At 69.9% G+C, this 40,905-nt stretch carries 41 protein-coding genes and 1 tRNA gene; 24 read left to right on the plus strand and 18 right to left on the minus strand.

All coding sequences use genetic code 11. The features are described 5' to 3' along the window. The first annotated feature begins 1,161 nt into the window (after positions 1-1,161). Positions 1,162-1,647, plus strand: coding sequence for a hypothetical protein (locus ACFVTC_RS26245; protein ID WP_390130904.1), 486 nt, complete (start codon positions 1,162-1,164; stop codon positions 1,645-1,647). 304 nt (positions 1,648-1,951) lie between these two features. Then, positions 1,952-2,119, plus strand: coding sequence for a hypothetical protein (locus ACFVTC_RS26250; RefSeq protein WP_390130906.1), 168 nt, complete (start codon positions 1,952-1,954; stop codon positions 2,117-2,119). Between the two features lie 186 nt (positions 2,120-2,305). Here ACFVTC_RS26250 and fumC read toward each other — a convergent pair whose 3' ends face one another. From fumC to ACFVTC_RS26270, 4 genes are all read right to left on the minus strand, one after another. Beyond that, entirely contained in the window at positions 2,306-3,766 is a 1,461-nt protein-coding gene (gene fumC, locus ACFVTC_RS26255; protein ID WP_390130908.1) for a class II fumarate hydratase, read from the minus strand. Then, positions 3,763-5,436 carry an NAD-dependent malic enzyme gene (locus ACFVTC_RS26260; RefSeq protein WP_390130910.1) on the minus strand — a complete coding sequence of 558 codons (1,674 nt, stop codon included), beginning with the start codon at positions 5,434-5,436 and terminating at the stop codon, positions 3,763-3,765. The genes fumC and ACFVTC_RS26260 overlap by 4 nt, the downstream gene beginning before the upstream one ends. 275 nt (positions 5,437-5,711) lie before the next feature. Then, the gene (locus tag ACFVTC_RS26265) at positions 5,712-6,551 is read right to left on the minus strand and encodes an RNA polymerase sigma factor SigF (protein WP_390130912.1); all 840 of its coding nucleotides are present in this window, start codon (positions 6,549-6,551) and stop codon (positions 5,712-5,714) included. Positions 6,552-6,813: 262 nt separating this feature from the next. Then, on the minus strand, positions 6,814-7,395 hold the full coding sequence (locus ACFVTC_RS26270) for a DUF2231 domain-containing protein (RefSeq protein ID WP_390130913.1): 582 nt from the start codon (positions 7,393-7,395) through the stop codon (positions 6,814-6,816). A 432-nt stretch (positions 7,396-7,827) separates the two neighbouring features. Between ACFVTC_RS26270 and ACFVTC_RS26275 the strand changes: the two genes are divergently transcribed. Further along, positions 7,828-7,983, plus strand: coding sequence for a DUF6131 family protein (locus tag ACFVTC_RS26275; protein ID WP_248002543.1), 156 nt, complete (start codon positions 7,828-7,830; stop codon positions 7,981-7,983). 284 nt (positions 7,984-8,267) lie between these two features. Here ACFVTC_RS26275 and ACFVTC_RS26280 read toward each other — a convergent pair whose 3' ends face one another. Further along, entirely contained in the window at positions 8,268-8,534 is a 267-nt protein-coding gene (locus ACFVTC_RS26280; protein WP_390130916.1) for a DUF5133 domain-containing protein, read from the minus strand. A 206-nt stretch (positions 8,535-8,740) separates the two neighbouring features. Continuing rightward, positions 8,741-9,094, minus strand: a complete 354-nt coding sequence (locus ACFVTC_RS26285; protein WP_390130918.1) for a PRC-barrel domain-containing protein — start codon at positions 9,092-9,094, stop codon at positions 8,741-8,743. A 257-nt stretch (positions 9,095-9,351) separates the two neighbouring features. Between ACFVTC_RS26285 and ACFVTC_RS26290 the strand changes: the two genes are divergently transcribed. The 4 genes from ACFVTC_RS26290 to ACFVTC_RS26305 all read left to right on the plus strand — a co-directional run bounded on the left by ACFVTC_RS26290 (position 9,352) and on the right by ACFVTC_RS26305 (position 15,618). Continuing rightward, on the plus strand, positions 9,352-9,528 hold the full coding sequence (locus ACFVTC_RS26290) for a CsbD family protein (protein WP_168532809.1): 177 nt from the start codon (positions 9,352-9,354) through the stop codon (positions 9,526-9,528). Between the two features lie 691 nt (positions 9,529-10,219). Next, positions 10,220-11,071, plus strand: coding sequence for an MHYT domain-containing protein (locus tag ACFVTC_RS26295; RefSeq protein ID WP_390130920.1), 852 nt, complete (start codon positions 10,220-10,222; stop codon positions 11,069-11,071). Positions 11,072-11,426: 355 nt separating this feature from the next. Then, positions 11,427-14,882: a phosphodiester glycosidase family protein gene (locus ACFVTC_RS26300; RefSeq protein WP_390130922.1), complete on the plus strand. Its 3,456-nt coding sequence runs from the start codon at positions 11,427-11,429 to the stop codon at positions 14,880-14,882. 286 nt (positions 14,883-15,168) lie between these two features. After that, complete coding sequence (locus ACFVTC_RS26305; protein ID WP_390130924.1) at positions 15,169-15,618, plus strand: spore-associated protein; 450 nt, start codon at positions 15,169-15,171, stop codon at positions 15,616-15,618. Between the two features lie 250 nt (positions 15,619-15,868). Here ACFVTC_RS26305 and ACFVTC_RS26310 read toward each other — a convergent pair whose 3' ends face one another. The 3 genes from ACFVTC_RS26310 to ACFVTC_RS26320 all read right to left on the minus strand — a co-directional run bounded on the left by ACFVTC_RS26310 (position 15,869) and on the right by ACFVTC_RS26320 (position 18,334). Then, a complete protein-coding gene (locus ACFVTC_RS26310; RefSeq protein ID WP_390130926.1) occupies positions 15,869-16,336 on the minus strand; it encodes a DUF2690 domain-containing protein in 468 nt (155 codons plus the stop codon). 56 nt (positions 16,337-16,392) lie between these two features. Beyond that, a complete protein-coding gene (locus ACFVTC_RS26315) occupies positions 16,393-17,577 on the minus strand; it encodes a GDSL-type esterase/lipase family protein (RefSeq protein ID WP_390130928.1) in 1,185 nt (394 codons plus the stop codon). A 160-nt stretch (positions 17,578-17,737) separates the two neighbouring features. Then, a complete protein-coding gene (locus ACFVTC_RS26320) occupies positions 17,738-18,334 on the minus strand; it encodes a TetR/AcrR family transcriptional regulator (RefSeq protein ID WP_390130930.1) in 597 nt (198 codons plus the stop codon). Positions 18,335-18,404: 70 nt separating this feature from the next. Between ACFVTC_RS26320 and ACFVTC_RS26325 the strand changes: the two genes are divergently transcribed. Further along, positions 18,405-18,896 (plus strand): FBP domain-containing protein, encoded by a 492-nt coding sequence (locus tag ACFVTC_RS26325; protein WP_390130932.1) that lies wholly within the window; start codon positions 18,405-18,407, stop codon positions 18,894-18,896. Positions 18,897-19,025: 129 nt separating this feature from the next. Here ACFVTC_RS26325 and ACFVTC_RS26330 read toward each other — a convergent pair whose 3' ends face one another. Continuing rightward, positions 19,026-19,301 (minus strand): SDR family NAD(P)-dependent oxidoreductase, encoded by a 276-nt coding sequence (locus ACFVTC_RS26330; protein ID WP_390130934.1) that lies wholly within the window; start codon positions 19,299-19,301, stop codon positions 19,026-19,028. Here ACFVTC_RS26330 and ACFVTC_RS26335 point away from each other — a divergent pair. Beyond that, entirely contained in the window at positions 19,300-20,010 is a 711-nt protein-coding gene (locus ACFVTC_RS26335; protein WP_390130935.1) for a calcium-binding protein, read from the plus strand. The genes ACFVTC_RS26330 and ACFVTC_RS26335 overlap by 2 nt on opposite strands. A gap of 304 nt (positions 20,011-20,314) precedes the next feature. Beyond that, complete coding sequence (locus ACFVTC_RS26340) at positions 20,315-20,785, plus strand: hypothetical protein (RefSeq protein ID WP_390130936.1); 471 nt, start codon at positions 20,315-20,317, stop codon at positions 20,783-20,785. A gap of 192 nt (positions 20,786-20,977) precedes the next feature. On the opposite strand, the gene ACFVTC_RS26345 is transcribed toward ACFVTC_RS26340, so the two are convergent. Beyond that, complete coding sequence (locus ACFVTC_RS26345; protein ID WP_390130937.1) at positions 20,978-21,808, minus strand: SDR family NAD(P)-dependent oxidoreductase; 831 nt, start codon at positions 21,806-21,808, stop codon at positions 20,978-20,980. A 194-nt stretch (positions 21,809-22,002) separates the two neighbouring features. Between ACFVTC_RS26345 and ACFVTC_RS26350 the strand changes: the two genes are divergently transcribed. From ACFVTC_RS26350 to ACFVTC_RS26370, 5 genes are all read left to right on the plus strand, one after another. Beyond that, positions 22,003-22,677: a TetR family transcriptional regulator gene (locus ACFVTC_RS26350; RefSeq protein ID WP_390130938.1), complete on the plus strand. Its 675-nt coding sequence runs from the start codon at positions 22,003-22,005 to the stop codon at positions 22,675-22,677. Between the two features lie 29 nt (positions 22,678-22,706). After that, positions 22,707-23,375 (plus strand): NAD(P)H-binding protein, encoded by a 669-nt coding sequence (locus ACFVTC_RS26355; protein WP_390130940.1) that lies wholly within the window; start codon positions 22,707-22,709, stop codon positions 23,373-23,375. Positions 23,376-23,589: 214 nt separating this feature from the next. Next, on the plus strand, positions 23,590-23,970 hold the full coding sequence (locus ACFVTC_RS26360; protein WP_390130942.1) for a hypothetical protein: 381 nt from the start codon (positions 23,590-23,592) through the stop codon (positions 23,968-23,970). Positions 23,971-24,337: 367 nt separating this feature from the next. Then, positions 24,338-25,789: a purine-cytosine permease family protein gene (locus tag ACFVTC_RS26365; RefSeq protein WP_390130944.1), complete on the plus strand. Its 1,452-nt coding sequence runs from the start codon at positions 24,338-24,340 to the stop codon at positions 25,787-25,789. Positions 25,790-25,911: 122 nt separating this feature from the next. Beyond that, a tRNA-Arg gene (locus tag ACFVTC_RS26370) sits at positions 25,912-25,984 on the plus strand. A gap of 90 nt (positions 25,985-26,074) precedes the next feature. Here ACFVTC_RS26370 and ACFVTC_RS26375 read toward each other — a convergent pair. Then, entirely contained in the window at positions 26,075-27,034 is a 960-nt protein-coding gene (locus tag ACFVTC_RS26375) for an amidohydrolase family protein (protein ID WP_390130946.1), read from the minus strand. A 186-nt stretch (positions 27,035-27,220) separates the two neighbouring features. On the opposite strand from ACFVTC_RS26375, the gene gcvH reads away from it, so the two are divergent. Continuing rightward, complete coding sequence (gene gcvH / locus ACFVTC_RS26380) at positions 27,221-27,616, plus strand: glycine cleavage system protein GcvH (RefSeq protein WP_390130948.1); 396 nt, start codon at positions 27,221-27,223, stop codon at positions 27,614-27,616. 201 nt (positions 27,617-27,817) lie between these two features. Here gcvH and ACFVTC_RS26385 read toward each other — a convergent pair whose 3' ends face one another. Next, complete coding sequence (locus tag ACFVTC_RS26385; RefSeq protein ID WP_329294361.1) at positions 27,818-28,264, minus strand: SRPBCC family protein; 447 nt, start codon at positions 28,262-28,264, stop codon at positions 27,818-27,820. A 451-nt stretch (positions 28,265-28,715) separates the two neighbouring features. Between ACFVTC_RS26385 and ACFVTC_RS26390 the strand changes: the two genes are divergently transcribed. Continuing rightward, positions 28,716-29,876: an acyltransferase family protein gene (locus ACFVTC_RS26390; RefSeq protein WP_390130949.1), complete on the plus strand. Its 1,161-nt coding sequence runs from the start codon at positions 28,716-28,718 to the stop codon at positions 29,874-29,876. Between the two features lie 117 nt (positions 29,877-29,993). Here the strand turns inward: ACFVTC_RS26390 and ACFVTC_RS26395 are convergent, their stop codons facing one another. The 3 genes from ACFVTC_RS26395 to katG all read right to left on the minus strand — a co-directional run bounded on the left by ACFVTC_RS26395 (position 29,994) and on the right by katG (position 33,340). Next, positions 29,994-30,401 (minus strand): VOC family protein, encoded by a 408-nt coding sequence (locus ACFVTC_RS26395; RefSeq protein WP_390130951.1) that lies wholly within the window; start codon positions 30,399-30,401, stop codon positions 29,994-29,996. 142 nt (positions 30,402-30,543) lie between these two features. Next, positions 30,544-30,936: a helix-turn-helix domain-containing protein gene (locus ACFVTC_RS26400; RefSeq protein WP_390130953.1), complete on the minus strand. Its 393-nt coding sequence runs from the start codon at positions 30,934-30,936 to the stop codon at positions 30,544-30,546. Positions 30,937-31,108: 172 nt separating this feature from the next. Next, positions 31,109-33,340 carry a catalase/peroxidase HPI gene (gene katG, locus ACFVTC_RS26405; RefSeq protein ID WP_390130955.1) on the minus strand — a complete coding sequence of 744 codons (2,232 nt, stop codon included), beginning with the start codon at positions 33,338-33,340 and terminating at the stop codon, positions 31,109-31,111. Here katG and ACFVTC_RS26410 point away from each other — a divergent pair. The 4 genes from ACFVTC_RS26410 (at position 33,339) to ACFVTC_RS26425 (ending at position 36,652) form a co-directional block, all read left to right on the plus strand. Next, positions 33,339-33,638 carry a hypothetical protein gene (locus ACFVTC_RS26410; RefSeq protein ID WP_390130956.1) on the plus strand — a complete coding sequence of 100 codons (300 nt, stop codon included), beginning with the start codon at positions 33,339-33,341 and terminating at the stop codon, positions 33,636-33,638. The two genes, katG and ACFVTC_RS26410, sit on opposite strands and share 2 nt — an antisense overlap. Before the next feature lie 240 nt (positions 33,639-33,878). Next, a complete protein-coding gene (locus ACFVTC_RS26415; protein ID WP_168532850.1) occupies positions 33,879-34,289 on the plus strand; it encodes a Fur family transcriptional regulator in 411 nt (136 codons plus the stop codon). 123 nt (positions 34,290-34,412) lie between these two features. Next, entirely contained in the window at positions 34,413-35,171 is a 759-nt protein-coding gene (locus tag ACFVTC_RS26420) for an IclR family transcriptional regulator (protein ID WP_390130958.1), read from the plus strand. 98 nt (positions 35,172-35,269) lie between these two features. After that, a complete protein-coding gene (locus ACFVTC_RS26425) occupies positions 35,270-36,652 on the plus strand; it encodes a PP2C family protein-serine/threonine phosphatase (RefSeq protein ID WP_390130960.1) in 1,383 nt (460 codons plus the stop codon). Positions 36,653-36,822: 170 nt separating this feature from the next. On the opposite strand, the gene ACFVTC_RS26430 is transcribed toward ACFVTC_RS26425, so the two are convergent. Next, positions 36,823-37,263, minus strand: coding sequence for an ATP-binding protein (locus ACFVTC_RS26430; protein ID WP_390130962.1), 441 nt, complete (start codon positions 37,261-37,263; stop codon positions 36,823-36,825). Between the two features lie 199 nt (positions 37,264-37,462). On the opposite strand from ACFVTC_RS26430, the gene ACFVTC_RS26435 reads away from it, so the two are divergent. Both ACFVTC_RS26435 and glpK read left to right on the plus strand, forming a co-directional pair. Further along, the gene (locus tag ACFVTC_RS26435; RefSeq protein ID WP_390130964.1) at positions 37,463-38,230 is read left to right on the plus strand and encodes an IclR family transcriptional regulator; all 768 of its coding nucleotides are present in this window, start codon (positions 37,463-37,465) and stop codon (positions 38,228-38,230) included. A 42-nt stretch (positions 38,231-38,272) separates the two neighbouring features. Further along, positions 38,273-39,787 carry a glycerol kinase GlpK gene (gene glpK / locus ACFVTC_RS26440; protein ID WP_390130966.1) on the plus strand — a complete coding sequence of 505 codons (1,515 nt, stop codon included), beginning with the start codon at positions 38,273-38,275 and terminating at the stop codon, positions 39,785-39,787. A gap of 112 nt (positions 39,788-39,899) precedes the next feature. On the opposite strand, the gene ACFVTC_RS26445 is transcribed toward glpK, so the two are convergent. Continuing rightward, on the minus strand, positions 39,900-40,229 hold the full coding sequence (locus ACFVTC_RS26445; protein ID WP_390130968.1) for an antibiotic biosynthesis monooxygenase family protein: 330 nt from the start codon (positions 40,227-40,229) through the stop codon (positions 39,900-39,902). A 60-nt stretch (positions 40,230-40,289) separates the two neighbouring features. Here ACFVTC_RS26445 and ACFVTC_RS26450 point away from each other — a divergent pair, with 60 nt between their 5' ends. Further along, positions 40,290-40,631, plus strand: a complete 342-nt coding sequence (locus tag ACFVTC_RS26450; protein ID WP_390130969.1) for a recombinase family protein — start codon at positions 40,290-40,292, stop codon at positions 40,629-40,631. Positions 40,632-40,905 lie beyond the last annotated feature (274 nt).

The raw sequence follows: 40,905 nt of genomic DNA on the forward strand, positions 1-40,905 counted from the left end.
GTGTGGGACCAGCGTGGTGACAGTGCGACCCTGCGCAACGACCACCGTCGTCTCGTGGACACCGTCACCTGGGGCGGCCACCGCGGCGGTCACGGAGGCGGTCACGGTGGCGGTCACGGTGGCGGTCACGGTGGCGGTCACCACTGACCCCGCCCCGCTCCTGAGCGTCTGATCCACACCCGCTCGCACCACCACCCGACGGCGCGCCACCGGCCCACCCGGCCCAGGCGCGCCGTCGGCGCGTTCCGTACCGGGGGCGACGGCCGACCGGGTGCGTGAGGGTGGGCCGCAGTGGATGTACGCGGCTTCCCCACGGGCGCGCCGGATCTCGGGTCCGCCCCGCCGTGACACTACGCCGTGCGGTCGCTCAGCCCTGGGTCCTCGCCGCTCCGGGCAGCGCGTCGCCGACCCTCACGGCAGCCGGCCTGCTCGGACACCGTGACGGGCGTGCGCCGACTGGAGGCGTAGCGGCAGGGGCGCGCCCCGATGACGGTGCCCGCGGCTGATGACGCTGCCCTGATGACGGTGCCCGCGCGATGGCTGGTGGACAGCGTCGCGGCCGCCGCCACACCCGTGCCGGCCGGATCCGACCCCGCGATCTCGTCGTCTCGATCCCCGCACTCGTCGAGCGTCTCTCGGCGGTCCTTCCCCCGCAGCCAGGCGGCCTGATCTTCACCGGCACACGGCGGTGTCGGCATCGGGCGGAACCCGAGACGCTTCCTGACCCCCGGCGACGAGGTCGTCACCTGGACCGAGGGCGTCGGTGAACTCCGTCAGCGGTGTGTACCCGGCACCCCGCGCACCACCGCGTCCACCGAGCAGCGCTCAACTGCGCCGCCGAGGGCAGTTGATGGCGGCGAGCACCAACGACCGGTGACAAGCGGGCAGTAGACGACTCGTCCCCGGCGCGAAGGAGCCGTTTCCCGTTGAACCGAGTGGGGGCCGCGCCCACGGGCCGTGCCCGCTCCCGTGGGGCACACATGGGTGGTGCTGCTCCGTGCGAGTGGTGGATCTCCCGGCTGAGTCGTAGCGTCGGTGGGAGGAGGCATCCTCCGCGTGGGAAGGCAGCCGGTCGTCGTCCGCCGTTACGGGCGGGGCCCGGCGGGCCGGACGGACGTGGGGGTCAGATGAGTCCAAGGAGAATGGCGGCCGGGAGCGGACATGCGAAAACTCACCGTCAGGGCGGCACTCACGTTCTGTGCCGCGGTATCGCTGGCCACGGTCATGGGAGCGGCGGACGCCGCTCCTGTGGCGTCGCCGCGCTCCGCGCACACCCTCGCGCAGGAGTCGATGCAGCCCCAGGTGCCGACGCAGCCCGTCCTCGTCGACTGCTCCTGGCACCCGCGGGCGGAGCCCGGAGATTTCGTGCTCGCCTGCGGTGACGGCAACAGCCGTCTCACCTCGCTGCGGTGGTCGAGCTGGGACGCCAACTCCGCCGTCGCCCAGGGCGTCAACGTGGTCAACGACTGCAAGCCGTACTGCGCAGCGGGGACCTTCCGCGAATACCCGGTCACCGTACGGCTCGACCGCCCGCAGGCATGGAAGAAGAACCCCCAGATGTCGCAGTACACCCGGCTGAGGCTCTCCTACACCGACAGCAAGCCCGCCGGATACGGGCAGACGGTCTCCTACCCCCTGTGGAACTGATGGCGGGCACGACCTGATGCCCGCCCGTGGCGGTGCGGCGGACAGTGTCGCCCTGGGTGCGGCCGGGCCGACGGCCCGGCCGCACCCAGGGGCCGACGCGTTGACGCGTCAGCGCCGGGGTGATGACCCCTTCCGGAATTCACGCGCACCCCGGACGGCCGGGAGACGCAGTTCGGTGTCACTCACCTGGGTCACTTCGCGCTGACCGTCGGACTGCGTCCGGCGCTCGCGGCGGCTGAGGGCGCCGGGGTCGTGTCGGTCGCCTCGATCGGTCACGTTTCCTCGCCGGTGGTCTTCCTCGCCGGTGGTCTTCGACGATCTGGACTACCGTTTCCGTCCCTACGACCCGTGGACGTCGTATGAGCAGTCGAAGACGGCCACCGTGCTGTTCGCCGTCGGTGCCGCCCAGCGGTGGGCCGTCCCCGGGATCACGGCCGATGCCCTGATGCCGGGGAACATCGCGGACACCTGACTGGCCCGGCACATGGACCCCGGACAGCCGGCCGGGTTCATCGACGCCACCGGGCTGACGCTGCCCCCGGGGAAGACCGTCGACCTGGACCAGGCGAACGCGCAGCGGCTCTGGCCGTGTCCGACGCTCGCGTCCGCTGGCTCTGGCCGTGTCCGACGCTCTCGTCCGCCATGGAGTGTCGGGTGGTCAACGGTGCGCGGACGGTCCCACCATGGCCGCCGGATCGACGATGCGGTCGAATTCGGCCGCGCTGACATATCCACTGGCCACGGCGGCCTCGCGCAGGGTCGTGCCCTCGTCGTCGGCCTTGTGGGCGATCGCGGAGGCCTTGTCGTAGCCGATCTCCGGCGACAGGGCGGTCACCAGCATCAGGGAACGGTCGACGTAGTCGGCGACCTGCTCACCCCGCAGTTCGGCGCCCTCGACGCAGTACTCGCGCAACTTATGGCAGGCGTCGGCGAGGATCGTGGCCGCGTGCAGGAAGTTGTTGATGATCACCGGGCGCATCGCGTTGAGTTCGAAGTTGCCCTGGGAACCGGCGAAAGCGATCGCGGAGTCCTCCGACAGGACCTGGATGCAGACCATCACCATGGCCTCGCACTGGGTCGGGTTGACCTTGCCGGGCATGATCGAGCTACCGGGTTCGTTGGCGGGAAGATCCAGCTCGCCCAGCCCGCAGCGTGGCCCGGAGGCCAGCCACCGGATGTCGTTCGCGATCTTCATCAGGGGCACGGCCAGGGCCCGCAGCCCTGCGGACGCGGTGACCATGGCGTCCAGGCCGCCCTGCGCGGCGAACTTGTTCGCGGCGGTGACGAACGGGTATCCGGTCGCCTCCGCGATCTCGTGGGCGATCTCGTCGGCGAAGCCCGCTGGAGCGTTCAGCCCGGTGCCCACCGCCGTTCCGCCGGCGGCGAGTTCGAACAGGCCCTGACTGGACGCGGTCGCCACGGACATGGCCTGCTTCAACTGGTGGGCGTACCCGGACCATTCCTGCCCGACGGTCAGCGGGACGGCGTCCTCCAGGTGGGTACGGCCGATCTTCACCACGTTCTGCCACCGCTCGGCCTTGGCCTCGATGGAGCGTTGCAGCGCCTGAACGGCGGGCAGCAGGTGCTCGTGGACCTCCTTGACGGCGGCGATGTGCATCGCGGTCGGGAAGGTGTCGTTGGACGACTGCCCCATGTTCACATGGTCGTTGGGGTGCACCGGGGTCTTGCTGCCCAGCCGGCCGCCGGTCAGCTGGATGGCGCGGTTGCTGATCACCTCGTTGGTGTTCATGTTGGACTGCGTGCCCGAGCCGGTCTGCCAGACATAGAGCGGGAAGTTCTCGTCGAGGGCCCCACCGATCACCTCGTCGCCGACCCGCTCGATCAGGTCTGCCATCCAGCCCGGCAGCCGGCCGGCGCGTCCGTTGACGATCGCGGCGGCCTTCTTGACGTAACCGTAGGCGTGGTAGACCGACTTGGGCATGCGGTCGTCACCGATCGAGAAATGGATCAGCGACCGCTGGGTCTGCGCACCCCAGTACCGGTCGGCGGGCACGTCGACGGCGCCCATGGAGTCGGTCTCCCGCCGCGTCCCGGTCGCCGACAGACCGATCGGCAGATCCTGGATCGTCGGCGCCGGTTCCTCGTCCGCGCCGGTCACGCCGCGCCGCCGTCGGAGTACGTGGGCTGCCACATGGCGTCTTGAACCGCCTGCACCACGTTGTCGATCTTCGTGGTGGCGACGCCTTCCGCCTGGGCGGCGCGCACGACGGCGACCGCGGTCGTGGCGGTGGAGGCCCGCAGGTTCTCGACCTCGGGCAGCAGTGAAGCGCCCGGCGCGCTGACGTCCACCTGGCCGGCGACCGCCTCGGCGGCCGCGATCAGCATGGCCGGAGTCACCGTGTGGGCGCCGGAGACGATGGTGCCCAGCCCCAGCCCGGGGTACACGAGCGCGTTGTTGGCCTGGCCGAAGTGGTAGTTCACACCCTCGTACTCCATCGGCCCGAACGGCAGCCCGGTCGCGACCAGCGCCTTTCCGTCCGTCCACGCGATCACGTCCTGCGGCTCGGCCTCGATCTTCGAGGTGGGGTTGGAGATCGGCAGGATGATCGGCCGCTCGACCCCCCGCGCCATGGCCTTGACGACCGCCTCGGTGAACGCGCCGTGCGCCGTCGAGGTCCCCAGCAGGATCGTCGGAGCCGCGTGGCCGACCGTCTCCAGCAGCGAGATCGCTCGGTCGCCGCCCCATCCGCCGACGTCCTCGGGCCTGCGGGCATACGGCTTCTGGAAGTCGCGGAGGTCGGTCATGTCGCTGGTCAGCAGCCCTTGCTGGTCCACCAGCCAGATCCGGGAGGTGGCGTCCTGCGGAGTGGCGCCGTCGCGCACCATCGCCGCGTGGATCTGGTCGGCGATCCCCACGCCCGCGGTTCCGGCGCCGAACACCACGAGCTTCTGGCTCCGCATCGGCACGCCCGTCACCTTCACCGCGGACAGCACGGAGGCCAGGGTGATGGCCCCGGTTCCCTGCAAGTCGTCGTTGAAGATGCGGTATTGGTGACCGTAGGTCTCCAGGATCCGGCGCGCGTTCTCCGGTCCGAAGTCCTCGAAGTGCAGCAGCGCGTTCGGGAACAGTGTGGACGCGGTCTCCAGGTACTTCTTGATGAACGCGTCGTACGCGGCGCCGCGGACCCGCGAGTGCCGGTTGCCCAGGTACAGCGGGTCGTTGAGCAGGGCCTCGTTGTCGGTTCCGACGTCCAGGGACACCGGGATCACCCGGCGCGGGTCGATCCCCGCGGCCGCCGTGTAGATGGCGAGCTTGCCGATCGCGATCTCGATGCCGCCCACGCCCCAGTCGCCGATGCCCAGGATCTCCTCGGCATCGGTGCACACCAGCAGTTCGACGTCCTCGGACCTGAGCCCCAGGGTGCCGAAGGCCGCCTCGATGTCGTCCGGCGCGTCGATCGACAGGAAGATCCCCCGCGGGCTGCGGAACTCCTCGGAGTACTGCTCGATGGCATCGCCGACGGTCGGGTCGTAGACGACCGGGAGCAGTTCGGCGAGGTGGTCCGCGAGCACCCGGTAGTAAAGGGTCTCGTTGCGGTCGTGCAACTGCTCCAGGAACACATACTTGGCCAAGTCATCCCGCTGGCGCTGGAGTTGACGGTAGGCGCGCTGCGCCTGCTGGCCCAACGTCAGCACCGTGGAGGGCAGTCGGCCGGTCAGCCCGTACTCGTCCCGCTCGGAGGCGCTGAACGCGACCCCGTGATTGCTCATAGGGTCCTGCAGGACGCCCGGTGTCGCCGGCGTCCGGACCGAATGCGTGGTGCTCATCTCATTCCCCTCGCCATGGCTGGGACACGAACCATCGGAGGCCGGACGCCGCGGTCGCGTCGCGGACGGCACGCTCCTGGCACACACGCGTCACAACCCGTCGCACGTCACGTGCGGAACGCGATGAGCGGCGCGTTCAGGGCCTCGCTCATGACTTCAGGCTACGCCCGGCCACCGCGCCTGACATCCGCGAAGCGGTCGTCCTGCGGAGTGGCCGATCCGTCGCGCACAGCCACTGACCTGCGGGTACGGGCGAGGGGGGTCAGCTAGTGGGGTCAGCGAGTGGTGAGCATGCCCGCGCGGAGTTTGGTGAGGGTGCGGGTGAGCAGGCGGGAGACGTGCATCTGGGAGACGCCGAGGTGCTCGCCGATCTGGGCCTGGGTCAGTTCGTCGACGAACCGCATGTGGATGATGCGCCGTTCACGGTCGTCCAGTTCGGCGATCAAGGGGGCCAGGGCGTGGAAGTCCTCGACGAGTTCGAGGGCACTGTCGTCGGCGCCGATGAAGTCCGCCAGCGCGGTCTCGCCCTCTTCGCCGGAGTTGATGGCCGCGTCCAGGGAGGAGGAGGCGTATCCGTTCGAGGCGAGGCGGGCTTCGTTGACCTCGTCCTCGCTGAGGCACATCAGCTGGGAGAGTTCCTTGACCGTGGGGGTGCGGCCCAGCCGGCTGCTCAGTTCCTCGGTGGCCTTGGCGAGCTGGATACGGGCTTCCTGCAGACGGCGGGGAACGTGGACCGCCCACGAGGTGTCGCGGAAGAAGCGCTTGATCTCGCCGACGATGTAAGGGACGGCGAAGGAGGTGAACTCGACCTCGCGGGTGAGCTCGAACCGGTCGATGGCCTTGATCAGTCCGATCGTGCCGACCTGAACGATGTCCTCCATCTCGTCCTGGCTGCGGCTGCGGAAGCGCGCTGCCGCGAAGCGGACGAGGGAGACGTTCATCTCGATGAGCGTGTTGCGCGCGTACTGGTACTGGGGCGTGCCCTCTTCCAGAACGCCGAGTTGGTCGAAGAACAGCCTGGACAACTGCCGGGCGTCCTTGGGGGCGACCCGCGACGGGTCGGCGATCTCCGGCAGCGCCGTCAGCCGTGCCTCGGTCGTCTCGGTCACTGTCATGCCAGGCCCCTCCCACGTGATCCAGCCCCTGTGCCGCCGGCCGATGGAAGCCGACGAACGTTCGCGTACCCGCCCTGGGGAAATGCATACCCGTCGATTCGAAAGCGATCCGGAGAACCGGCCGAGGGGCCGGACCCGGGCGGGGAAGAGCGGTGAAGGCCATCCGCCCGGCGTCATCCGCCCGGCGTCATCCGCCCGGCGTCATCCGCCCGGCGTCATCCGCCTGGCGCGGAGTTCGGGACGAGGGGGCGCGGGCAGCCGCTCAGTGGGCGGGATGCGTTCCGACGGCCTGCCGATAGGCCACATGGCCGCCCAGCGCACCGCTCACGGCCACCGCCGTCAGCCCGCCCAACGACCACAGCCGGCCCTTCGCCGAGTGACCGCGCAGCCGCGCCGTCAGCGAAGCCGTGTAGCAGGCCATCGCCGCCACGTTCGAGACGGCGTGGACCAGTCCGACCCGGGCCTGTTCGGGCGGCAGGTCCGCCCAGTCGGCCCAGCCGGCGACGGCCGCCGGGGCGGCTCCGGCCAGTCCGACGGCCATGAGGGTGGTGGGCGCACGGCGCCCTGCCGGCGCGATGTCCAGTACGGCGACGGAAAGCCAGCAGCCGATCGGGACCTGGACCAGAACGGGATGCACGGGGTGGCCCAGCGGCCTGCCGCGCAGCAGATCGCGCACCTCGCCGAGCGGGAGCGAGCGGATTCCCCGCTGGAGAAGCCGGATCGCCGGATCCGCCGCCCCCGACCGTTCGATGCGGTCCAGGGCCGTCAGCCACCATGCCGACGCGGTGTCCAGGGCCGAGGGCGTCCAGGAACGGGTGCTGGTGTCGGGGACGTGAGTGCTCATGCACAACGACTACCCGGCAGCCCGCGGCGATCCCGCCGTGGCCTCGACTGCACCCGAACGGTCTGCCCACCGACCAGGGAGTGCCGCCGGGCGTGTGCACGGGCCTCGGGTACGGGTTCCCGAGGTGCGGAGCCCGACCGGACGCTCTCCGCGACGCCGGACCGCCACCCCACCGAGCACGTGAGGCACCGCGGCCACCGCGCGTCCGCCCACCGGCGACCTGCGCGGCATGGGCCGCCCGGAGCGGGGCACACGGACGGTGCACGACAGGGATCCAGTGGCCGCCGACCGGGCGTCCTGCCGGATCTCAGCTGTCCCGGGTTACCCGGATTTCACCTGTCCCGGGTTACGCAGCGGGCGGGAAGAGGGTGCTGTGAGCCCGGCGAGACAAGGGCCCGCACGCACCGAAGAGACCTGAAGATCGGATTCGACATGATTGTCCTTGGCGCCATCCTGCTCGTCATCGGCCTGCTGGTCGGTGTGTCACTGCTGACGACCGTGGGCGGTGTGCTCGTCGTGGTCGGCGCGGTCCTGTGGATCCTGGGGGCCAGCGGTCGCTCGGTCGGCGGCCGCAAACACTACTTCTAGACCGGCACTGCCGCCCTCCGTGCCCCGTGCGGGCACGGCGCCGCCGACCCGCCGCCGGGGACCGACCCCGGCGGGCGCGCAGCGGACCGGGCCGAAAGTCCGTCCTGCCGACCGACGTTCCCCTCGCACAGCCCCGGGGCCTGCGGAGAAACACCTTCCGCCGGCCCCGTCGGCATGCCCGGGGCCTGCCGACGAACATGCCTACGCGCCCCGCCCGCCAGGCGGAGGGGCTCGGAGGAAGGAATCAGGGGTCCGGGGGGACAACGCCGTGCCGGGTCCTCGACCTACGCCGCGAGATCCGCCCGCGCGCTGTCGCCCGGGGCACCGCTGTCGTCCGGGGCGCTGTGCCCGCTACGGGATCGTTCGAGGAGGACGTCCGCGGCGGTGATGGCGTCCTCGACGGTTGCCGTCCCGGTCGTCACACACAACGTGTAGGCGACGTCGGCGAGGACCCGTGCCGTGCGCGCGTCCTCGGCGTGCGCATGAGCGAAACGCGCCTCCGCGTAGCGCGCGAGCAGGGTCCGCACGACCTTGGGGTGAGGTTCGAGCATCGCGGCAGCGCCTCTCGTCTTGTGTGATTTACGACCGGCTTCCCGATCACCCGGTCCGGACGCGTCCCGGTTTCGGCCGGGGGCGCGGTGAATGCCGCACGACAGCGATCCGGGGACAAAGGACTGTGCCACCGCGCCCTCGCACGAGAAGCGGGGCCGGCCGGAGGGTCTCCGGCCGGCCCCCGCTCGTGGGTGGTGCGGTGCGGTCAGGCGCGGTGCCGGCCCTGGTAGTAGGTGCCGACCTGCTCGTGGTAGCCGGCGTCGCCGATGTGCTTGTCCTTGTCGAACTCGGGGGAGTCCTTGATCTGGTCCTTGGTGAGGTCGACGTAGATCTTCTGTTCGGCCTGGTCGATGGTCGTCACGGTGCCGGCGGGCAGCAGGACGTGCTTGCCGAAGATCCATACGCCGGTGTCGACGACGAGGTAGGAGGAGTGGACGTCGTCGGAGTGCTTGTCGACCTTGCCGATGCTGCCGTCGGTGGCCTCGACCTTGTAGCCGATCAGGTCGGTGCCCGCGGCGTGGCCGGTGGTCGGCTGGTAGCCCCAGATGCTGTCGCTCATAAAACGGCTCCTTCTTCGATATCTTTCGCTTCCCCGCTGTCAGAAAATGCGGGGTTGTACAGGCGTCATCGAATTCGGTGACGTTTTCTCGGAACGCCGGGTGCCCTGTGCCCGGGGAGCTACACATCGGATTTTCCAGGACGTCCGGAGGCGACGGGATCGATGTTTTCCGTGTGGAAACTTTCTGGGTTTGAGGGCCGCGTACCGGGTGAGACGGAGGGGGAATCATTCCTCGAATACGACAGGGTGTGAGTGGTTTGGCTGCGGACGAGAAGGCTCAGGCCAAGGGCGAGCAGGCCAAGGGCAAGGTCAAGAAGGTCGTCGGTGGTGCGGTGGGCAACGAGTCCCTGCGGGCCGAGGGGCGCGCCGAGGAGTCCAAGGGCGACCTGCGTGCGGCCAAGGAGAAGGCCAAGGACGCCGTCAAGCCCAAGTAGCACCACGGCAGGTTCGTGTACCTACGTCACTGATCCCGGCAGCCCGTCCCTCTTTTCGGACCTGCCGGGATCAGTGATGTCACGGCATGTCGATCGTTTCGGCAGGTCGATCGTCCAGGCCCGGGAAATCGTCTGTCCGCCCCACGATTGTTTGAGCGGCGTTGAGACGTGCAGGCACCCCGTTCAACTATTCGTCGCGAGAGACGGAGCGAATATACGGAGCTCCGTCGGCCGATAACGGGCCTGGCTGCCGGAGCTCACCGGCGCGGACGGCATCGACCGTGCGTGCGCGTAGTGCCGTCCGAACCGGCTCGGGCTCTGGCGGCGTCCGCGGCGGAAGGATCCGCCTTCACCCTGGTTCTGTTGGACGGCCGGGAGCGGGCCGAGGTCGAACGGTGCGGACGGGAGCCGCAGACCGTGTGGGCCGACGCATCGAACCCCGGGCCCCCTGAGGTCGCTCGTTCGACGAGAGGCCGTTCCCTCCCGGCGTCGTGTCGGCGAACCTCGGTGAACCGGCGGCGAGCTTCGGTGAACCGGGGGCGGGTCCTGGACTGCCGCGGTGCTCGCCGCGGCACAGTCGTGCAACGTTCATCTAATTCTCGCGGTAACGCCTTGTCGCACTCGTCAGTGATCGCATATATCTGATCGTCCGCATGACGAAGAACACGGATGTTTCGGGAGAGATGCATATATGAACGGCACTGTCGACGGCTTCAGCTACGGGATCGTCACGCCCGTGGCCGCCTATATCATGGCCTGCCTAGGTGCCGCCTTGGGACTGCGCTGTGTGGCCCGGACCCTGCACTACACCGAGGGACGCAAGCCCGCCTGGCTGGCCCTGGGTGCCGCCTGCCTGGGCTGTGGCATCTGGACCATGCACTTTATCGGGATGATCGGCTTCCAGGTCGAGCAGACGGCCATCACCTACAACCTGCCCTTGACGGTGCTGAGCCTGGTGGTCGCGATCGTCGTGGTCAGCGTCGGCGTGTTCATCGTCGGCTACCGGGGCGCCGCACCCGTACCGTTGGCCGCCGCCGGTGTGGTGACAGGCCTGGGGGTTGCGGCCATGCACTACCTGGGGATGGCCGCCATGCATCTCGACGGCGAACTGCACTACGACGTGACCGTCGTCGCCCTGTCCATCCTGATCGCCATCGGGGCCGCGACCGCCGCTCTGTGGGCCGCCGCCACGATCCGCGGCTCCCTGCCCTCCTTCGGCGCCAGCCTGATCATGGGCGTCGCCGTCTCCGGCATGCACTACACCGGCATGGCGGCGGTGAGCGTCCACGTCCACACCGGCGCCGGACACACGTCGAGCGGGCACACCCCCACCTCGCTGCTGTTGCCCATGCTCATCGGCCCCGTGGTCTTCCTCCTCGTGGCGGCGGTCATCGTCATGTTCGACCCGGTACTCATCCTCGGCGACGGCGACTGGAGCCGCGGCGATCGTGCGCGTCGGCCGGTGCAGCCCGGCCCGGTCGAGCCGAGCGCTTTCGAGCCGCGTTCCGGGGATCCGTCCCGTCCGCAGTCGCACCGGCGTTGACGGACGGATGTGCGGCCCGGTGACGACGGGCGGCGCCCGGCGGCGTAGACCGTATCGGCGCCGCGCGTCTCATCGTCCACGGGCCCGATCCTCAAGTCTCGTGGCGCCGAGCGGTGTTGGCGCGGGCCGACCGGACGCCCACGCGGGGGTCGCCCATCAGGGCTGCCGTCGGTCGGCGAACGGTGCTCCGGGTGGGCGGAGATGAAGGTGAACGCGACCTGACCTGATCCGGAGCGAAACGCTCCTGATGGTCATCCGCTTCATCCGGCACGGAAACCTGCGATCCGCCGAGACGGTGTGCGGTGGCTGTGCGGACCGGTGTCCACCGGCCCGCACGTTCGTAAGGAATCACTCAATGACACTTCGCGCAAAGAGACCCGCGGGACCCGGCCTGCGCCGTACCGCGGTCGCGACCGCGGTGGCGCTGGCGTTCGCCGGTGCCGCGACCGGTGTGGGAACCGCCTTCGGTTCCACCGTCGACGTGGCCTCGCACGGCCACCCGGTGGACCGGAACTGGCTCCCGGACACTCCGGAGAACTGGCCGCTGGTGGTGGACCACACCCGTACACCGGCCGAGACGGTCACCCGCGGTCTGCAGCACTACGCCGAGACTTACGACACCGTCGGCGGCCGCCAGCACATCCAGGTGCTCAAGGCCGACCTGTCCGACCCGAACCTCCGGGTCGGCGTGGTCGAGGCCGGCGACACCATCACCGACCCGCAGGACGAGACCCCGTCGTCCATGGCCCACCGCACCCACGCGGTGGCCGGCGTCAACGGCGACTACTTCGAGATCCACGCCAGCGGACGCCCGCTCGGTGGCGTCGTCTCCAACGGGCACATGCTCAAGAGCCCCAAGCCGGGCTTCGCGTCCCAGTTGGGCGTCAAGCCCGACGGCACGATGGTGATGGGCCCGGAGACCTTCTCCGGGACGATCACCGCCGGCTCCGCGACCCGCCCGCTCACGTCGGTGAACACCGTGAACGACGCGGCGTCCGGCGGCGTCACCGAAGTCACCCCCGACCTCGGCGAGACCCCGGGCCTGCCCCAGCCCTCCACGCTGGTCCTCGGCCACACCACCACCGGCGGCTTCGTCGTCGACAGCGTCCGGACCGGTGTCACCACCGTGCCGCGACTGACCGCCGATCAGCTCGGTCTGCTCGGCGCCGGGAACGGCGGACAGTGGCTGGGCGACAGCCTGCACACGGGTGACGCGGTGGGCATCACGGCCCGCCTCTCTCCCGACAACGATGTCACCCAGCTGGTCAGCGGCGTCGACACGCTCGTGAAGGACGGCAAGGTCTACAAGGACCCGACCGGCACCCCGCCGAGCGGCGCCAACCCGGAGACCGCGGTCGGCATCACCAAGGACGGCAAGCACGCCGTCGTCGTCGCCATCGACGGCCACGGCGGCGCCGATTCGGCGTTCGGTGTGACGCCGGAGCAGGCCGCGGGCTACATGGTCGCCCACGGTGCCTGGACCGCCATGCTCTTCGACGGCGGCGGCTCCACCGGCATGGTCAGCCGCGCCCCCGGCGCCGATCGGGCCGAGGTCGTCAACACCCCCTCCGACCAGCCCGGCAACACCGAACGCCCGGTCGCGAACGGCATCTTCTTCTACACCACCGCCAAGGAAGCCGGAGACGCCGTCAAGGTCGTGGTGAACGGTGGCGAGAAGGTCACCACCGTCGCCGGCGGCGCCATCCCGGTGCCGGTGCACGCGCTGGACCGGTTCTCCAACCCGGCGGCCGGCGGGGTCAAGGTCCGGATCGAGCCTTCGTCCCTCGCCGCCTACGAGAACGGCAAGCTGACCCCGCGCCGCACCGGCACGGGCCGGATCGTCGCCTCGGACGGCCGGGTCACGACCTCCGAGAAGCTCGAGGTCGTCAGCGAACTGCGGTCCTTGACGGTCTCGCCCGACCAGGCCGACCTCGACAACGGCGCCACCCAGCAGCTCTCCCTGTCCGGCACCGTCAAGGGCGGGGACGCGGTACGGATCCCCGCCGAGGCCGCCACCTGGAAGGTCACCCCGGACAACCTGGGAACCGTCGACGCGCACGGCCTGTTCACCTCGGACACCGAGCACGGCGGTCTCGCCGAGGTCAGCGCCACCGTGGCCGGCACCACCACGACCACGTCGATCGCGGTCGGCCGGGTCACCAAGGTCGTCGACCCGATGACCAGCACGGAGGTCTGGCGGCTCAGCAACAACACCACCGGCAAGCCGGCCACGCTGAGCGCGGACCCGGGCGTCGTCCCGCCGGAGTCCACCGAATCCGGTTCGCTGCGCCTCGACTACACGATGCCGGCCGGTGCGGGCGTCAAGCAGCTCGTGCTGGCGCCGAAGGTCACGCTGAAGACCGACACCCACGACGGTCAGGTCCCCACCGGCATCGGTGTGTGGATCAAGGGTGGCGGCCCCGACGGCATCCAGCTCGCCGAGAAGTACATCAACGTCGACGGCACGGCCAACACGCCGCTGTATCTGACCGGCGTCACGTCCGACGGCTGGCGACTGGCGGTCGCCCAGCTGCCGGCGGGCATGAAGTTCCCGCTGACCGTCAGCTACCTCGACTTCCTGGCGATCAGCCCCAGCACCACGTACACCGGTTCGCTGAACGTCGCCGGGCTGCAGGCGCTGTACTCGCCGCGACCGGTCGTCGAGCCCGAGTACAAGGCGATCCCGAAGAATCCGTCGTGGCTCGAGTTCGAAGAGGACTCCGCCCGGTTCGCCAAGCGTGGCGCGACGCTGCTCACCGGTGACGACGCCCATCTGCTCGCGAGCGACCCCGGCTCCGTGAGCAGCAACGTGATGGACTCCATCGCCAAGAGGCTGCCCACGCTCACCCCGCAGGCCCGGCCGGACGCCGCCCAGTTCCTCGGCGACATGTCCGACGACGGCAAGCCGGCGGACCTGCGGTTCGCCAAGTCCAAGATGGACGCCCTCGGTGTCCCCGAGCGCGACATCGTCGGCAATCACGAGATCACCCAGGGCGCCGACGCCGAGAACGGCAACTACGGCGACACCTTCGGCGACACCCACTACGGCTACTCCCAGGGTGCGGCGCGGATGATCGTCACGGACAATTCGCACGGCAGCCTGCAGTCCTCGGACCCGTTCCAGGACCCGGAGGGTGAACAGTACCCGTGGCTGGTCCAGCAGTTGACGGACGCCACCGCCAAGGACGTCCTGGTCATCACTCACATGCCGGCGTACGACCCGCACCCCGCCGCGAACAGCCAGTTCACGGACCGGTGGGAGGCGCGGATGTACCTGAGGCTGGTGCAGCGCTTCCAGGAGAAGCACCCGAAGCAGCACGTGATCATGATGTACGGTCACGCCCGCGGCTTCTCGGAGCAGATCCTCGACCCCGAGGGGCGCAGCGTGACGACCGCCGAGGGCGGTATCCCGCAGTTCGCCTTCGCGGACCTCGGCATGCCCGCCTACGCCCCGGCCGACCAGGGTGGCATCTACCACTTCGGCCTGGTCCGGATCGGTGACGACGGCGACCTGCAGTACACGGTCGAGCCCGCTCTCGCGTCGATCACCGTCAAGGGCCCCAAGGACCCCGTCGCCGAGGGTGATCACATCACCCTGACCGCGACCGGGGACCAGATCGCCGGCGACAACATCGCGGCGCTCACCATCCCGATCGCGGACCCGGCGTCCCACCTCTGGAACTCCAGCAACCCCAAGGTGGCGTCGGTGGATGCCTCCACCGGGGCCCTCACCGCCCACCGCCACGGCACCGTCACCGTCTCGGTGACCTCCGGTGGTGTCACGGGCAGCGCCCAGGTCATCGTCCAGTGACCTGATCCATCACGGGACGCCGGGCGTCGCCCGCGCGGCCCGCGGACATGAGTGCGGGGAAGGAGCGCCATCTCCTTCCCCGCACGGCTTTCCCAACGCGGGCCGTGCACACCGGTGTTCGCCGCGAACCACCGTCGGCCGCGTCCGGACCGGCAACGGCGCTCACGGAGACGCCGGGCCGCCCCACCCGGATCGGACGTCTCTCGCGGACGGGTACAACCATCCGAACGCGTCGCGGGTCACATCAGACAGGAGCAACCAACTCCAACGACAACAAGGGGGAAATATGCGATTCAACCGATCCGTCATGACTGGTGCCGTTCTGGCGGCCCTGTCGGTCGGGGCTGCGACCGCGATGACGGCACCCGCCTCCGCCGCGGCCAACACCACACCGCAGAAGGTCTGCGGAAGCAGCTACCGGACCGTCAACTCGGCCCCTGTCGGATCGCTGGGCACGGTCTACCTCACGTACAACTCCTCGAACGGCAGGAACTGCGTCGCGACCATCCGCAGCACCCCGGGCGCGCTCAAGGACATGTCGGCGTGGATCTACGTCGGCGCCACCGACGAGGGGGCCCAGGACTACGGCCGGTACACGTCGTACGCCGGCCCGGCCTCCGTCTACGGCAAGGCGTACTGCGTCGACTGGGGCGGCAACATCGCCAACGTGTACGTGCAGGTCACCGGATCCAACTGCAGTGCCCTCAAGGAGCACCGGGTCACCACGACCCGCTGACCCGCTCCTTTCGGCCGGCCGCCATGTTCGGCGTGCCGTTGTCACCCGCGGCCCGACTCGCAGGACGGACGAGCTGATGGTCGTCCGGCGACGACGGTCGTGCGGTGACGACGTGCGTGCGGCGGGCCGTGCGGTAACCCACTGTGTTACAGCTCGCCTTGGCGGAGCCGTCGCGGTTTCGTCGGGGCGAGCTCCGGTGTCCCCCGGCCGTGGTCCGTGGCCCGGCGGCGGCCGACGGTGTTCCCGCTGGTCAGGGGGTCGGTTCGGGGGGCTCGGTGAGATGGATCGTGCCGCCCGGGTCCGTGCGGTGGTGGGCTCCGGAGGTGAGGGTGGTCCAGGCCTTGGCGTCGGAAGGCGTGTCGGCGGAGACCATCGCGCTGTAGACGTCGGTGTCGTAGCGCACCCTGTCGTGGCTGCGTGCGCCGCTCGCGGCGACGACGTCCGCGATGTCGCCGGTCCTTCCCCAACTGATCCGGGCCCAGGCCGCCTTGCGGGCGTCGCCGTACCGCAGTTCCACGTAGGCGCCGTGTGTCCTGCCCAAGGCCGCCGTCCAGGCGTCGGCGCCGTGCGCCTGCTTGGGGTCCTTGCCGGTGCGACTGTCCTCGAAGCAGGTGGTGTCGAGCGGCGCGGTGTCCGATGTGCCACCGGCGGCGGGCCGGTTCGGACGGTCCTGCGACCGGCGGGACTTGCACCATCCACCCCCGCTGACCCAGGCCACTGCCGCGGCCGCACGAGTGCATCCCCGCCGCCCTGGCGGCCCCGCACCTGTGCCGTTCAGCCACCCGTGGCGGCGAGCGGGCCGCCAGGGGTGAAGGCCAGCCCGGCGAAGCGTTCGCCCATGCGGCGGTGGGTCGCGGCGTCGGGGTGGAGTCCGTCGGGGAGCGGCAGTTCGGCGGCGTCGGCCTCGCCGTAGAGCACCCGGCCGTCGATGTGGTGCAGGTTCGGGTCCTCGGCCGCTCTCTGCCGGACGACGCGGTCGAGTTCGGCCCTGATGACGCGCAGGGTGAGCTTTCCGGTGGCGGTCTCGGCCGGGTCGCCCGTCGCGCGGAAACGCAGTCGTCCGGCGCTCAGCGCGCTGAGGTCCGGGGCACTGGGGCCCGGGGTGTCCTCGTGGATGGGACACAGGATGGGCGACACGACCAGCAGCGGCGTGGTCGGGTGACCGTCGCGGATGGTGTCCAGGAAGCCGTGGACGGCCGGAGTGAACGCACGCAGCCGCATCAGGTCCGTGTTGACCAGGTTGATGCCGATCTTGACGCTGATCAGGTCCGCGGGGGTGTCCCGCAGCACGCGCGCGGTGAACGGGTCGAGCAGGGCGCTGCCGCTCAGTCCGAGATTGATCAGCTCCACCCCGCCGAGGGCCGCGGCCAGCGCGGGCCAGGTGGTGGTGGGGCTCGCCGCGTCGGAGCCGTGGCTGATCGAACTGCCGTGGTGCAGCCACACCGCGCGGCCGCGGTCCGGCACGGGCTCGACGGGTGCGTCGGAGCGCAGGGCGACCAGTTCCGTGGTCTCGTTGTGCGGCAGCCAGATCTCGACGTCCTTCACGCCGGCGGGGAGGCCGTCGAAGCGGAGGGTGCCGACCGGGCCCGGTGCGGTCTTCGCGGATCCGGTGGCCATGTCGATGGTGAGGACGTTGCCGCCCGCCACACTCGCGCTGCCGGCCGGGCGGCCGTCGACCAGCAGGTCGTACACCCCGTCCGGACGCGCCGGGGCACCCACATAGGCGCGTTTGGTGGGCAGCGTGTCCAGCTCGACGACAGTGGCCCGGGTACGCAGCACCAGTCGCACGCCGGAGGGCTGGGCCTCCGCCATGGCCAGCTGACCGTCGGCGCACTGGGCACGGGCGCGGGCGGGCAGCCGGTGCGGCAGGACACCGTGCTCGGTCCGCTCCAGTTCGAGTGCGCCACGCAGGAGGTTCCCGGTGAGGGGCGTGGTGATCAGAGTGTCGCCGTTGCTCATGGTGCGGTGCCTGTGCCTGTTCGAGTCGGTGCGTCTGACGCTTGTGCGTCTTGTGCGGCTTGTGTGGGTCGCGGTTCTGGTGCGTCCGGTGTGTCTGGCGCGTCACGAGGTGTCGTGCCGTGCGGGAGGGGGGCCGGCCGCTGGCGCTCCGTGCGGGGTGTCAGGCCGGTGGGCGAGAAGGGCTTTGCGCGGGTGCGGACCAGTTGCGCAGCAAGGTGTCGAGGGCGTCGACGACCCACGACCAGGATTCCTGGGAGTCGGGGGCGCTGTGGCTGAAGCCTCCGCTCATCTCCAGGGTGACGTAGCCGTGGAAGGTGCTGCCCAGCAGCCGGACCGCGTGGGTCTGGTCCGGTTCCGTCAGGTCGTAACCGCGCAGGATCGCCCGTGTCATGCGCGCGTGCCTGACCCCGGCGCTGGCGGCGGCCGTCTCCGGATCGAGCCTCAACTGCGCCGCGGCGTAGCGGCCGGGGTGCTCGCGCGCGTAGTCCCGGTAGGCGTTCGCGAAGGCCGCGAGGGCGTCCTTGCCGGCCCTCCCGGCCAGGGCGGTGGCGACCCGGTCGGCCAGTTCCCCCAAGGCCAGCAGGGCGATCCTGACCTTCAGGTCGTGCGAGTTCCTCAGGTGCGAGTAGAGGCTTGCGTCCTTGACGCCGAAGTGCCGGGCGAGCGCCGCGACGGTCACCTTGTCGAAGCCGACCTCGTCGGCCAGCTCCGCACCCGCCAGGGTCAGCCGTTCCGCGGTCAGCCCGGCTCTTGCCATGACCATTCACCCACCAGACAGAGTCACTTAATCATTTGCCTAACCCTCTTAGGCAATTTACCTTACTCCCATGGAACCGCTGACCGAGCAAGAGATCCGTACCGCGTTCGTGAACTGCACCAAGGGCGAGGCCAAGCGTCTGTCCGTCCCACGCGACCTGGCCGACCGGCCCTGGGGCGACCTGGACTATCTCGGCTGGCGGGACCCCCAGGCACCCGACCGCGCCTACCTCGTCAGCCCGCTCGGTGGCGGCCTCAGGGCCCTCGCGCTGCGCTGTCCCAGCCCCGGCGCCCAGCAGATGCGCCGCAGCATGTGCTCGATGTGCCTCACCACCCACACCGGTGGTGTGTCCCTGATGGTCGCGCCGAAGGCGGGCAAGGCAGGGCAGCAGGGCAACTCGGTGGGCGCCTACATATGCAGCGACCTCGCCTGCTCGCTGTACATGCGTGGCAAGAAGGACGCGGGCGTGGGCGGCCGCCTCCACGAGTCGCTCACGCTGGAGGAGAAGATCCAGCGGACGGTGTCCAACGTCGCCGCGTTCATGGCCAAGGTGACGGCGTGAACACGGTGGACCACGGGCCGAAACGCGCTGGAGAGGGCGGGAGTTCGGGTCCGCGGGTGCCACGAGGGACGTCCCGGTCGGCCATGCCCGCCACCTGATGGCCCGTCAAGCCGTGCTGCCCTTCCCGGGTCAGAACCAGCCGCCGTCGGCCTGGATGGTCCGGCCTGTGACGAACGAAGCATCGTCCGACACCAGGAACGAGACGACCGCGGCGATTTCGGAGGGCTGAGCCATTCTGCCGAGCGAACTGGACGTACGGATAAGGGTGTCGAAATCAGTGTCGACGTCGGGATGGACGTACTGGGAGGCCGCGTCGGCGGACATGTCCGTGACGGTTCCGCCGGGCGCGACGGCGTTGATGGTGATGCCGCGCCGGCCGAGTTCGGGGCTGAGGTTGAGGGCCATGCATTCGACGGCGGCTTTGCTCGCCCACCAGGTGAACAAGGTGACGATCGCCGAGTCGTACACCAGCGGGCACGAGGCCCTCACCTATGTGATCGAAGACGTCGTCCCGATCCGCGCGGGGCACGGCTGCTCCTACCCGGTCGGTGCGGACCGCACCAGGGTCTCCTGCACGCTCGTCGCGCTGGAGAGTCAGGACCCGTACGCCGCCCTGGAGATGAGCCTCGGCGACGGCAATGACACCGTCGCCTCCCGCAATGCCACTGGTCAGGTCTACTACTTCAACAGGATCGACCTCGGCTCCGGCAACGACAGACTGACCGACAACACCGGTCTCGACGGCAACGAGGTCGTCGGAGGGACCGGCAACGACACCATCACGGTCGGCAAGCTGGCGTCCGTCCTCGCCGGTGACGGCAACGACACGGTCGACGCCGGCGGCGGGGACAACATCGTGAACGGCGGCAGGGGCGACGACGTGCTCCGGGGCGGCGCCGGCGGCCAGATCCTCAACGGCGACGCTGGCAACGACACGATCTACGGCGGGACCGGCGACGACTCGCTGTACGGCGGGACGGGCAACGACGTCCTGTACGGAAACAGCGGCGCCGACAAACTGTACGGGAACAGCGGCAACGACAAGCTGTACGGCGGACCCGGCCGGGACACGCTTTCAGGCGGTCCGGGAAGGAATATCGTCCATCAGGACTGACGGTTCCCGCGGTCCGGGGAATTGCGCGGCGATACGTGAGGTTCCCCGGAGGTGAACCGCGACTTCGCGGTTGCCTTTCGCCCCTGACTTTCGCAGATTCGTACGCCGACGGTATTCCCGCCGTTCGGCCTGCCGTTCAACTTGCCGATCGGGTTGTGGGCGAGTGGCGCGCTGACATGTGCGCCCGCTCCGGGCGCGGTCACTTGGCACTCCTTCGAACAAACCCCTGAGGATGAGGGGTCGCCTGCGTACGGGCCGGCCGGTGCGACAGGATGGGGTCTCCGAGCGTGGAGGGGGCCTGCGGATGAGTTACGTACTGAGTGCGGTGATCGGTGATGCCGAGCTGCTCCGCGGTGTCTCGCGGGCTGTGCCCGCCGCGCGGGCGGCACCGCTCGGACAGGGTCTGTCGCTGATACCGATGACCGGCGCGCTCTTCGACGCCGTGGCCGAAGGCGGCGCCGGGGAGGCGTTGGGGTTCTGGCGGCTGCCCGAGGGTTTTCCCGCGCGTCTCGCCGACTGGTCGACGGGTGGGCCGCTCGCCTATGTGGAAGCCGAGTACTTCGGTGGAGTGGGTGAACAGCAGGCTGCCGTCTGGGACGGCGGCGCCATCGTGCTGGGACCGGTCCAGGTGCGGGAGTGCGAGCCCTTTCCGCCGGCGGGCAGTCCGATTTCTCAGGCACTCCGTCGGCTGGGCGTGGTGGCGGACGGCGACGGGGACGAGTTCTCCGCCGTGAAGCTGGGCCGGCATCGCCATGGCGACCAGTGGATCGCCTGAGGGTTGTCCTGTGACGGCGCCGCCGAGACCGGCCGGCGGACCCTCGGGCGACGCCCGAAGATCCTCGGTAGCCGGTAGCCGGTAGCCGGTAGCCGGTAGCCGGTAGCCGGTAGCCGGTAGCCGGTAGCCGGTGGCCGGTGGCCGGTGGCCGGTGGCCGGTCCGGTACCCGTCGGACGCGCGGAAGCGCGCGGTCAGTCGGAGACGGACTCGGACACCTCGCGCCACTTCTCGTCGGACTCGGTGATCGTGCGGGAGGCCGCCTGGGCGATCTCATAGGCCTGGGCACCCAGCACGATCCGGACGGGGGCGTCCTCGCGTCCGGCGAGGTCGCGTACCACCTGGGCCACCTTGACGGGGTCGGACTCCGCGGAGTTGGCCGTCGAGCTGCTCCTGATCATGTCGGCGAAGGTGCCCACCGTCTGCTGGTAGGGCTCGCTGACCGGCGGAATGGTCATGGACGATCCGGCCCAGTCCGTGCGCATGCCGCCCGGCTCCAGGACGGTGACCTTGATGCCGAGCGGGGCCACTTCCTGGGCGAGGACGGTGGAGAAGCCGCCGACCGCCCACTTCGCGCTCTGGTAGGCGCTCAGTCCGGCCGAGCCGACCCGGCCGCCGACGGAGGAGACCTGGAAGATGTGCCCGCGGCCCTGCTCGCGCAGGACGGGCAGCACTGCCTTGGTGACCTGTACGACACCGTAGAAGTTGGTGTCGATCTGGGCGCGGAAGGCGTCCAGGGTGACGTCCTCGACGGAGGCGATGTCGCCGTAACCGGCGTTGTTGACGACGACGTCGAAGCGGCCGAAGGCGTCGAGGCCCTCCCGAACGGCCCGCTGGACGTCGTCGTCGCGGGCGACGTCGAGGGCCAGGGGAAGGATCCGATCTCCGTGGCGGGCCACGAGATCGTCGAGCTGGGCGGGCTTGCGAGCGGTGGCCACCACCTGGTCGCCGGCCTCCAGCGCCGCCTCGACGATGGCGCGGCCCAGACCGCGGGAGCTTCCGGTGACGAACCAGACCTTGGACATGGACGTTCTCTTTTCTTCCTGGGGGGAGCGCGGGGGATGGTGCGCCGTGCTCGGCCCGCGGGGTGCCGGGCCTGACTTCCCTGCGGGGGCCGCGGGGACGTCGGGCCGATTGCAGACCGCCGGTCTCTTCTGTGGTCGACGGTAAGGTACCGGTGGTCTGATGTCAAAAGACCGATAGTCTGTAACATGGCGGCATGACGACTTTCCAGCGTGCGCGCAGCGAGGAGCAGCGTGAGATCCGGCGACAGGCGATCCTCGACACCGCGGCCGCGATGCTCGACGAGATGTCGGTCGGCGAGGTCAGCCTCAATGAGCTGAGCCGACGTGTCGGGCTGGCCAAGTCGAATGTGCTGCGGTACTTCGAGTCCCGTGAGGCGATCCTGCTGGAGCTGCTGGACACCGCGTGGAAACGATTGATGGACGAACTGCCCGCTCTGCTGGCCGCGGGCATCGGCGCGGAGCATCCGGTACGGCAGCGGGGTGAGGAGTTCGCGGCGGTGTTCACCCGCTGCCTCGCGGAGCGCCGGGTGCTGTGCGATCTGCTCAGCGCACAGGCCGGCGTGCTGGAGCACAACGTGTCCGCGGCGGTCGCCGCCCGGTACAAGAGAGCGGCCATCGGCAACGTCGACGCGCTGGCCGGCCTCGCACGTCAGTACCTGCCCGAACTGGGCGACGGAGCGAGACTGTTCAGTGCGCAGGCCTTCATGATGGCCGGCGCCGTCTGGACCCACGCCCGTCCCTCCCCGGGCATGCTCGCCGCCTACGACGCGGACCCGTCGCTCGCGGCCCTGCGTATGGACTTCGCCGCCACCCTGCGGGAGATGGTGGCCACCCTCATCGCCGGCACCCTCACCCGTACGGCGTCCTGACCGCCGTCTCACCCCGCCCGGGAGCAATCATGCGCGTGGCCTTGTTCGGAGCGTCCGGAATGGTCGGGCAGGGCGTGCTGCGCGCCTGCCTCCAGGACGAAGAGGTCGAGGAGGTGGTGCTCGTCGTGCGCACACCGCTGAAGGAGGAGCATCCGAAGGTGCGGGAGGTCGTGCACGCGGACTTCACCGACTTCGGCGCGGTCCGGGGCGAGTTGGAGGGTCTGGACGCCTGCTTCTTCTGCCTGGGCGTCTCCGCGGCCGGGCGGGACGAGGCGGAGTACACCCGGATCACGTACGACTTCACGCTGGCCGCCGCCCGTGCCGTGAGCGTGAACAATCCCGAGCTGACCTTCGCTTACGTGTCGGGGGAGGGGACCGACAGCACGGAGTCCGGCCGTTCGATGTGGGCGCGGGTCAAGGGCCGTACGGAGAACGCACTGTTGGCCATGCCGTTCCACGCCTACCTGTTCCGGCCCGGCTACATCCAGCCGCGCAACGGAGCCGTCTCCAGGACGTCGGGCTACCGTCTGATGTACCGGCTCACGTCGTGGCTGTACCCCGTTCTCCGCAGGCTGGCCCCCAAGTACGTGACGACGACCGAGCACCTGGGCCGCGCGATGATCGCCGTCGTCGCGCTCAAGGGCGACGGCCCGTCGGTGCTGCGCAGCCCGGAGATCAACCGGCTCGGAGCCGACTGACGCGGCGGGACGGCGACGCGCCTTCCCGGCAGAAGCGTTGGTGCGTACCGGCTCGGGGAGGTCCCGCGGCGGCGCCCGGGGACACGAGCCAGGATTCCATCAGGATCGAAGTGATCGACCCGTGGCGTCGGCGCTCGCCATAGTGGTCGCATGCGTCGTCCATCGGCGCACGTGACCGTTCACCGCTCGGTGGACGACAACTCCGGGGGATCATATGCGTGTTCACAAGAAACTCGGTACGGCGCTGGCGACCGCGGCGCTGGCCGTCGGATTCGGCGCGGTGGCGGCCCCGTCCGCGCACGCCGCCGCGGGCTGCTGGACCAATGACGGCGGCATCAGGTGGTACTGCAACAACGTCTCGGGTGCGGCCGTCTACGGAATCATCGGCAACAACCACTCCTACCCGGACCCCGACAAGATCGTCGGCCACATGTACTCCAACCCGAGCTGGTTCTACTGCAAGGAGGACGGTCAGGCATGGGTCGGCGGGCCGCACCCGACCCGCTGGCTGATGACTGTCGCCGACAACGGGCAACTGGGATTCATGAAGGACACCGCGATCTACAGCGAGACGGACCCGGTGCAGAACTGCTGACCGAGTCTCCAGGCGACACCCGCGTTCCGACACGGTCCCCTGTCCATGCCCCGGCACGCGGCGACAGCGGCGATCGCGCGGGGCGAGGGCCAAGGTGGGGGCCAACGGAAGACGTGCCGGCCCGCGAGCGATCCGGGCCGGCACGCCGCTGGGCGGGATTCCGGATTCCCGTGACGAAGCCCATGCACCCCTTCGACGACCAGCCCGAAACGATGGCCACCACGTGCGCGTCGGCCGGAGGCACGGACCCGGTGCGTGACGCGCTTCCCGGCCCGGCTCCTTCCTGACCCGTACGGCTCGGGGCATGATCGTAGCGACAGATGATGAATGTCCTCATCGCTCGGTGAACCCCCTCAAGGAGGCGCTCGTGACGACGTCATCGCAGCCACGGGTATCGGGTCTGGAAATCCGCTCCATCGACTACGTCCCCCTGGACGAGCGCCATGGAAAGCTGTGGCACCTGGGGCCGCTGTGGTTCATGTCCAACGCGCAGATCGCCACGCTGGCGGTGGGCCTCATCAGCATCACCGGAGGCGGCAACCTCCTCTGGTCGCTGATCGCGATCGCCGCGGGCACGATCCTCGGCACGTTCTTCATGGCCTTCCACTCCGCGCAGGGCCCGCAACTGGGACTGCCGCAGATGATCCAGTCACGGCCGCAGTTCGGCTATGTCGGAGCCCTGTTGGTGTGGCTGTTCGCCTATGTGCAGTACGCCGGATTCAACGTCTTCAACACGATCCTGGCCGGCGAGGCCCTGCACAGCACGGTGCACGGCGGAGTCAAGCCGTGGGTGGTCGTGGTCACGCTCATCGCGTTCGTGATCGCGCTGGTGGGCTACGACGTCATCCACCGCGCGGAGCGGGTCCTCACCTACGCCTTCCTCGTCATCTTCGGGGTCTTCACGGTGGGCATCCTGGTCACCCTGCACTATCCCGCGGGCTCCTTCGACCTCGGCGGCTTCAAGTGGACGCCGTTCCTCGCCCAGTTCGGTGTGGTCGCCGGCTACCAGATCAGCTGGGCCATCTACGTCTCGGACTACTCCCGCTACCTGCCACCCGACGTGACCGTCCGCAAGACGTTCTACTGGACGTACTTCGGGTCGGCGCTCGGCGGTATCTGGCTGATGACCCTCGGCGCGCTGCTCGCCGGGTGGGCGGGCAAGGACTTCGAGACGATCCGATCGATCAACGCCGCGGGCGACAAGGTCTTCAGCGGGTTCGGCGCGATCGTGCTGCTCTTCGCCGCCCTCGGTCTGGTCTCGGTGACGGCGCTCAACATGTACGGCGGCTCCCTCACCCTCATCAGCGCGATCGACTCGTTCAGGAGGGTGCGGCCGACCGTCGCCGTACGGCTCGTGACCCTCGGACTCACCGCCGCGCTCTCCGTGGTGGGCGCACTGGCCGCGACCGCCCACTTCCTGGAGAACTTCAACGACTTCCTGCTGCTGGTGCTCTACCTGTTCATCCCGTGGACCTCGGTGAACCTCATGGACTACTACGTGGTGCGCCGCGGCCACTACGCGGTCGCCGAGATCTTCAACCCCCGTGGAATCTACGGCCGTTGGGGCTGGCACGGCATCGTCGCCTACCTGGTCGGCTTCGCCGTCATGGTGCCGTTCTTCTCCGTCGGAACGCTCTACGTCGGGCCCGCCGCGCACGCGCTCGGCGGCGCGGACATCTCCTTGTTCATCGGGCTGCCCGTCGCCGCGGTCCTCTACTGGCTGTTCACCCGCTCGATCGACGTCGAGGCCGAGACGCGCCTCGCCGAAGCAGAGCTCACGGACCTGGAATCGGCCGCCCACGACCACCGGGAGCCATGACCTCCGCACTTGACCGCGATCGAACCACTCGGACCCCGCCTTCGTCCCCCGTTTCCCGGGAGACGGGGACTGCGCTATTCTCGATCATGAGCTTCCCGGACGAACTCCGGTAGTGGCTCGATGCGTTGGTGGTCCAAGGAAAGACGTCCCGCTTCCTGCGGGGAGATGCAGGTGCGAGGCCTGCCCGGCGCTCCACATGACCCCGTCTCCGGCGTTCCGGAGACGGGGTTCTTTTTACTGCTCCGCGGGGAAGCCGAGTCGGACCTCACGGCGCGAGTCGGCACCTCACGGCGTGGACAGGCCGAGCAGGTCCGCCGCGTTGGTGTCGAGGATCATCGTGACCTCGTCCGGGCCGAGCCCCGAGTCGGCGATGTGGTCCACGGCCCGTAGGAAGACCTCCCCGTCCTCGTACGGGAAGTCCGTACCCAGCACGATGCGGTCCGCCCCGAAGGAAGCCACCGCGGCGAGCAGCGCGGGCGGATGCGCATGACTGACCGTGTCGTACCAGAGGCGGCGGACCGCCACCGAGGGCGGCTCGGGCGTGCCGGGGGACTCGAAGGCCAGATGGTCGTCGAGCCGGCGCGGCAGCAGCGGCAGCGCTCCGCCCAGGTGCGATGCCAGGACGCGCATCCGCGGGTAGCGCGCGGGAAGGCCCGCGAGGACCAGGTGCATGATCGCCACCGTGTCCTCGACCGGCGCCCCGACCATCCATGTCATGTCGTGCTCGGTGATCAGCGGGCTGCCCGCGCCCTCGCCGGCGGGATGGACGTACAACACGGCGCCGCGCCGGTCCAGCTCCTCGTAGAGGGGGCGGAAGAGGGGATCGGCGAGTGTGCGGCCGAGCACGGTCGTGGTCACACCGACACCGACCGCACCCAGTTCGTCGAGGGCGCGGGTCAGCTCGCGCAGGGCCGCGTCCACATGGGGGAGGGGCAGCGCGGCGAAGGCGAGGAACCGATCGGGGAACCGGGCCACCAGCTCCGCGTACGAGTCGTTCGCCGCCTCGGCCAGCGCAACGGCGTCGGACTCCGCGGGCAGGTGCGGGGACTGCGGGGCCGTGGAGAGCACCTGGAGGTCGATGCCCGCACGGTCCATCAGCGCGAAGCGGGTGTCCAGATCGGCATCCGTCGCGTCGGCGCCGATCCCGCGCTGGGTAGCCGTGTCGGACTTCCCCAGACGTTCGAGACGGTCCAGGTACCCCGCGGTCCACAGGTGGGCGTGCACGTCGATGCGCGTAGGGGTCACCCTTCGATGGAACGCCCGGGAAGGGGTGCGGGCCACTCGACGGGGTGAGCGTCACGGGCACCGAGCGCGCCAACACGGTCTTTGCGGGCCGTTCGGGTGGTGGTGCGCGGGAGGCCGGACGCGCTCACGCAGACTGGCCCCGCCGACCGCGACCGTTCGGCATACGACAGCCCCGAAGGAGTCTTCATGTCGAACGTCCCCAACGAGCTGAAGTACACCAGGGACCACGAATGGGTGCGGGTGGCGCGGGACGGCGTGGTGCGTGTCGGTATCACCGACCACGCCCAGAAGGAACTCGGCGACATCGTCTTCGCGGAACTCCCCGCGAAGGGAACCCGCTTCTCCGCGGGCGACCCGTTCGGCACCCTCGAGTCGGTCAAGGCGGTGACCGAGGTCTACGCGCCGGTGTCGGGCGAGGTGACCGCCCTCAACGATGAGCTCAACGACAGCCCCGAGATGGTCAACGAGGACCCTTACGGCGACGGCTGGCTGATCGAGATCAAGCTCACCGACAAGAGTGAACTCGACAGCCTGCTCAGCGACGACGGGTACGAGAGCTACATCAGCCAAGGCGGCAAGTAGTCCCCTGGGCTGACGTGAGCGCGGCGACGGAAGCGGTGTGCGGTCGTGATCACGTCACCACTGACGGCACGGCCCGGCGCCCGTACGGGACGCCGCCGCCATACGCGCCGCACAGCACCGCAGCCTCGCGAAGAGGGCCAGGACCCTGGGCGGACGATCCGGTTCCGCGGATCACCGCGAGGGGTCCTGCCGCTCCGTTCCTCAGGACGCCTCCACCGCGGCCTTGATCCGTCGGCCGAACGCGTCCGCGTCCTTGCGCGCCGCACTCAGCGCGAGGCCCACCAGGAGCTTCCCGATGCCGTGACCTTCGAGGATGTTGAAGATCCTGACGTGGGTCGTGCCCGCACCGGTCGACTCGAGGTCGTAGCCGCCCTGGTCGGCCGTCACGACGTTCTTCGAGATCTCCGTCCACCGGATCCGCCGAGGCGGGTCGAACTCGGTGATCCGGAACTGTCGGCCCGTCTTCATGCCCGCGTCCTTGACCGTGCTCGTGAAGACCGTGCCCACGGCCGTCGGGCCCTCCGGCGTCTTCTTGATCTCCTGCACCCTGGGGCTGAACTTCGGGTCGTTCGTACCCTCGGCCAGGAAGGCGAAGACCTCCTCGACGGGGCGGTTGATCTCGGCTGTCGCCTCGAACTGACCGGCCACGGTTCCTCCTGTGCTGCGATCGCTGGGGCTCCGGCTGAGTGCGCGCGAGTCTGCCGAGCACGCTCAGCCTACGGGCCCGGTCCCACCGGCGCGTCCTGTTGCCGGAGTAAGCCGGCCGGACTCCGTTTCATGAGGCCCGACACACCCGAGAGAGCCTGGTTTGACCCCCGGCAGGTCCGCAAAGGGTAGTAATGGCTGGATGCACGTACGTGGCTTCGACCGCACCTGTGAACGTCCTGTCCCGCACGCCGGCCCCTGGGCGGGCACATCGCGGCCGGGCCGGTGGGGCGGCCGAGAGGCGTCACGCCTGCCACGCCTCCCGCGGACCGGGTGGGGCCCTCCGGGCGCGCGGAGGCCGGTGTGAGGCCGCCCACAAGACCGGAATGAAACATGACGAACAGGTAACGCTCTCCTTCATGCCTTCCACGAACACCCCTCGGCAGGTGACGCGATGACATCGGCGACCGGGACGACCCGGGCGCCGGCCCCGACAGCGACCACGACCGAGTCCGCGCCCACGCCCCGGCCGTCCGCACTTCCCTCGCTCACCGGACTGCGCTGGGTAGCGGCGTCGCTGGTCTTCGGGCTCCATGTGCACAACTTCGGGTACTTCGGCGACACCGGCGGCCGCATCGTGGCGTGGGGATTCGGGGCGGGCGCCAACGGCGTCTCGTTCTTCTTCGTCCTCTCCGGCTTCGTACTGATGTGGTCGGCACGCCCGCGCGACCGCGCCCTGGCCTTCTGGCGGCGGCGCGTCGCCCGCGTCTACCCGGTCCACCTCGTCACCGCCGCGATCGCGCTGCTCATGGGATTCACCCTGTCCGGCCAGATGAGGCCGACCCTGAACTCCGCGCTGGCGAATGTGCTGCTGACGCACTCCTGGTGGCGACCGTGGTGGCAGACACTCGACCCCGTCAGCTGGTCACTCGCCTGCGAGGCATTCTTCTACGCGGTCTTCCCGCTGCTGGCCCTGGGGCTGCGCCGGCTCGAGGCGCGAGGAGTCACCGTCGTCGCCGGGCTGTCGGTGCTGGCGGTCCTGGCCCTGGCCTGGTCCGACGCGCACCACTGGCTGAGCCAGCCGGTGTACTCCTTTCCGGCGGCTCGCCTCCCCGAATTCGTCCTCGGTGCCGCCGTCGCCCGGCTGGTGTTCCTGGGACGCTGGCGCGGGCCAGGCATGGAAGCCTCACTCGCCCTGACGATCATCGGCTACTTCCTCGTTCCCCAGGTCACCCCCGGGTATTCGGCCACCACCTGCACCATCGTCGGCTTCGCCCTGCTGATCCCGGCGGCGGCCGTCGCCGACCTGCGGGGACGGCCCTCACTGTGGCGGCACCGGCGACTGGTGCGGCTCGGCGAACTCTCCTTCGCCTTCTACATGATCCATCTGCTCGTCCTGCGGGCCGGTGTCAACCTGCTCGGGAAGTCCCCGCACTTCGGTGTGGCGGCGGGGCTGACCGCCACCGCCGTGGCGTTCACCGTGGCACTGGGGCTGGCCTGGCTCCTGTACGAGGGTGTGGAACGCCCCGCCCGGGAACTGCTGCTGCGCCGCCGGAGCGGGAAGTCGCAGCCGGCCGTGACCGAGCGGGGCGGAGACGTCGTCCGAGGGGGATAAGGGACTGTCCCGGGCGCACGGCCATGTGCCCCGAGCCGTTCGACGGGCCGGCCGCAGGTGGGCGTGACACCTGGACGGTCGGCCCGTCACCGTCTTCCGGCACGGCGCCGTGTTCGCCTAGGCCGGCTGGGTGAAACGGATGTTGTTGCCGAAGGGGTCGCGCAGGCCGCAGTCGATGCCGTACGGACGCTCGGTGGGCTCCTCGGTGAACTCGACGCCCCGGCCGAGCAGCGTCTCGTACGTCTTGCGGCAGTCGTCCGTGCTGAAGATGAGCGAGCCGCCGGTCGCCCCCTTGGTCACCAGCTCCCTCACCTGCTGTGCCGTCTCCTCGGACAGGGCGGGGGGCCCCGGCTTCTCCAGCAGGATCTGGCGGTCGGGGTGTCCCGGGACGTTGACGGTCAACCAGCGCATGAAGCCGAGGTCGACATCGGCGTTGACCTCCAGGCCGAGCTTGCCCACGTAGAAGTCGAGGGCCTGGTCCTGGTCGAGGACGTAGATCTGTGAGTGCGTGATGGCGTTGAACATGTGCGTCACGCTACCGGGCGGGCCGGACGGAAACTTGTCCAAAACTGCTCAGTCGACAGCCCCTGGATCCCGCGTCCTGGATCCCGCGCCGCGTCCCTGACGTCGACGAGACCGGTGTCGCCGAAGCCCGCGGCCCGGCGGGTCAGCCGGTGGGCCGCAGCCAGGCCATGGTGAAGCACGTCGGCACGTTCGCGGGGGTCGCTTCCTTGCGGTACGTCCTCGGTGACCGGCCGACGATCTCGCGGAACGTGCGGCTGAAGGTTCCGGGACTGCCGAAGCCCACCGCGTAGCAGATGTCCGTCACACTGCGGTCGGTCTCCCGCAGCAGGAACATCGCGCGCTCGACACGGCGGCGCTGCAGATAGCGGTGCGGTGTCTCGCCGAACGTGGCCCGGAAGGTGCGGGTGAAGTGGGCCTGGGACACATGGGCGATCCGGGCCAGGGCCGGGACGTCCAGCGGCTGCGCGTAGGCGCGGTCCATCGCGTCCCTCGCTCGCAGCATGCGGCGGTTGGTGTCTTCGGTGGCGCGGCTCACGGCGTCATCACACCACGATTCTCCGCCGCCCCTCACCTGTCCCGCGGCCGCCCCGGGGCGGCCGTGTCCGTGGCGGAGCCGGGCCGGTGGGTGCCACCGGGAACCCAGGACGGATCCAGGCCGGCCCGCGCGGGGCCGGCCGGCCTGGATGTCACGCGTCTCGCGTCAGGTGTCAGACCAGGTCGAACCGGTCGAGGTCCATCACCTTGCTCCACGCCGCGACGAAGTCGTTCACGAACTTCTCCTTCGCGTCATCGCTCGCGTAGACCTCCGCGAGCGCGCGCAGCTCCGAGTTCGACCCGAAGACGAGGTCGGCGCGGCTGCCGGTCCACTTGACCTCGCCCGTGGCGGCGTCTCGGGCCTCGAACGTGTTGGCGTCCTCGGAGACCGCCTTCCACGTCGTCCCCAGGTCGAGCAGGTTGGTGAAGAAGTCGTTGGTCAGCGCCCCGGGGGTGGTGGTGAGGGCGCCGAGCGACGACTGCTGGTAGTTGGCGCCCAGCACGCGGAGACCACCGACGAGGACCGTCATCTCGGGAGCGCTCAGGGTCAGCAGGTTCGCCCGGTCGATCAGCAGGTACTCGGCCGGGAGCCGGTTGCCCTTGCCCAGGTAGTTGCGGAACCCGTCGGCGGCCGGCTCGAGCGGGGCGAACGCCTCCACGTCCGTCTGCTCCTGCGAGGCGTCCGCACGGCCCGGTGCGAACGGGACCTCGACGTCGAAGCCGGCGTCCTTGGCGGCCCGCTCGACGGCGGCACCCCCGGCCAGCACGATCAGGTCGGCGATCGAGACCCGCTTGCCGCCGGTCTGGGCGGAGTTGAAGGTGTTCTGGATTCCTTCCAGGGTGCGCAGCACCGTCGCCAGCTGGTCGGGGTCGTTGACCTCCCAGCCGCTCTGCGGCTGGAGGCGGATGCGCGCGCCGTTGGCGCCGCCGCGCTTGTCGCTGCCGCGGAAGGACGACGCCGACGCCCAGGCGGCGGACACGAGCTGGGCCACCGACAGGTCCGAGGCGAGGACCTGGCTCTTGAGGGAGGCGATGTCCGCCGCGTCGACGAGCTCGTGCGCGACCTCGGGCAGGGGGTCCTGCCACAGCAGCTCCTCGGCCGGGACCTCCGGACCGAGGTAGCGCACGACCGGGCCCATGTCACGGTGGGTGAGCTTGAACCACGCGCGGGCGAAGGCGTCGGCGAACGCGTCGGGGTTCTCGAGGAAGCGCCGCGAGATCAGCTCGTAGGCGGGGTCGACGCGGAGCGACAGGTCGGTCGTCAGCATCGTCGGGGCGTGGGTCTTCGACGGGTCGTGGGCGTCGGGGACGGTGGTCGCGCCGGCACCGTCCTTCGGCCGCCACTGGTTCGCGCCCGCGGGGCTCTTGAACAGCTCCCACTCATAGCCGAACAGGATCTCGAAGAAGCTGTTGTCCCAGGTCACAGGGGTGTTCGTCCAGATGCCCTCGAGACCGCTGGTGATCGCGTCGCCACCCTTGCCGGTGCCGAACGAGTTCTTCCAGCCGAGGCCCTGCTCCTCGAGCGGGGCGGCCTCGGGGTCGGCGCCGACGCTGTCCGCCGGGCCCGCGCCGTGGGTCTTGCCGAAGGTGTGGCCGCCCGCGATCAGCGCGACGGTCTCCTCGTCGTTCATGGCCATCCGGCGGAACGTCTCACGGATGTCGCGGGCCGCGGCGAGCGGGTCCGGAGTTCCGTTCGGGCCCTCGGGGTTGACGTAGATGAGGCCCATCTGGACGGCGCCGAGGGGGTTCTCGAGCTCTCGGTCGCCGGTGTAGCGCTCGTCACCCAGCCAGGTGGTCTCGGGACCCCAGTAGACGTCCTCGTCGGGCTCCCACACGTCCGCGCGGCCGCCGGCGAAGCCGAACGTCTTGAAGCCCATCGTCTCCAGGGCGACGTTGCCGGTGAGGATCATGAGGTCGGCCCACGAGATGCTCTGCCCGTACTTCTTCTTGACGGGCCACAGCAGCCGGCGGGCCTTGTCGAGGTTGCCGTTGTCCGGCCAGCTGTTCAGCGGTGCGAAGCGCTGCTGCCCGGCTCCGGCGCCGCCGCGGCCGTCGCTGATGCGGTAGGTGCCCGCGCTGTGCCAGGCCATCCGGATCATGAAGGGGCCGTAGTTGCCGAAGTCGGCCGGCCACCAGTCCTGTGAGTCCGTCAGCACCTCCGCGATGTCCCGCTTCACGGCGGCGAGGTCGAGACCGTTGAACGCGTCGGCGTAGTCGAACTCCTCACCGAGCGGGTTGGCGACGGCCGGGTTCTTGGCGAGGATCTTCAGGTTGAGGCGATCGGGCCACCACTGGCTGTTCCCGCCGCCCTGCGTCGGGTGCGTGGCGCGATCGTGCGCGACGGGGCAGCCACCTCCGCCCTCCGTCTTGGCGTCTACGACGATTGCATCATGGTTCTCAGACATGGGAATCCTTCCGGACCAGGCGGATCGTGGTGCTCAGGTACTGCGGGCGGAGGCACGGCCGGGGCGGGGGCCCCGGAGGACGCCTCCCGGCCTCGTCGGGCGGGAGGCGGTGACCGTCGTACGGGTTCGGGCGAGGCGCCGGGCCGTCGACCGGGCCGACGCGATGAACGGGTCCTGGCGCGTCGAGCGCGGGGAGATCCTCGCCGGCGGCCCGAGGGGAGACGTGGTCCGCGCGGTCGCGCGCCCCGGACGTGGCCGCCCCGATGCCGAGGCGGTCACCTTCCCGGACGGTTGCTAGCCGTGCGACGCGGGCGGCCGTCACCTTCGGACCGGCATCGCGCGGCTTCCCGGCGGTGGTCCCGTCACGTCTCTGTCTCATGCCGTTTTGGAGTCTTCCTGTCCCTTGGCCAGCGCCAGAACCGATCCTACGATGGACAGAGTCTTAGTCAAGAAGCGCGCCAAAGCCGTATCCAATAGGAGCCCGGACGTTCACTGGTAAAATTCGGGTATCCCACCGAACCTGAATAGGTGAACCGATATGAGTGACCTGCTGGAACGACTGCGAGCGCGTGGCTGGCGGATGACCTCCCAGCGACGTGTCGTCGCGGAGGTCCTCGACGGCGACCACGTCCACTTCACGGCCGACGAGGTGCACGCCCGCGCGGCGCAGCGGCTGCCCGAGATCTCCCGGGCGACCGTCTACAACACGCTGGGCGAGATGGTGTCACTCGGTGAGGTCATAGAGGTCTCGACCGACGGCCGCGCCAAGCGCTACGACCCCAACGCGCACCACGCCCACCAGCACCTGGTGTGCTCCAACTGCGGCACCATCCGGGACGTGCACCCGACCGGCGACCCGCTGGCCGACCTCCCGGCGGTGGAGCGTTTCGGCTTCCAGGTGTCCGAGGTCGAGGTCACCTACCGCGGACTGTGCCCCTCCTGCGCCTGAGGGCTGTCCCGGGATCCGCGGCGGGCGCTCGATGACGTTCACGGCACCTCCTCGTCGCGTCGCCCGAGCCGCGAACGGGGTGGGTGTGTTGCCCGCGCCGCGCACTCGGCGCACGCTGGACCCATGGGTGCTCAGGACGGCCCCACGCTCATCGCGTCCGTACAGCGGGCCTTTCGTCTGCTGGAGGCCGTGAGCGCGCACGAGAACGGCGCTCCGGCGAAGCAGCTGGCGCGAGAGACCGGCCTGCCGCTGGCCACCGCGTACCACCTGCTGCGGACGCTGGTGCACGACGGATACGTACGGAAGCTGGCCGACGGCGGCTTCATCCTCGGGGACAGACTGCAGGCGCTGCACAGCACCGCCCGTGGCCAGACGCTACTGAGCCGGATCCGTCCCACGCTCGCCGCGCTGCGGGACGAACTCGCGACCCCCGCGTACCTCACCTTCTACGAGGACGGTGAGATCCGGGTCGCGGAGATCGTCGACGGTCCCCGGGCGCCCCGGGTCGACCTCTGGGTGGGAATGGAGGACGCCGGCCACGCCACGGCCCTGGGCAAGTCCGTCCTGCGGGAGCTGGACGACGACGCCCGCAACGACTACCTCTCCCGGCACTGCCTCGCCGACCTCACTCCGCGGACCGTGACGACTTCCTCCGAGCTGCTCCGGCGGCTCGACTCCTCACCCGTGGCCCCGGCCGTCACGGATCTGGAGGAGTACGCCCTCGGTACGGTCTGTGTCGCCGTGCCCGTCTACTGCGGGGACACGCTGGGCGCGCTCGGCGTGTCCCTGCCGGCGGAGCGCGTCTCCCGGCTCGAGGAGGTCGTGACACGGCTCATCCCGACGGCAAACCGGGTGACGAGAGGTCTCTCTCTCACTATCTGAAATCCGTGTCCTTGTGAGCGCCGGGCGGAACGCGTTTCCTGGATGAAACGGACATACCGGAAGTGATCCGGCACACAGGTGAGGACTGCGGTCGAAACATGAGTCAGGCCCGAGACCATGCCGGCGCCCACAGGCCGTTGCGGCCGATCTGGGGTCGAACAGCGCCCCTCAAGGCATTCGCCCAGCGGCGCGCCACCTCCCAGCTCGCCGCCGGAGTACCCGTACTGCCCCTGCTGTTCGTCTCCGTCATCGTGCTCGTCGACGTGGTCGGCGGAGCCGGCATGATCTGGCTGTCCCTGCTCGCGGCCGGCCCCGCACTCGCCGCCACGACCAACGGGCCGCGCGGTGTGCTCTGCATCGGCCTCCTCGCCGCCGTACTGGGCGCGAGGCTCGGCGTCAGGGACGGTGTGCCCCCCGGGGAACTGGCGGCCGTGCTGTCCGCGCTGACGGCCGTCACCCTGGCGAGTGGCCTGGCGAGCTCGCTGCGCGGCCGCCGCGAGCGGGTGCTCGCCGCCGTCCGCTCGGTCGCCGAGGCCGCCCAGCACGCACTGCTCACACCGATACCGGAGACGGTCGGCCCCTTCCGGGTCGCCGTCCGCTACAGCGCCGCCGCGGCGGAGGCCCGGATCGGCGGAGATCTCTACGCCCTGGTGTCCACCCCGTACGGCGTCCGGCTGATCGTCGGCGACGTGCGCGGCAAGGGACTGCCGGCCGTGGGGACCGCGGCGCTCGTGCTCGGGGTCTTCCGTGAGGCCGCCTACGACGAGCCCGATCTGCTCGCCGTCGTCGGCAGGATCGAGCGGAGCCTGGCACGCAATCTCGGCGGCGACGACTTCGTCACGGCCGTGGTCGCCGGATATGGGCAGGCGGGGCATCTGGAGGTCGTCAACTGCGGGCACGCCCCTCCGTTGCTGGTGCGCGCGTCCGGAAGCGTCGAGGCCGTGGAGCCCACCCACCCCGCCCCGCCCCTCGGGCTGCGCGCCCTGTCGGGCGAGCTGCCCAGCCTCCAGGTGCTGCACTTCGCGGACGGGGACCAGCTGCTGCTCTACACCGACGGGGTCACCGAGGCCCGCAACCACGATCGCGAGTTCTATCCGCTGGCCGAGGGTCTGGCGCGCCATGTGTGCGAGGAGCCGGCGCGCACCCTGGACGCGCTCCACGACGAGCTGCTGACGTATGTGGGGGGCCGACTGCACGATGACGCCGCGCTGCTCCTGCTGCGCAAGCCGGCCGCTTCCCGAACGGCCACCGCTGGTCCGGCTGTGTCGGGTCCGCTTGCGTCGGCTCCGGCCACCGCTGGTCCGGCCGTGTCGGCTCCGGGTGCCTCTGCTTCGGTCGCGTCGGGTCCGGTCGCCTCTGCTGGGGCCGCGTGCGGTCCGCTCGCGTCCGATCCGGCGGTGTCGGGTCGGCCGGTGCCGGGCCGGGCCGCTTCGGATCTGGTGGTGTCTCGCGGGACGGGCGTGTGCTCGGACCGCTTCTGACCGCGCCGCCGTCGGACGCCGGTCTTGATCCCTTCTCCGCGAACGGAAGCGTTGATCTCCGCGAACGGAGGCGTTGAGCGACGGGTTCCGCGTCTATGGAGGGGGTGATTGACGGGTACGCCGTGAGCGCGGGCCGTGGGCCACGCGCTCTCACATACGTCCGCTCCTGATCACGCCGCGACGAGGTCGGCCCACCGGGTCACTCCACCGGGGTGGAACCGTATGCCGTACCGGGTCGCCAGGGCCCGGACGATCTCCTCGCCGCGGCCGTGCTCGTCGGGGTCGATCCCTTCGAGCTCCTGCCCCGCCGCGCGTGCGGGTCCCGCGTCGGTGACCTCGACCCGCAGGGTGTCGAGTCCGTCGCCCCGTATCCAGGACAGTCGCAGCTCCGCCGGGGGCAGCGCGTGCACGATCGCGTTGGTGAGCAGTTCCGACACCACGAGCAGCGCGTCCTCGAAGATCCCCGGCGACACGTTCCAGTCGGTGAGGACCACGCCCGCGCGTCGGCGGACGGCCGAGACGGCCCCGGCGACGGGCGGCAGCGGGAAGACGTACTCGACTGCCTCTCGAAGCTTCGTCTCCCGAAGCCTCGTATTGAGCTGTAGCGCCATCTCTTCTCCTCCGGGGTGAGCGCTGTCGGCCGATTGCCGGAACCTCAGCGCGTTGCCGGGCCTCAGAGCACGTTAAGGACCGAAATGAGGTGGGTCAATGAACGGCGGTCGGCATTACCGAACGCCGCACCCGGCGCGGTGTCCGCACCGTCTCCCCGCACGTCAAGCGGACCCTCCGCGGCGGTAATAGGCTCGGATCATGGCCGGCCCAGTCCAGTCGATCGAACGGGCGGCTGCGATCTTGCGTCTGCTCGCCGGTGAGCCTCGCCGACTAGGGCTGGGCGAGGTGGCGGCCTCGCTCGGGCTGGCCAAGGGCACCGCCCACGGCATCCTGCGCACACTCCAGCACGTGGACTTCGTGGAACAGGACGCGGAAACCGGGAAGTACCAGCTCGGAGCCGCTCTCCTGCACCTCGGCACCAGTTATCTCGACATCAACGAGCTGCGGTCGCGCTCCATCAACTGGGCCGACGCGCTGGCCGCCCGCAGTGGGGAGTCGGTCCGTCTGGGCACGCCCCTGGAGGGCATGGTCCTCGTCGTCCACCATGTGTTCCGGCCGGACGACACGCTCCAGACGCTGGACGTGGGCTCGCTGCTGCCGCTGCACGCCTCCTCGCTGGGCAAGGTGCTGATGGCCTTCGGGGCCGTGACCGTCGAGCCGGTCCTGGAAGCCGGCCTCGAGGCGTACACCCGGCACACGCTGGTCACTCCGGAGCGGCTCGGCCGGGCACTGGCCGAGATCAGGGAACTCGGCTGGGGCGCCGAGGTCCAGGAGATGACCATGGGCGAAGCCGGCATCGCGTCGCCGATCCGGGGGCACGGCGGACTCGTGGTCGGGGCGATCGGCCTGTCCGGCCCGGTGGAGCGGATCTGCGACGGCCACGGCCGCCCCCGGCCGAAGCTGGTCACCCTGCTCCGGGAGGCCGCGCGGGCCATCTCCAGGGAGCTCGGGGCAGCTCGCTGGTGACGGCCACCGCCTCACCGACACATCGGAAGGCAGAACCCGATCATGGTTGAACGGTATGTAATGTCCATCGATCAGGGCACCAACTCCACCCGATGCATCCTGTTCGACCACCACGGGCGATTGGTGTCGGTCGCCCAGCGCGAGCACCAGCAGCACTTCCCCCGCCCCGGATGGGTCGAGCACGACGCCGTCGAGATCTGGCGCAACCTTCGGCGCATCGTCCCGGAGGCCCTGTCCGACGAAGGTGTCGGCGCGGCGGAGGTGGCCGCCATCGGTCTCGCGAACCAGCGGGAGACGACGGTGGTCTGGGACCGGCGGACGGGCGTCCCGCTGGGCAGGGCCATCGTCTGGCAGGACACCCGTACGGCGCCGCTCGTCGAGGCCCTCCGAATCGACCCCGGAGACGATTTCTTCCTGGAGCGTTGCGGTCTGCCTCCCTCGACCTATTTCTCGGCGCTGCGGATCCGCTGGCTGTTCGACCACGTCAACGGGCTGGAACGGCGTGCCGAGGACGGTGAGGTGCTGTTCGGCACGATGGAGAGCTGGCTGATCTGGAACCTCACCGGAGGGGTGGACGGCGGTCTGCACATCACGGACGCGACGAACGCCAGCCGCACCATGCTGATGAACATCCATACCTTGAAGTGGGACGACGAGCTTTTGGCGTTCTTCGGTGTTCCCCGCCCCATGCTTCCGGAGATCCGGTCCTCCGCCGAGAACTACGGCGAGGCCCGCTCGCTCCTCCCGGGTGTCCGTATCACCGCCGCGCTCGGGGACCAGCAGGCCGCCCTGTTCGGCCAGACCTGTTTCTCCCCGGGCGAGGCGAAGTGCACCTACGGAACGGGCAGCTTCCTGCTGCTCAACACCGGTACGGACGTCGTCCGGTCGCGGCACGGACTCCTCACGACCGTCGCCTACAAGATCGGGGACGAGCCCCCGGTCTACGCACTTGAGGGTTCGATCGCGGTCACCGGCTCACTGGTCCAGTGGTTCCGTGACCGCCTGGGACTGATCAACAGCGCGCCGGAGATCGAGACCCTCGCGCGCACGGTCGAGGACAACGGCGGCTGCTACATCGTGCCCGCCTTCTCCGGTCTGTTCGCACCCCGCTGGCGCAGTGACGCGCGCGGGGTCATCGTCGGTCTCACGTCGTACATCACCAGGGGACATCTGGCGCGGGCGGTCCTGGAGGCCACCGGCTGGCAGACCCGGGAGGTCGTCGACGCCATGAACGCCGATTCCTCGGTGGCCCTGAAGCAGCTCAAGGTCGACGGCGGGATGACAGCGGACAACCTGCTCATGCAGTTCGTGGCAGACGTACTCGATGTACCCGTGGTGCGGCCCATGGTGGCCGAGACGGTGTCCCTGGGCGCCGCCTACGCCGCGGGGCTCGCCGCCGACTACTGGCCGGACCTGGAGATCCTGCGCCGCAACTGGCACCGGGCCGGCCAGTGGCTGCCCGACATGGACCCGGTGCGCCGTGACGCGGAGTACGACAACTGGCAGCGGGCCGTCGAGCGGTCGCTGGGGTGGATCAAACCACCGGGGTCCACTTGACGCGGGTGACGGGGGCGATGCCGGCAGTCGACACGGAACTCGCCGACTGCCGGGCCGCATCCATCACTCCCTGACCCACGGACCGACGCGGTGCCGTGTGCCGGGGCCCTGATTACACGGACTTCGGTCCCGCCTGCTGCACGACGTCGAAGGACCACAGCGTGGATCCGGCGGCGGCGGGCTTGGGGCGCTCGCCGCCCTCGCCGGCACCCTGGTGGGCCGCCTTCATGGGCCCCTCCATCCATGCCTGGAAGGACTCCTCGTCACGCCAGCGGGTGTAGACGAGGTAGTTGTCGGTGCCTTCGACCGGGCGGAGGAGTTCGAACCACTCGAAACCGTCGGAGTTCTCCACGGCGTGCGCTCGGGAGGCGAAGCGCTTCTCCAGCGTCTCCCGCTGCTCGGAAGGGACGGTCAGTACGTTGATTTTTACTACGCTAGGCACCTGACACCTCTCGTCAAACGGGGCCTCGACTGGACCCCTGATCTGGACCATGTGCGCGCAGTGTCCTACATCCGACAGTCAAGGAAGCGTGAGGACGACTCCGCGTCGTCTCCCGAAGCACAGCGGACCAAGTGCGAGGCGCTGATCGCAGCCAAAGGCTGGGACAACGCGGGCCACTTCGCCGACGTCGGCAAATCCGGCTGGGACCCCAAGGTTGTCCGGCCGGAGTTCGAGGAGATGATGTCCGCCGTTCGCGCCGTGCACGTAGACGCAGTGGTCGTGTTCTCGCTGTCCCGCCTCACTCGACAGGGTGCTCTTGAGGCCATGCTGATCAATGAGCGCGCCGCGGCCGCTGCTCATGATCGCCGGAACCGAGGCGGACACCGCCTATTGCAGCCGTGAGGCCGTCGAGAGGGCGGGGGAGCCGAAGGAGCTCTTCGGGGGGCGGGGGGCGAGGGCGCCACCCACGTCGACCTGTATGAAAATGACGCGTACGTGCCGACCGCCGTGGCGAAGTTGACCGGCTTCTTCAAGGAGCACCTGGCGTCCGCATGAGTCGGCGTGCCGGGCGGCGGTGAACGGAGCGGTGCGGCGGGGGAGGGTCGCGGGACACACCCCCCGGGGGCCCGGACCGTCCGAGACGAGAGGAAGACCTGCGCCGGGCGCCGACCGCGCC

This window comes from Streptomyces sp. NPDC057950, from assembly GCF_042887295.1.
In the GTDB taxonomy this organism is placed as follows: Bacteria; Actinomycetota; Actinomycetes; order Streptomycetales; family Streptomycetaceae; genus Streptomyces; species Streptomyces kaempferi.

Bases quoted from the DNA above. Each gene is read 5' to 3' on its own strand.
- ACFVTC_RS26420 (WP_390130958.1), top strand. From the start codon at position 34,413: ATGGGTGCTCAGGACGGCCCCACGCTCATCGCGTCCGTACAGCGGGCC.
- ACFVTC_RS26275 (WP_248002543.1), top strand. From the start codon at position 7,828: ATGATTGTCCTTGGCGCCATCCTGCTCGTCATCGGCCTGCTGGTCGGT.
- ACFVTC_RS26325 (WP_390130932.1), top strand. From the start codon at position 18,405: ATGGAACCGCTGACCGAGCAAGAGATCCGTACCGCGTTCGTGAACTGC.
- ACFVTC_RS26435 (WP_390130964.1), top strand. From the start codon at position 37,463: ATGGCCGGCCCAGTCCAGTCGATCGAACGGGCGGCTGCGATCTTGCGT.
- ACFVTC_RS26300 (WP_390130922.1), top strand. From the start codon at position 11,427: ATGACACTTCGCGCAAAGAGACCCGCGGGACCCGGCCTGCGCCGTACC.
- ACFVTC_RS26330 (WP_390130934.1), bottom strand. From the start codon at position 19,301: ATGGCCCTCAACCTCAGCCCCGAACTCGGCCGGCGCGGCATCACCATC.
- ACFVTC_RS26265 (WP_390130912.1), bottom strand. From the start codon at position 6,551: ATGACAGTGACCGAGACGACCGAGGCACGGCTGACGGCGCTGCCGGAG.
- glpK (WP_390130966.1), top strand. From the start codon at position 38,273: ATGGTTGAACGGTATGTAATGTCCATCGATCAGGGCACCAACTCCACC.
- ACFVTC_RS26395 (WP_390130951.1), bottom strand. From the start codon at position 30,401: ATGTTCAACGCCATCACGCACTCACAGATCTACGTCCTCGACCAGGAC.
- ACFVTC_RS26335 (WP_390130935.1), top strand. From the start codon at position 19,300: ATGCATTCGACGGCGGCTTTGCTCGCCCACCAGGTGAACAAGGTGACG.
- ACFVTC_RS26305 (WP_390130924.1), top strand. From the start codon at position 15,169: ATGCGATTCAACCGATCCGTCATGACTGGTGCCGTTCTGGCGGCCCTG.
- ACFVTC_RS26390 (WP_390130949.1), top strand. From the start codon at position 28,716: ATGACATCGGCGACCGGGACGACCCGGGCGCCGGCCCCGACAGCGACC.
- ACFVTC_RS26245 (WP_390130904.1), top strand. From the start codon at position 1,162: ATGCGAAAACTCACCGTCAGGGCGGCACTCACGTTCTGTGCCGCGGTA.
- katG (WP_390130955.1), bottom strand. From the start codon at position 33,340: ATGTCTGAGAACCATGATGCAATCGTCGTAGACGCCAAGACGGAGGGC.
- ACFVTC_RS26270 (WP_390130913.1), bottom strand. From the start codon at position 7,395: ATGAGCACTCACGTCCCCGACACCAGCACCCGTTCCTGGACGCCCTCG.
- ACFVTC_RS26360 (WP_390130942.1), top strand. From the start codon at position 23,590: ATGCGTGTTCACAAGAAACTCGGTACGGCGCTGGCGACCGCGGCGCTG.
- ACFVTC_RS26345 (WP_390130937.1), bottom strand. From the start codon at position 21,808: ATGTCCAAGGTCTGGTTCGTCACCGGAAGCTCCCGCGGTCTGGGCCGC.
- ACFVTC_RS26350 (WP_390130938.1), top strand. From the start codon at position 22,003: ATGACGACTTTCCAGCGTGCGCGCAGCGAGGAGCAGCGTGAGATCCGG.
- gcvH (WP_390130948.1), top strand. From the start codon at position 27,221: ATGTCGAACGTCCCCAACGAGCTGAAGTACACCAGGGACCACGAATGG.
- ACFVTC_RS26430 (WP_390130962.1), bottom strand. From the start codon at position 37,263: ATGGCGCTACAGCTCAATACGAGGCTTCGGGAGACGAAGCTTCGAGAG.
- ACFVTC_RS26320 (WP_390130930.1), bottom strand. From the start codon at position 18,334: ATGGCAAGAGCCGGGCTGACCGCGGAACGGCTGACCCTGGCGGGTGCG.
- ACFVTC_RS26285 (WP_390130918.1), bottom strand. From the start codon at position 9,094: ATGAGCGACAGCATCTGGGGCTACCAGCCGACCACCGGCCACGCCGCG.
- ACFVTC_RS26340 (WP_390130936.1), top strand. From the start codon at position 20,315: ATGAGTTACGTACTGAGTGCGGTGATCGGTGATGCCGAGCTGCTCCGC.
- ACFVTC_RS26355 (WP_390130940.1), top strand. From the start codon at position 22,707: ATGCGCGTGGCCTTGTTCGGAGCGTCCGGAATGGTCGGGCAGGGCGTG.
- ACFVTC_RS26425 (WP_390130960.1), top strand. From the start codon at position 35,270: ATGAGTCAGGCCCGAGACCATGCCGGCGCCCACAGGCCGTTGCGGCCG.
- ACFVTC_RS26410 (WP_390130956.1), top strand. From the start codon at position 33,339: ATGGGAATCCTTCCGGACCAGGCGGATCGTGGTGCTCAGGTACTGCGG.
- ACFVTC_RS26260 (WP_390130910.1), bottom strand. From the start codon at position 5,436: ATGAGCACCACGCATTCGGTCCGGACGCCGGCGACACCGGGCGTCCTG.
- ACFVTC_RS26295 (WP_390130920.1), top strand. From the start codon at position 10,220: ATGAACGGCACTGTCGACGGCTTCAGCTACGGGATCGTCACGCCCGTG.
- ACFVTC_RS26280 (WP_390130916.1), bottom strand. From the start codon at position 8,534: ATGCTCGAACCTCACCCCAAGGTCGTGCGGACCCTGCTCGCGCGCTAC.
- ACFVTC_RS26415 (WP_168532850.1), top strand. From the start codon at position 33,879: ATGAGTGACCTGCTGGAACGACTGCGAGCGCGTGGCTGGCGGATGACC.
- ACFVTC_RS26315 (WP_390130928.1), bottom strand. From the start codon at position 17,577: ATGAGCAACGGCGACACTCTGATCACCACGCCCCTCACCGGGAACCTC.